Genomic DNA, 57124 nt, shown 5'->3' with positions numbered 1-57124 from the left:
AGCTACAAGATCGGCGAAACCGCCAAGCTGAAAATCACGTCGCGCTACGGCGGCGAACTGATGGTGACGGCCGGAACCGAAAAGCTCGTCGCCGTAGAGAACGCCACTGTCGGCGAGACCGGCGGCGAGATCGACATCCCGGTCACGGCGGACTGGGGTGCCGGCGCCTATGTCACGGCAACGCTCTTCCGCCCGGGCGACGCGCAGGACAGCCACATGCCGATGCGCTCGATCGGCATCAAGTGGCTGAAGGTCGATCCGGAACAGCGCGCGCTTGAGGTAAAGCTCGACACGCCGGAAAAGATGCTGCCGCGCGGACCGCTCGATATCGGCCTGCAGGTGACGGGTGCGGGCGCCAACGAGGATGCCTATGTGACGGTTGCCGCCGTCGATGTCGGAATTCTCAATCTGACGCGCTACGAACCGCCGAATCCGGAAGACTGGTATTTCGGCCAGCGCCAGCTGGGTCTCGAGATCCGCGACCTTTATGGCCGGCTGATCGACGGCTCTCTGGGCGCGACCGGCAAGCTCCGGACCGGCGGCGACGGCGGCGCGATTGCGCTGCAGGCAAGCCCGCCGACGCAGAAGCTCGTCGCCTTCTTCTCCGGCCCGGTCAAGCTCGACGCCGAGGGCAAGGCGAAGGTCACCTTCGATATTCCGCAGTTCAACGGCACGGCGCGCGTCATGGCGGTCGCCTGGTCGAAGACGGGTGTCGGCCACGGCGTCAAGGACGTCATCATCCGCGATCCCGTGGTGGTGACGGCGAGCCTGCCGAAATTCCTCGCACCCGGCGACAAGGCCAATCTGCGCCTCGACATCGCCAATACCGATGCGCCGGCCGGTGACTACAAGCTGCAGCTGACAGGCAATGACGCGGTCGGCATCGATGAAGCCTCCGCCGCGCAGACGATCCGCCTCGAGGCGGGCGCAAAGTCCGAGCTGACGCTTTCGCTGATCGGCAAACAGCCGGGCGTCGGCAGCGTCTCGATCAACCTGTCCGACGCCTCCGGCCTTTCGCTCGACCAGACCGTCGACGTGCCGGTGCGCCCCTCCTCACTGCCGATCACCCAACGCAGGGTGCTGGCGCTGAAGCCGGGCGCCAAGCTGACGGTGGACAAGAACCTGTTGGCCGACAGTGTGCTGCCCGGCGCCTCGATCAGCGTCAACGTCACGCGTTCGGCGGCCTTCGACATCCCGGCACTGCTGATGACGCTCGACCGTTACCCCTTCGGCTGCGCCGAGCAGACCACCAGCCGGGCGCTGCCGCTGCTCTATCTCGCGGAAGTCGCGAAGCAGGCCGGCATCGAAAACGACGACGACGTGCACAAGCGTGTGCAGGACGCGATCTATCGCGTGCTCTCCTACCAGGCCTCGGCCGGCAGTTTCGGCCTTTGGGGACCGGATTCGGGTGATGTCTGGCTCGATAGCTACGTCACCGATTTCCTGACGCGGGCCCGCGAAATGAAATATGACGTGCCGGAAAAGGCCTTCGTGCAGGCGCTCGAGAACCTGCAGAACACGCTCTCCTACACCACCGACATCAAGGGTCAGGGCGACCAGATCGCCTATGCCGTCTATGTTCTTGCCCGCAACAAGAAGGCCGCGATCAGCGATCTGCGCTATTACGCCGACACAATGATCAACGACTTCCCTACGCCGCTTGCCAAGGCGCACATCGCCGCCGCGCTGGCGCTCTATGGCGACGCCCAGCGTTCGAAGAACATTTTCATCGACGCGCTACAGATGTCGCAGCAGTCGATGGTGTCGCGCGTGAACCTGTCGCGCACCGACTACGGCACGATCCTGCGCGACGGTGCGGCGATCCTAGCGCTCGCCGCCGAAAGCCGGCCGGTGCCGCCCGTCATTCCGGATCTCGCCAAGGCCGTCGCCAAGGAATGGGGCCGCAGCAAATACAAGAGCACCCAGGAAGAGACCTGGATGCTGCTTGCCGCGCGCGCCATCCAGGGCGGCGATGACGGGCTGAAGGTCGATGTCAATGGCGCCGCCCATAGCGGCGCCTATATGGCACGCATGACCGGCGATGCGCTCGCCGGTCATGCGCTGACGCTGACCAACCAGACGAAGGAGGCGATCTCGGCTGTCGTCACCACCGTTGCCGCCCCCACCGTGCCGCTGCCGGCCGGCGGCGACGGCTTCCTCATCGAGCGCAGCTATTACACGCTCGACGGCGAACAGGCCAATGTCAGCGAGGCGAAGCAGAACGAGCGCTACGTGGTTGTCATCCACGTGCGCGAGACCAATGACTGGCCGTCGCGCATCGTCATCACCGACCTTCTGCCCGCCGGCTTCGAGATCGACAATCCGAACCTCGTCGACAGCGCCCAGATGACGAATTTCGACTGGATTGGGGAAATCTCCGCCGCCCATACGGAATTCCGTTACGACCGTTTTGTCGCCGCCTTCAACCGCGCACCGGGCGACGGTCGTGAATTCAATGTCGCCTATGTAGTGCGCGCCGTCACCCCCGGCACCTACGACCATCCGGCCGCGAGCGTCGAGGACATGTACAGGCCGGATCTCTCGGCCCGGACGGCGACCGGCAAGATGGAGGTCGTAGCAGCGCAATAATGAGGCTGTGGCACAAGTTCGCGATCGGGTCCGCCGCCGGCATCGTTCTCGCCGGCGCGGCTTTCCTCGCGCTCGACGCCGCCGACCGGGCTTTTCCGCCACCGCTCGACCAAGCGGATGTAGTTTCCCCTGAGGTGCTGGATGCCGATGGGAAGCTGCTGCGCGCCTTCGCAACGCCGGAAGGCCGCTGGCGGCTGAAGACTATGGTCGCCGACGTCGATCCGCAATTCCTGCGCATGCTTGTCGCCTACGAGGATCAGCGTTTCTACGATCATGGCGGCATCGATATCTGGGCGCTGGCGCGTGCCAGCCTGCAGTTCGTCCGCAACGGCCGCATCGTCTCTGGCGCCTCGACGCTCTCGATGCAGGTGGCGCGGCTGATCGAGCCGCGCGCGGAACGCTCGTTTTCCGCAAAACTTCGGCAGCTCGCCCGCGCAGTGCAGATCGAGCGGCGACTGTCGAAGGAGGAGATCCTCGACCTCTATCTCACCCATGCGCCCTATGGCGGCAACCTCGAGGGCGTGCGCGCCGCCAGCCTTGCCTATTTCGGCAAGGAGCCGCGCCGCCTGACGGTGGGCGAGGCTGCGCTGCTCGTCGCCCTGCCGCAATTGCCGGAACTTCGTCGGCCGGACCGCAATCTCAAGGCGGCGCAGGAGGCGCGCAAGCGCGTGCTCGACCGTGTCGCAGTGGCCGACGCCGTCGGCGACGGCGAGGCGGAACGGGCCGAAGCTGCCGCCATTCCACCCCGGCGCATGCAGCTGCCTGCCCTTGCCGCCCATCTCGCCGAAGCCGCCCGCCGCCGGCAGCCGGCCGCTCTCAAGCATCAGACGACGTTGCAGAAGCAGGTGCAGCAGGGGCTGGAATCGGTTGCGCGGGCAGCGACGACCAAACTCGGTCCGAAGCTTTCGCTTGCCATGGTGATGGCGGATGCGCAGACCGGCGCGATCGTCGGCGAAGTCGGCTCCGCCGATTATTTCGACGCCAGCCGCTCCGGCTGGATCGACATGACGGGCGTCCACCGATCGCCGGGCTCGACGCTGAAGCCCTTCATCTATGGGCTCGCCTTCGAGCAGGGGCTTGTCTCCCAGGAGACGATCATCGAAGACCGGCCGGCCGATTTCTTCGGCTACCGGCCACGCAATTTCGACATGAGCTATCAGGGCGATGTCACGGTGCGCGAGGCCTTGCAGCTCTCGTTGAATGTGCCGACCGTCAAGTTGCTCGACGCCGTCGGGCCGTCGCGGCTGCTGGTGCGCTTCCGCCGCGCCGAGGTACGCCCGGCCCTGCCGCCGAACGAGGCACCGGGACTGGCGATCGGTCTCGGCGGCGTCGGCATCACGCTGAAGGATCTGGTGCAGCTTTATACGGCGCTCGCCAATCGCGGCCAGCCGGCACGGCTCGGCGACGGCGTCACCGGCACACCGGGCAAACTCGACGGCGAACCGCTGCTGGACCCGGTCGCGGTCTGGAACGTCGCCGATATTCTCTCCGGCGTCATTCCCCCGGCCGGCGCGCCGCAGCGCGGCATCGCCTATAAGACCGGCACGAGCTACGGCTATCGCGACGCCTGGTCGGTCGGTTATGACGGGCGTTACGTGCTCGGCGTCTGGGTCGGACGGCCCGACAATAGCGCCGTGCCGGGCTTGACCGGCTATGGCACCGCAGCACCCATCCTGTTCGAGGCTTTCACCAAATCCGGCATCGCGACGACGCCCCTGCCCCGTGCGCCGGCGGGCGCCGTCCGCATTGTCCAGTCCGAACTGCCGATCAGCCAGCGCCGTTTTGCACTGAACGCCAGTGGCCTGCTCGTCGCCTCCGGCCGCGAGCCCGCGCCGCAGATCGTCTTTCCGCCCGAGGGCGCCCATATCGATCTCGGCGCAAAGGCGGGCGGCCTCTCGCCGCTGATGCTGAAGCTGCAGGGCGGCCGCGCGCCCTTCCGCTGGCTCGCCAACGGCAAGCCCTTGCCCGATCTTTCCCGCCGGCGCACCCAACAATGGCTGCCGGATGGCGGCGGCTATTCGAAACTGACCGTCATCGATTCAGCCGGACGCGCCGCAAGTGTGGGCGTCTTCATCGATTGAAGGAACCAAATTGGCCCGACAACCGTTGGAAAAGGTCTCCCTCCAACGTCAGACGGCCTCATGACACTTCCGACAGCGACCTACCGGATACAATTCCGCAACGGCATGACTTTCGATCATGCCTGCGACCTCGTTCCCTATCTCAAGACGCTCGGCATCAGCCACCTCTATGCATCACCGATCTTCACCGCCGTCAGCGGCTCGACCCATGGTTATGACGTCACTGACGCCAATGAGATCGATCCGGCGCTTGGCGGCCGCGCGGGCTTCGAGCGGCTGACCGAAAGCCTCGCCTCGGCCGGCATGGGTTTGATTCTCGACATCGTTCCGAACCATATGGCCGCTTCACCTGAGAACGCCTGGTGGCGGGATGTACTGGCCTTCGGTCCGCAGAGCGCCTATGCCAGCCATTTCGATGTCGACTGGAGCGAACCGCTGACCCTGCCGCAGCTCGGCCAGGATTTCGAAGAGGCGCTGGCTGCCGGCGAACTGCGCCTCGTCCTCGACGAGACGCATGGCAACTTCGCCTTGGCGTATTTTCAGACGCTGTTGCCCGTCAAACCCAGCAGCTACGGCGCGATCGCAAACCGGCTCGACGATCCGGTCGCAACGCGAATGGCAGAGGCCGCGGCCGTGACATCAGGCGAGAACCTCGCCCGCGCGCTGCGCGACATCCTCTTCGAGGGCGGCGATCGAGCGGTCCTTCGGGAGAAACTGAAGGATGTCTCGTCCGATCGCGATTTCCTGAGAAGCCTGCATGACGAGCAGCATTGGCGGCTAATTCATTGGAAGGAAGCGGCGCGGCATCTGAGTTACCGCCGCTTTTTCGAGGTGACCGGACTGGTCGGGACTCGCGCCGAGGATCCCTCGGTGTTCGCCGACATGCATCGGCTGGTGCTTGAGCTCGTGCGCCATGGCAAGGTGCAGGGCCTTCGCATCGACCACGTCGACGGCCTCGCCGAACCAAAGGCCTATCTCGACAGACTGAGGGCAGCGGTCGGGGCCGATCCCTACATCGTCGTCGAAAAGATCCTCGGGGCGGGCGAAGTCCTGCCGGAGAGCTGGCCGGTTGCGGGCACGACCGGATATGAGTTCATCGCCGCCCTCGGCGAGCTCTTCATTGACACCGGCGGCCTGCGGATATTGGACGATGCCTATCGCGGTCTCGCCGGCGAAGCGGGCGATCTCGAAAAGGGCCGGCGGCTTGCCAGGCAACAGATGGTCGAGCGGAATTTCGCCGGTGAGGCCGACAGGCTGGTGGCGATGGCGGCGGGCATATTTCCCGAACTCAACGGGGAAGAGTTAGCCACCGCCTTGCGCGAGCTGCTGATCGCATTCCCTGTCTACCGCACCTATGGTGACGGCGGGCCGCTCAGCTGGCAGGATTCGGCCGTCCTTGCCGCAACCGCATCGCAGGTCATGCCGCAACTCGACGACCGACGAGCGCTCGATCACGTGCTGAAGCTTCTCGAAGGCAAGATTGACGGTGATGCGGCCCATGAATTCCGCATCCGCTTCCAACAGCTGAGCGGGCCTGTCATGGCGAAGGCGATGGAGGATACGCTGTTCTACCGCTATAACAGGCTGCTTGCCGCAAACGAGGTCGGGAGCGAGCCGGGCAAGCTGCCCGAGGGCCCGGAGGGGTTCCATCGTCGTATGGCCGAGCGGGCGCGGCTGCAGCCGCACGGGCTTTCGGCAAGCGCCACGCACGACACCAAGCGCGGCGAGGATGCACGCGCGAGGCTCTATGTCTTGAGCGAGGGCGCCGATGTTTTTGCCCAGGCGGTGGTGCGTTGGCGTGAGATGAACCGGCCCTGGCTGAAGGATCTGCCGGATGGTGCGGCACCGGAGCCGAGTACCGAATGGATGCTTTATCAGGCGCTCGCCGGCGTCTGGCCGGAAGATTTCGACAGAGGACAGATGGAGGAGCTTCGCGCCCGGTTTACCGATTACGCGCTCAAGGCGGTGCGGGAGGCCAAACTGCGCAGCGCCTGGAACGAACAGAACGCCGCTTACGAGGATGCCGTCATGGCCTATGCGGCCGCGCTGATGTCGCCCGACAATGACGCCTTTCTTGAAGATTTCGAAATGGTGCTGCAGCCCTTCATCGCGGCGGGCTACGTGAACAGCCTGTCGCAGACACTGCTCAAGCTGACGGCGCCCGGTATTCCCGATATTTACCAGGGTACCGAGGGGTTCGATTTCAGCCTTGTCGATCCCGACAATCGCCGGCCGGTCGATCATGCCAGGCTGATGGCCTGGCTTGATGAAGCCGGACCGATCGCCAAGCTTCAGGCAGCCGCGCTGAAGCAGCGCATCGTCGCGATCGGCTTGCAGCTGCGCCAGCGGCAGCCCGTTCTCTTTGCCAAAGGTGATTATCTGCCATTGAAGACGACAGGAAGCCGGCGCGACCATGTCCTCGCTTTCGCGCGCGTGCACAACAACGAATTCGCCATCACTGTCGCCCCGCGGTTGATGTTCGGCTGGCTTGATCCCGGCGTGTTATTTGCCGGGCCGGAATTCTGGGAGGACACGACGATCGCGGTGCCCTCCCCTCTCCACGGGTTGAAGGCAGATCTCGTGACCGGAAAAACAATCGAGCCGGGCGGCAGCATTTCGGTGGCCGCACTGCTCGGGAGCCAGCCCCTCGGGCTGATCAGCGCGATCTGAGGATCGGGCGATACCGCCATTGCGCTTGCGAAAAAATCGACGCCGTCAAAATAGCACTTGACCTTCCAGTTGCTGGAAGGTGGATAAACCTCTCCAACTGCTCTTCGGGGCACAGGAGATAGTCATGGATACAAAGCACGAACACGACCACCGTCATCATCACAACCACGCCCACGGTGACGATCAATGCCATTGCGGCCATGATCATCACGATAAGGCCGCCGAAACCGTAGTCCGTGATCCTGTCTGCGGCATGACGGTCGATCCGAGCGCCGGCAAACCCTCGTTCGACCATATGTGCCGGCTTTATCATTTCTGCTCCGAGAGCTGCCGCACGAAGTTTGCCGCGCAGCCGCAGGATTACCTGACAGCGAAGGATCCGGTGTGCGGCATGGCCGTCGATCGCTCGGCGGCAAGATACTTCCTGAAATTCGAGGGCGAGAAATTCTACTTCTGCTCGGCCGCCTGCCAAACCAAATTCGAGGCCGACCCGTCGGCCTATCGCGGCGGCGCCCGTCCGGCGGCAAAACCGGCCCCGAAGGGTACGCTCTATACCTGCCCGATGCATCCGGAAGTCGTCAGCGACCGGCCCGGCGACTGCCCGAAATGCGGCATGGCGTTGGAGCCGATGGGCATTCCTCCAGCCGATGAAGGACCGAATCCAGAACTTGTCGATTTCGTCAGACGGCTTTGGGTCAGTGCCATCCTTGCCCTGCCGCTGCTGGCGCTCGGCATGGGGCCGATGCTCGGCCTGCCGCTTCGGGAAGCGATCGGCGAACCACGGGCGACTTACCTCGAGCTGCTGCTGGCAACCCCGGTCGTGTTGTGGGCCGCCCTGCCGTTCTTCCGACGCGCCTGGGCGTCTGTGGTCAACCGCAGCCCGAACATGTGGACGCTGATCGGTCTCGGCGTCGGCACCGCCTATGTCTACAGCGTCGTCGCCACGATTGCGCCCGGTATTTTCCCGATGAGCTTCCGCGGCCATGGCGCCACCGTGCCCGTTTATTTCGAGGCGGCCGCCGTCATCGTCGCCCTGGTCTTCGTCGGCCAGGTGCTGGAATTGAAGGCTCGCGAGCGTACCGGCTCGGCAATCCGTGCTCTGCTCGATCTTGCACCGAAGACGGCGCGGCGCATTGATGCCGATGGCATCGAGAATGACGTGCCGGTGGAGGAGATCCAGACCGGCGACCGTCTGCGCGTGCGCCCGGGCGAGCGCGTGCCGGTGGATGGTTCTGTCCTGGAGGGCCAGTCGACCGTCGACGAATCGATGATATCGGGCGAACCCCTGCCGGTCGAGAAGACGACGGGCGACGGCCTGACCGGCGGCACGATCAACAAAAACGGCTCCCTCGTCATGTCGGCCGAGAAGGTCGGCGCAGACACGGTGCTGTCGCGCATCGTCGACATGGTCGCCAAGGCGCAGCGTTCGCGGGCGCCGATTCAGGGCGCGGTCGACCGGGTGTCGGCTTTCTTTGTGCCAGCCGTCGTCGCCGTCGCCATCCTTGCCTTCATTGTCTGGGCCGCTATCGGACCGGAGCCGAGTCTGGCAAACGCGCTGCTTGCCGCAGTCGCCGTTCTGATCATCGCCTGCCCCTGCGCACTCGGCCTTGCAACGCCGATGTCGATCATGATCGCGAGCGGGCGCGGCGCGGGGGAAGGTGTGCTGATCAAGGACGCCGAAGCGCTGGAGCGCTTTTCCAAGGTCGACACGCTGATCGTCGACAAGACCGGCACGCTGACCGAAGGCAAGCCTGTGCTTACCGACATCGTCGCCGCCGGCGGCGTCCAGGAAGACCGGCTGCTGTCGCTGGCGGCGAGTCTGGAGCGCGGCTCGGAGCACCCGCTGGCCGAGGCGATCGTTTCCGGCGCCGAAGAGCGTGGCGCCGCCTTCGTGGAGGTGACCGGCTTCGAGGCGAAGACCGGCAAAGGCGTCCAGGGCCTTGCCGGCCGCACGACGGTGGCCCTCGGCAATGCTGCAATGCTTGCCGATCTCGGCGTCGATCCGTCGGCGCTGTCTGAGAAGACCGAAGCCCTGCGCGGCGATGGCAAGACGGTAATGTTCGTGACGCTCGACGGCAAGTTTGCCGGTCTCGTCGCCGTTGCCGACCGGATCAAGCCGACGACAGCGGCCGCCATCAAGGCACTGCACGAAAGCGGGCTGAAGATCATCATGGCGACTGGCGACAACGAGCGCACGGCACGGGCAGTGGCCAAAAGCCTCAGCATCGATGAGGTTCGCGCCGACGTGCTGCCGGAAGGCAAGAAGGCGCTGATCGAGGAATTGCGCGGCAAAGGTGCCGTCATCGCCATGGCCGGCGACGGCGTCAACGACGCCCCGGCACTTGCTACCGCCGATGTCGGCATCGCCATGGGCACCGGCGCCGATGTTGCGATGGAAAGCGCAGGCATTACCTTGGTGAAGGGCGACCTCAACGGGATCGTCAGGGCGCGGCGGCTGGCGGAGGCGACGATGGGCAATATCCGCCAGAATCTCGGTTTCGCCTTCGGCTACAATGCGCTCGGCGTTCCCGTCGCCGCCGGGCTCCTCTATCCGGTTTTCGGCTTGCTGCTCTCGCCGATGATCGCGGCGGCGGCAATGAGCCTCTCGTCAGTATCGGTGATCGCTAATGCGCTGAGACTGCGCTTTGCAAAATTATAGGAGATGGCAATGAATATCGGCGAAGCATCCGAGCGGTCCGGCCTGCCTTCCAAAACCATCCGCTACTACGAGGACATCGGCCTGATCCGCCCCGGAAGGGGCGGAAACGGCTATCGCGACTATGCTGCGGCCGATGTTCACAAGCTGCGCTTCCTGCAGCGTTCGCGCGGCCTCGGCTTTTCCGTAGAGGAATGCCGGCAATTGCTGGCGCTTTATGAGGACAAGGCTCGGGCGAGCGCCGACGTCAGGGACATTGCTGAGATGAAACTCGGTGAGATCGACCGCAAGATCCGCGAACTGACGGAACTTCGCCGCACCCTCGAGCATCTGGTGCATGCCTGCCATGGTAACGACCGACCGGATTGTCCTATCCTCGAAGAGCTTTCGGACGGTCGCTGACCATTTTAGAAAGCCGGAAAGGCTAGCTGAACGTTCTGAACGGCGCCGGGTCGGCGGGTTCGTCCTCGTCGCAGTCAACAAGCACGCCCTCATCGAGGCGATGCTTTATCGCAAGCGCATAGATCACGTCGAGAATATTGCGGTCCTTGAGATGAGGATCAGTCAGGGCGAGAAGCGAAGCCCTGACGATCTTCTTGCTGGTGGCCTTCGGGCATCGCGTCTTGACGAAATCATAGAGTGCCTCACCCGTCAGCCCTTCCATGGCGCCGTCCACGAGAGCTTCGTAGACCCGCTTCCTTTCCTTCATCCTTTATTTTCCCCTCCAAATCAGCGGCGCGATGATGTGTCATGTGTTTGTCATAAACAATCGCCGATTTAAGGCGCATATGCGCTTGCTGATGGTCTCCTGTTCTTGGATGTCGGGCCAGCATGATTTTTTTTAGCCACCTGGAATAAAATCGGCCGCGCTTGCGTATACTCAGTCATGGACCGCAAAGAACGCCCCTTCGATGTCATCGGACAGCTTGCAGCGCTGCGGCGCTATGCTCGCGCGCTGGTGCGCAACTCGGATGAGGCGGAGGATCTGGTGCATGATGCTCTGGTGCGCGCCTTCGAGAAGAGAAAGAGCTTCCGGAGCGGTGGCAATCTGCGCACCTGGCTGCTTTCCATCCTGCACAATGCCCATATCGATCGTCTTCGCCAGAACCGGTCGCTGACCCGTCGCCATGACGAAGCGGCTGTCGAAGCCGAGCAGTCGCTGCCGGCCGGCCAGGAACATGCCGTGCGCTTGCAGCAGGTGCGCGACGCCTTCTTCGATCTGCCGGAGGAACAGCGCGAAGCGCTGCATCTCGTTGCCATCGAGGACCTTTCCTATCAGGAGGCCGCCAATGCGCTCGGCATTCCGATCGGCACGCTGATGTCGCGCATCTCCCGCGCCCGTGCACAGCTGCGCGAATTCGAGGAAAAAACGCCGCGCGTATCGCATCTCAGGTTAATCGGAGGGAGCGGCAATGAAAGCAGTTGATCCGATCATCGATGCCGATCTCGACGCCTATGTCGATGGCGAGCTCGATGTCGCCCGCCGTATCCAGGTCGAGTCCTATCTTTCGGAGAATCCGGCTATTGCCGCCAAGGTCATGGCCGATCTCAGCATGAAGGGCGAGTTGCGCCTGGCGCTTGCCGGCGAAAGCGCCTTCGGCCGCCCCGAGACACGCGATGCCGCCCGCCGGCTGGAGCGTGGCCTTTCCTATGGCCGCATCCTCCATTCCATGCAGCGTATCGCCGCCGTTGGCATTCTGGTCACCGCCGGCTGGGTAGCGCATAATTCCTTCGGCGCCTTTTCGGCGACCGAGGTGGCGGCGTCGGTTCCGGCCCCCGCTTATGTCGAGGATGCCGTCCGCGCCTATCAGACCGCGGCGCTGCGCGCGTCGATGCCTTCACCGTCGCCGACGGGCTATAGCGCCGAGGACATACGCGCCGCCACCGCGATCGTCATGCCCGAATTGCCGAAAGATTGGCAGATCGCCGACGTGCAGATCTTCCCGTCGGAATTCGGCCCCAGCGTCGAGATGACGATCACGGTGGTCGATGGAAAGCGGCTGTCGCTTTTCGCCGTCCGTCCAGGCGCCTTTGAGGTGAAGCCGGTGAGCCATCTCACCTTGGAAAAAGCAGAAGCCGCCTATTGGCAAATCGGCGAGGTCGCCTATGCGCTGATCGCCGACGATAGAGGTCTCAATCTCGACCAGGCGGCCGAACGGCTCGCCCGCTCGCTCTATTAATTCAAACCGAGGAGATCAGCATGAACCCGATCAATCCCCGCTACGGAGCCGTCGCCGGCTCCCAGGCCGTCTTCGACGAAGGGCTGCGCCAGCATATGCTGCGCGTCTACAACTATATGGCTCTCGGCCTCGTCATAACAGGCCTTGTCGCCTTTGTCGTCGGCTCGACGCCGGCCCTCTACGTCCCGATCTTCGGCTCGCCGCTGAAGTGGGTCGTGATGCTCGCGCCGCTCGCCTTCGTCTTCTTCTTCTCGTTCAAAATCCAGACGATGTCTGCCAGCACCGCCCAAATCACCTTCTGGGCCTTCTGCGCCGTGATGGGTCTGTCGCTCGCTTCGGTCTTCCTGGTCTTTACCGGGATGAGCATCGCGCGGACCTTCTTCATCACTGCCACGATGTTCGGCGCCACCAGCCTTTACGGCTATGTGACGAAGCGTGACCTCTCGCGCATGGGCTCGTTCCTGATGATGGGCCTGTTCGGCGTCATCATCGCCAGCATCGTCAACATCTTCCTGGGTTCGAGCGCGCTGCAGTTCGCGATCTCGGTGATCGGCATCGTCGTCTTCGTCGGCCTCACCGCCTACGACACGCAGAACATCAAGGAACAATATTCGGAAAACTACGATCAGGAATCGAACCAGAAGCTCGCCGTCTTCGGTGCGCTCTCGCTCTACCTGAACTTCGTCAACATCTTCCAGCTTCTGCTCAACTTCACCGGCGAGCGGGAATAGGATCGCGCTTCTGGGGGCAATGGAAGCGCAAGAGCGCCCGGTCTGAGGTCTGTGACAGGACGGCAGACCGGGTGCTCACTCTAAAGGAAACGGCCGGGTCGACGCCCGGCCGTTTCCATTTCTACTTCAGATGATGCCCCAGGCACGGTAGCGGCCGCGGCCGGTGATTTCGCGAATGCCGATCTCGTTGACGAGGTTCAGCGCGCCGCGCGGCGTGATGCGCAGATGACGGGCGATCATCGCCGCCGAAACCATCGGCCGCGACAGGATGAAATCGGCAAGTTCCGGCAGGCTACTGTTCGAGCGACGGCCGCGAAAGCGCAGCTCCATCTGCGTGCGAGCCAGCGACAACCGGTCGATTTCCTTGAGGCCGGCCGCGGCAGCCAGCTGCATCGCCTCGAGAAAAGCTTGCAGCCGTGTCGCCCGGTCGCGGGCCCGACGCCGCTCGTGGCGCACCAGCTTCAGCCCACCGTAAACGGAAAAGAGATGCGAAGCGACCTTGCCGCGGGCGCGCAGGTAGCTTTCGGCCAGGAGACCGCCGAGCCAATGCTGACGCCGCAACGGCTCGATCCTGTCCCAGGCTTCGAAAAGGATGACGGCGCCGAGAACCGGCGGCAGGCTGTCGGCCAATGGCAGCACGCCCCGCCACTCCGCAAGCCGCTGTTCCTCATCCCATTCGTCGTCGCCGAGCAGGCCGAGAGGATCATCGTTGCGCTTGCCCGGAGATATTGCGGCCGTCTCGCTCGACGGCGCTTTGCCCGTATGGATGTCGATGAGCTTCTGCGAGCGGGCGAGGATCGCATCGATCTCGGCCATCTCGGCGGCGAGCAGCCCATCTTCATCCCCGCCCTCGTCGTCGGCCCCCACCGCAACTGCCGGGCTCTTAGCGTCCTGGGTGATGCCCTCCCCTTCCCCCGTTGTCGCGGTCAGGGCTGCCAGTCCCGAGGCGCCGAGTGCCCAGGATGGTTCACCGGTCCAGATGCGTCGACGCGTCCGCAGCACCGAATGGGCGATCGTCAGTTCGTGGCTGGGCGCGCGGCTATCCATATGCGCATCGTGCAGAACGAGGTCCTCGACATGGACGAGTTCGCCGGCGACCCACAATGCGCCCGCGGCATCGAAGAAATGGCTGCGCTCGGCAAACCCCTCCCCCACCGGCGAACGCAACACGCGCTCGTCCAGTCGCGCCACCGCATCCTCCGCCGCAGCAAGCAACGGAAGCAGGGTCTGAAGCATCGTACCGTCGATCTCATAGCGCATTGTTAAGCTTTGCGGTTTTTCACAAATGGAAGCAAAACAGTCGTTTCCTTCCGCCATCTATGACATGGTTAACGGTTTGTTTCAACGAAAGCTGCGGAAAAGAAGGGACAAGGTGGCTGGAATTGCCCGTCCACACTTCCATTACCCGCCGCGACTGGCGCGAAGCTTTTGCTCGCCGCTATCCCGTTTTTCTCGCCGTCGGACCATTGGCCCGCATCAACGCCATCAGCATCGGACCAAGCGAGAACTCGCCGCGCTCCGCCCGCCGTGTCAGATCCCGCAGATAGCCGCCGGCCGAATTGATATGGCCGCCGCGTTCCAGAATGCAGGCGATTACGGTGGCAGCATTTTCCGGCCCCATGACATCGCAGGCCTGCTGATAGGCGCTGGGGCTGACGCCGAGCGTCGAACGGACGACAACGGCGGCGGCCATCAAATCCCGCCAGCTGCCGATTCGACCGCCCGGGCCGTAGGCAACAATCTCGGGGCAGGCCTGCAGCACCATGGCAAGGGGGAACGATTTCGGCGGCTCCCGCCACGGCCTCGGTTCTTCCTCCGGCTTTGCGCCCTGCTTCGTTTCGAAGCTCGGTTCAAGTTCAGATATGGGGTGTGGGTTTGAATTATGTATGTGCCAACCGTTTTGGCTGTCATTGGCGTCTGTTTTTTCTGTTTTCGTCTTCGATTCCAGTGTCTTGACGATCAGTTCGCGGAAAGCTTCGAGATCGGTCAGCAAGCTTTGAATCTCCGCGGCCGACGGACGGCGTGGCAGGCTTGCCGAAAGGCGATTGAAGTGCTGCTGCATCTCAATCCATTCGCCGGCGATTTCCTCTTCCAGGGCGATCTCGATAAGCTTGGCGATATCGCGCCGGCAAAGGCTCAACCGCTCGCGCAGGCGCTTCCATTCGAGCTTGTCGGCGAGCACCTGCGCCGCCTGTGCCTCGATCTCGCGAGCGCGCACGAGGAGTGGCGCCAGGCTGAAGCCGAAGGCCTCCCCTAGCCCGCCCTCACCGTTGCGGCGGGCGAAACGTTTTCCGTTCGGACTGTCCCGCCGGATGATCAGGCCGGCCTGGACCAGCATAGCCAGGTTTCGCCGCAGCGTGGTGCCGGCCATGCCATGCGTGCGCAGCGACAGCTGTTCGTTCGAAGGAAAGACGACGAAACCGTTGGCCTCGGCAATCTCGTTCCTCGGGTAGAAGGTCAACAACGCGTTGAGAACGGCGAGCGCACGATCGGATACGCCGACCTTCTCCTTTGCCTCGCAGAGAGCGCGAAAGATCTTCCATTTGTCGACCGATGCGTCCGGATCGACCTTGCTGGCGTTTTCTTGGCTTGCCAGCATGCCAAGCGTCATCGATCGGCGCCCAAAGGGCGTCGATACATATTGAGGCTCCATGTCCCTCACCTTTTTTCAAGGCAAAAGAAACCTACCATCCAAAAGGATGCCGAAGACGCTTGACAGTGATTCGAGGAAGTGCGATTCTCAGATTGTCCAGATATGAGAAAGGCTTCCGCGACGGCAACGTTCGGAGGCTTTTTTCTTTTGCGGCCTACTCTCCTGCTTGCAACTTGCCGGCCCGATAGGCTTCGTAAAGCTCATCGAGACGGCGTGAAATATAAGCGCCGAAATCCGGCGCATCGCCTGTTTTCAACGCGATCGTGAAGGAATTGCCGGCGCTTCTGATTCGGCCGGCAATCTTGCCGCCGCTTTTCGGCTTCCAGTCGTATTCCGTGGGCTCCGGCTTCGCCACTTTCTTGGCGAGTTCGGCGACCAGAAGCTCGAAACGGCGGTCGCTCTCCTCCGACCTGAAACCCTCCGAGGCGATGAGCTTGGCAAGCCGCGCCGCCGTCGTCCCATTCCAATCCTGGGCAAGCGCCATCCACTTGCGCCGTCCGATGCCGGGTGCGGCCCCCACCGACCTGACGATGTCGGCCGGAATGGCCTTGGCGACCGACAACAGCTTCGACAGCTCCGTCTTGTCAGTGGACAGCGCCTTCATGATGACGGGGCGTTCAAACCCCTTGAATTCGAGATTGAGAGCGAAGACGGCGCGTTCGATATAGGAAAGGTTCCGGCGCGCCGAATTCTCGATGCCCTGCGCGATGACGACATCGGTGTCGTCGAGCTGACGAACGATCGCCTGCACCTTGCGCCCGAGCAGCTTGACGGCCTGCAGGCGGCGATGGCCATAGGCGATCTGGTAACGCTCGGCGTCTTCAGGATGGCGACGAACGAGAACCGGCACTTCCTGGCCGTTTTCGGCAATCGACTGCACCAGCTCGTCCTCGAGATTGAGCGGCTGGTCGGCAAGGCGGTCGCGGACGAAGGAAGAATCGATCAGATCGGGGTCGAGTTCGACGATGCGTTCGCCGGAGAGCAAGGCCTCCTGCATCGCCCTGCTCTCTTCCTCCATACGGCCGAGGGTCAGCGCCATTGTGCGAACCGGCCCGGCCGATCCGCGCGAGGAAGTCTCCTCGTAGTTGGCCGCGGCCAACTCCTGCGCCGTATCGTCGAAAAGGCCTTTCAGGCGATCGCGTCTGCTCATGTGCGGCCCCAGGCTTTATGAATGCCGGCAAGAACTTCGCCGTTGGCAGCGTTGACCGATTCCAACGCTCGATCATAGGTCGAGCGGCGCACCTGCCCTTTCTCGATTTCAAAAAGCGTCTGCTTTGTCAGACCGGCATCGGCGATTGCGGTCGATTTGAGAATTGTTGCCGTCAGCACGTCGTCGCCGAAGAGGCTGCGCAGCAGCGCCACGATCTGCGACTGCGGCGCATCGAACGGTTCGTGACGGGTGACGACATATTTGATGAAGTCGTGCTGCAGGTCGCCGCCGGCCTTGCGCACGACGGAGAGCAGATCCGAGGTCATCAGCAGGAACTGCGACATGGAAGCCACATCGACCATCTGCGGATGGATGGTGATGAGCAGCGACGTGGCGGCGCAAACGGCGCCGAGGGTGAGGTAGCCGAGTTGCGGCGGGCAGTCGATCACCACCACATCGTAATCGGCCTCAACCTCGGCAATCGCGACGCCAACGCGACGGAAAAACAGCTCGGCCGGCTTCTGACGATCGTTGAGCGCCCTCGGCGTCTCATGTTCGAACTCCATCAGTTCGAGATTGCCGGGCACCAGATCAAGTCCGTCGAAATAGGTTTTGCGGACGATCTCCTTCAGCGGCTTGCGGCTCGCATCATAACGAATGGCGCCATAGAGCGTATCGCCATCGGCAAGATCGAATTCCGGCTGAACGCCCAACATGGAGGAAAGCGATGCCTGCGGGTCGAGGTCGATCGCCAAGACCCGGTAGCCCTCCAGCGCCAGATATTGCGCCAGATAAAGCGTCGTCGTTGTCTTGGCCGAACCGCCTTTGAAATTGGTCACGGCGACCGTCTGCAGCTTTTCACCGGGACGGCGCCACGGAAGGTAGCTCAGAGCATCCTTCGGCTTGAGGTTCGCCATATAATGACGCAACTCATTGATCTGGCCGAGCGTATAGGAGCGCCGGCCATTCGAGGAGAGTTCCGGCTGTGGCCCCTTGCCGTCCAGCGAAAGCTGACGAAGATAACCGTCGGAAACGCCGATCATCTGAGCAGCCTCGCCTGACGAGAAAGTACGCAGCGTCTTCTGCGCGAGCGGCGGAAACAGCTTGTCGCGGAGGAGCTTCAATTGCCGCGAAAGCTGGTTCGCATGCCGCTCTATCCGCACATCCGTCGTCGATACGCTAATGTTGTCCAAAACACCCAATCCTTTTCGATGCGCTTTTCTGTCAACATAGCGTCAAAAAGCGTATCGAAAGTGACACGATTCGGGATTTACGGCAACAATAGCGGTCGGAGGGCCGTCCCCAGTCCGGTTGGCCGCGGCCAACTCCCTGCCCTACCCTTGCGGCGGGTCGTGTTTTTAGGCAAGACCGCCGGAACTCGACGGGAGAATATCCGCTTGAAGCATATCAATATCATCGGAATCGGCACGGGCAATCCGGAGCACGTCACCATACAGGCGATCAACGCCATGAATGCCGCCGAAGTGATTTTCCTGCCGCTCAAGGGCGCCGGCAAGGAAGAGCTCGCCGAGGTGAGGCGGGAGATCTGCGAGCGCTATGTCACCCGGCCAGATATCCGGATCTCGGAATTCGAGGTGCCGCAAAGGCAGACCGCAGACAGGAGCTACACACAAAGCGTCGATGCCTGGCACGGCGAGATTGCCACTATCTATGGAGAGTTGATCTCGGGCCTGCCGGACGGCGGCACCGGCGCCTTTCTCGTCTGGGGTGATCCCAGTCTTTACGACAGCACCATCCGCATCATCGAACGCGTGCGTCAAGCAAACAGCATTGATTTCGACTACAGCGTCGTTCCGGGCATCACCAGTATTCAGGCCTTGGCGGCCAGCCACAAAATCCCGCTCAATCTCGTCGGCAAGCCGGTCGAGATCACAACCGGGCGCCGGCTGGCGCGAGATGGGCTTCAAGGCGACAGCACCGTCGTCATGCTCGACGGCGAACAGGTTTTTGCAAAGATCGACGATCCTGATGCTGAGATCTTTTGGGGCGCCTATCTCGGAACCAAGGATGAAATCGTCAGATCGGGGCGGCTCTCAGACATCGCCGCCGACATTTTGGTGCTCCGAGCCGAGGCCAGACAGCGGCACGGCTGGATCATGGACATATATCTGCTGCGCAAGGGACACGACTTCGAGGAATAGCCGTCGCTAGCATGTTTTGCCGCGCCGGCCGCGATCATGTAAGAAATGATCAGAGGATTGAGAATGGGCACCGAGGCCGGCAAGGCGATCGACAGGACAGGCGAAACGGATCTGCAAGGTCGACCGTCGGCGACGATACGTCCGCGCGGCGCCTGCCCGGCCCTTGCCACGCCCATGCCGACCGGCGACGGCTTGCTCGTGCGGCTGCGTCCGGCCGGCGGCGCGATGACGCTATCGCAGTTCTCAGCCCTCGCCCGCTCCGCCGCCGACCATGGAAACGGCATTCTGGAAATTACCGCGCGCGGCAATCTGCAGATCCGCGGACTGCGGGCTGAAACCGTAGGACCGCTCGCGGCCAATATTGATGCCGCGGGGATCGAAGTGCCGGACGGGCCGGCGATCGAGATATCGCCGCTGCACGGCATCGATCCCGACGAAACAAGCGATCCGGCAGCGCTGGAAAAGACACTGCGCAGCAAGCTCAGGGAGTTGCTCGCCTCGCCGCGGCTCGCGCCCAAACTCTCGCTCATCATCGACGGCGGCGGAGCATTCGGTTTGTCGGCACTTTCCGCCGATATCCGCATCGTCGCGCAACCCGACGCCCAGTGGCTCGTTGCGATCAACGGCGACGGCGAGACGGCGACGCCAGTCGCAAGCGGCTCGGCAGACGCGGTGATTTCAGCCGTTGGCGAAATTCTCATTTTGCTGGGGGTCGGGCAGAGCAGGCGAGCGCGGGATCTCGATCCGACACTTCTGCGGGCGCGCTTTCCCGCTATGGATGCCATCCAAGTTCGTCCGTCACATCAGGCAACGACGCCGCTTTCCGGCCTGCACCGAATGAAGGACGGTAAACACGTCCTCGGCGTCCGGCCGGAATTCGGGCAGATGCGGGCCTGCAATCTGACCGCCCTTATTGACGACGCAAAAGCTCACGGCGCAACGGCCATCAGACTTGCGCCCGGTCGAGGCTTCTTCTTCACCGGCTTTCCCGATGCCGCGTCGGCTGTGCAGATTGCGGCGGGCAAACATGGCTTCACCACCCAGCCGGGAGAAAGCAGCGAATATATCGCAGCCTGCGCGGGCGCCGGCGCCTGCGGCTCCGCCTTCTACGAGACGAGAATCTTGGCGCGCCGCCTCATTGCCGCGGCACCTGTTCTCTTCGACGGGTCGCTGACCATCCACCTTTCCGCCTGCTCGAAGGGCTGCGCCCATGCCCGGCCGGCGCTGACGCTGACCGGATCGGCGGATGGTTTCGGCCTCGTCCTCAACGGGCTTGCTTCAGACCTGCCGGATGAACGGATCGCTGGCGGTCGGATCGATTTCGCTATAGAGAGGCTCGCCCGGTCCATCGAAGACAACAGAGGTGCTGGCGAATCGGCTGCCGCCTGCCTTACACGGCTTGGCGCAACCGGTGTTTCGAAAGCGCTGCGACAGGAATAGGAATGCCAGACTACGATTATATCCGCAGCGGCGACGCGATCTACGAGCGTTCCTTTGCCATCATCCGCGCCGAGGCCGATCTTTCGCGCTTCACCGAAGACCAGGCCGAAATCGCCGTGCGCATGATTCATGCCTGCGGTCTCGTGGAAGCGGCGGAGCATTTTGTCTTTTCCGCCGATTTCGTCAGCACCGCGCGCGACGCGCTGAAGGCGGCAGCGCCAATCTTCTGCGATGCGGAAATGGTATCCAACGGCGTCACACGGGCGCGGCTGCCGGCGCTCAACGAGGTGGTCTGCACGTTGCGCGATCCCGCCACGCCGGAGCGCGCGCGTGAGATCGGCAATACACGCTCGGCTGCCGCCATGCATCTCTGGCTCGATCGGCTCGGCGGCAGCATTGTCGCGATCGGCAACGCGCCGACTGCGCTCTTCCATCTTCTCGAACTCCTGCGCGACGGCGCCCCGAAGCCCGCCGCGATCCTCGGCATGCCCGTCGGCTTTGTCGGCGCAGCCGAATCGAAGGATGCGCTGGCGGAAAATTCCTATGGCGTTCCCTTTGCCATCGTGCGCGGCCGGCTCGGCGGCAGCGCCATGACGGCTGCCGCCATCAACGCGCTGGCGAGGCCTGGCCTATGACGACATCAGGCCGCCTCATCGGCGTCGGTACGGGTCCTGGTGATCCCGAGCTTCTGACCCTCAAAGCCGTGCGCGCCATCGAAGGCGCGGATGTCATCGCTTATTTCGCCAAGCAGGGCAGGGGCGGCAACGGCAAAGCGATCGTCGAACCGCTGCTGAAACCGGATGTCACGCTGCTGGCGCTCTACTATCCCGTGACCACCGAAATCGACAAGAACGATGAACGCTACCAGAGCCTGATCACCGAGTTTTACGATCGGTCCGCGAGTGAGGTCGCCGGGCATCTCGACGCCGGGCGGACCGTCGCCGTTCTCAGCGAGGGCGATCCCCTATTCTACGGCTCTTACATGCATCTGCATGTCAGGCTTTCCACGCGCTACCCGACGGAGGTCATCCCCGGCATCAGCGCCATGTCGGGCTGCTGGTCGCTGGCCGGCATGCCCATCGTCCAGGGGGACGATGTGCTGTCCGTACTGCCCGGTACGATGGCCGAGACCGAATTGACCCGCCGCCTCGCCGATACGCAGGCCGCCGTCATCATGAAGGTCGGCCGCAATCTGCCGAAGATCCGCCGGGCGCTCGCGGCAGCCGGCCGGCTTGCCGAGGCCGTCTATGTCGAGCGCGGCACGATGACGAATGCGGCAATGGAAAAACTTGCCGACAGGAGCGAAGGCGAGGCGCCCTATTTCTCGCTCGTGCTCGTGCCGGGCTGGGATGGCCGCCGATGAAGGGCAGGCTTTTCGTGATCGGCACCGGTCCGGGCAATCCCGAGCAGATGACGCCGGAAGCGTTGGCGGCCGTCGAGACGGCAACGGATTTCTTCGGCTATGGGCCTTATCTCGACAGGCTGCAGCTCCGCCCCGATCAGCTGCGCCATGCCTCGGATAATCGCGAGGAACTCGACAGGGCAGGGGCCGCGCTTTCCATGGCAGCCGATGGCGCGAAGGTCTGCGTCGTCTCCGGCGGCGACCCCGGCGTCTTCGCCATGGCCGCTGCCGTCTGCGAGGCGATCGAGAATGGGCCGGCTGCCTGGCGCATCGTCGATCTCACCGTGCTCCCCGGCGTTACGGCAATGCTGGCGGTGGCGGCAAGAGCCGGGGCGCCGCTTGGCCACGATTTCTGCGCCATATCGCTCTCGGACAACTTAAAGCCTTGGGATATCATAGAAAATCGCCTCGTACTGGCGGCGAAGGCAGGCTTCGTCATCGCGCTCTATAACCCGATCAGCCGGGCGCGCCCTTGGCAGCTCGGCGAAGCTTTCAAGCTGTTGCGCCACCATCTGCCGGCAAAAACGCCAGTCATATTCGGTCGCGCAGCCGGGAGAGAGAACGAGCGCATCGCGGTGCAACCATTGTCGGAAGCGGATGCATCGATCGCCGATATGGCGACCTGCATCATCATCGGCTCGGCCGAAACGCGGATCGTCGCGCGCCCCGGCAAGCTTGATCTCGTCTATACCCCGCGTTTCATGGCGGAGGGGAAGAGGTGATTGATCGCAGCCAGCGCCGCCTCGACAGTTTCGACCACCGTGAATGCAGGGGTCGGCGCCCGCCCAATCATCATCACTTCGATGCCGAGCAGACGGGCGGCCTCGATTTTCGCGTAGGTGGCGGCCCCCCCACTGTTCTTGGCGATGATGACGTCGATATGATGTTGCTTCAGCAAAGTACATTCGCCCTTCAGCGTGAACGGGCCGCGATCAAGCACATAGTCGACATCGACTACCGCAAGCGGCGGATCGACGGGGTCGACGCTTCGGATGAGATAGCGATGTTGCGGCGCCGCTTCCGCATGATGGGCGCCCTGCCGGCCGGTCGCCAGGAAGACATGGCGAGGCGAGGGGCCGAGCGCTGCAATGGCGGCCGGGATGTTTTGCACGTCCTGCCAGCGATCGCCCGGTTGGCGGTGCCATTCGGGACGCCGCAAAGCGATCGCAGCAATGGAGGCGGTCTCAGCCGCGATGGCGGCGTTGGCCGAAATTCTCTCGGCGAAAGGGTGCGTGGCGTCGATCAGCAGCCCGTAGCCGCCGGCTTTCAGAAAACCGGCCAGTGCCGCTGCGCCACCGAAACCGCCAATGCGCACCGGAACCGGCTGCACGGCCGGTTTTTCGGTACGTCCGGCAAGCGACAGCAGAACATCGCAATCACAGCGCGCCGCGAGCGCTTCGGCGAGCAGGCGCGCCTCGCCGGTGCCGCCGAGGATCAGGATGCGAAGTCTTCCCATGTCTGATGTCTTTCCCACTTGCACCCAGCGCTGGCTGACTATTATCGGCATAGGCGAAGATGGTCCAGCAGGACTGGGCGAGGAGGCGAGGAGGCTGATTGCCGCCGCACCCGCCGTCTTCGGCGGAGCGCGGCATCATGAGCTTGCCGCATCGCTGATTTCAGGCGAAACGCTCGCCTGGCAGAGCCCCTTCGAGCGCTCGGTCGATGCCGTGCTTGAAAGGCGCGGCACGCCTGTCGTCGTGCTCGCCTCCGGAGATCCGTTTCTCTATGGTGTCGGCGCAACCCTCTCCCGCCGTATAGCGGCGGAGGAGATGCGTGTCATTCCGGCGCCTTCGGCCTTCAGTATTGCCGCATCCCGGCTCGGCTGGCCGCAGCAGGACGTGACGACGATCTCTCTGCATGGACGGCCGCTCGACCTGGTTCGACCGCATTTGCATCCCGGGCGGCGCCTCATCGCGCTGACATCAGACGAGAAGGGGCCCGGCGAACTGGCAGCCCTGCTGGTCGCCACCGGTTTCGGTCAGTCCAGGCTTACCGTGCTCGAAACGTTGGGCAGCGCACGAGAACGACGGAGATGCGTCTTAGCGGCGGATTTCAATCTCGTGGACATCGATCCCTTGAACGTCTGTGCGCTCGAGATTTCGGCAGGGGAGGGGGCTCGCATCCTGCCTTTTGCCGCAGGACTCGAGGATGATCTGTTCGAGCACGACGGCCAGATCACCAAACGCGAAATCCGCGCGATGACGCTTTCGGCACTTGCTCCACGTCACGGCGAACTGCTCTGGGATATAGGCGCCGGCTCGGGATCGATCGGCATCGAATGGATGCTGGCTGATCCGTCGCTGAAGGCAATCGCCATCGAGCAATCGTCTGAGCGGGCCGCGCGTGTCGCCCGCAACGCATCCGCCTTCGGCGTGCCGCATCTCGCTGTCGTTGAAGGTTCAGCCCCCGATGCGCTGCAGGGCTTGCCGGAACCGGATGCGATCTTCGTCGGCGGCGGCGGCAGCGATCCGGGCGCGATGGACGCCGCGATGGCCGCGCTGAAGCCGGGAGGGCGGCTCGTTGCCAATGCCGTGACGCTGGAGATGGAAGCCGTGTTGCTCTCTGAACACGCCAAACGCGGCGGCTCGCTGACGCGGATCGAAATATCGCGCGCGGGACCTGTCGGCAGCATGAGCGGCTGGCGGCCAGTCATGCCGGTGACGCAATGGCGCTGGATGAAAGGATAAAGGAATGACCGTGCATTTCATCGGCGCGGGGCCAGGTGCTGCGGATCTGATCACGGTGCGTGGCCGCGATTTGATCGGCCGCTGCCCGGTCTGCCTCTATGCCGGCTCGATCGTTTCGCCGGAACTGCTGCAATATTGCCCGCCTGGCGCGCGCATTATCGATACTGCGCCGATGTCGCTCGATGAGATTGAGGCGGAATATCTTCGCGCCGCTGCCGCCGGCCAGGATGTCGCCCGGCTGCACTCCGGCGACCTTTCCGTCTGGAGCGCGGTTGCCGAGCAGGTGCGCCGGCTTCAAAAACACGGCATCACCTATACGATGACACCCGGCGTTCCGGCCTTTGCCGCCGCGGCCGCAGCACTAGGGCGCGAACTGACGATCCCTGCCGTCGCCCAAAGCCTGGTGCTGACCCGCGTTTCCGGCCGCGCTTCGCCGATGCCGAACGAAGAGACGCTCACAAGATTCGGCGCGACGGGGGCTACGCTGGCGATCCACCTTGCGATCCATGCGCTGAAGCAGGTGGTCGACGAATTGACGCCGCTCTACGGCGCGAACTGCCCGGTCGTCATCGTCGTCAAGGCTTCCTGGGCGGACGAGCGCATTCTGCGCGGCACGTTATCCGACATCGAGGCAAAGGTTACGGCCGAACCGATCGAACGCACGGCGATCATCTTCGTCGGCCCGTCGCTCGCGGCGGAGGATTTTCGCGAAAGCTCGCTCTATGATCCGGCCTATCAGCGCCGGTTCAGGGGCCGGGAATAGCGTATCACGATCGGCCGCACGCCGGCGGCCGATCGTGAAGAGAAGCTGCCTCGGATTTCAGACCCGAGCCGTCAGATAATCCATGCTGGCGCGCAGCGCAGCGGCCGGATCCTTGACCGCATGAACTTCCGCAGCAAAAGGTTCGAAGGAGAACGGCCCGCTATAGCCCGCCTGCAGCAGTGCCTTGATCTGCCCGGCATTGTCGAGCCGGTCCTCGCCGTCCACGAGCACGCGATGGGAGTCGCGCATTTCGGCAACGGAAACCAAGGGATCGCTGACGCCGGAAATGTGCACGAGACCGGCCAGTTCCGGGAAGGTCGCGGCTTCGCCGGCAAGGTGATGGTGGAAGGTGTCGTGGACGAGCTTGAAGGTCGATTGCGCGTCGAGCTCCTTGATCGCCTCGGCGGCTTCGGTCTTCGAACGCAGCGAGCAGATTTCAAAACCGAGCGGCTCGACGAGGCCGATAATGCCGGCTTTATCAAGCATCGGCTTCAGCGCGGACAGAGCCTCGCGCAGATTGGCCTGGCGTTCGCCATCGGCGCAGCCGGTGCCGTCGTTCTTCGGAACGAGGACCAGCGCCTTGGCGCCCGATGCGCTGGCATAGTCGATCAATTCCTGCGCTTCCCTGGCGCGGGTTTCATTCCATTCGTTGAAGCGCTGCAGGGCGTTGATCGAAATGATCGTCACTCCGTGGCGGGCGGCGGCTTCTCTGATCGCTTCGGGTTTGGTGCCGTCGAGAATGGCGTTGCCGGAAAGGTCGTTGCGGATCTCGACGGAATCGATGCCGAGCGACTTTGCCAGCGCGAAGAAATCATCGATGGCAAGCGACGGCGCGGCCATGTGGTTGAGCGCAAAGCGGATCGAAGTCATGACGGTTATCCTCCTCGGCTCCGCGACATAAGCGGAGCAGTACTCGTGAATGGGCGAGCGAATCTCTATCCGAATTCGCCGGGCAATCCATCCGTCATCGCCGGGGCCCGGCCCTCATTGCTGAAAGAATTTCAGCCGAAATGATAGAATTCCATCATTCCTCAGATATTCTCGGAAAGATAGATGTCGAAGGGCAGGAAGGACTGCCCGGGGATGGCGGCTTCGCTGTTTTCCACCGCATCCTTCATCAGCACCATCAGCTCTTGACAGAGCGCGGGTAGGGGAGTGCCGAGTGCCATAGCGACGATGTCATCTGCAAGACCGGCCTTGCTGTCGGGCGTCAGTTCGTTGACCACGAGCACGACCTTGCCACCAAGGTTTTCCTCCCGGAATGCCGAAATCGCCCCTTCCATGCCGCCGCCGCAAACATAAAGCCCGATAAGATCGGGATGTTTCTGCAGCAATGTCAGCGTCGCCTCGTGCGTGATCTCGGGCGTATCCAGGTTGATCAACGTGTCGATAACATCAAATTCCGGCGCATTCTCGCGAAAATAGGAGCGGAAGCCGATTTCCCGCAGTTCATGTCCATGAAAACGATGGCTGCCGACGAAACAGGCGACCTTGCCGGGTTTATGCGCTGTCCGCGCGATCACCCAGGCGGCGGTGCGGCCAACCTTTCGGTTGTTGACGCCGATGTAACCGGTGCGCACGCCCGACGCGAAATCGGAGAGGAGCGAGAAGACCGGGACGCCTTTTTCCTTCAGCTCCTCGATAGCGGCCGTCACCGCGGGGTAATCAGGCGCTACCAGGGCAACGGCCTGATTGCGCGCACCGAGAGCTTTGAGTTTCTCGACGATCGCAGCCGGCGTGGCGGCTGACGGAAAGTCGATTTGCACCTGGATCCGGGCGTTTGTGACCGTCCGCGCCGCCGCTTCGATCTCGCGGGCGAATGCCTGGTAGAACTGCTGCGTTGGCTTCTGCAGCAGGAAGGCAAGCCGGTACTGCGGCAGATCCTCGAAAACGCGCTGCCTGATCAGCCCCACGGCGTGATAGCCGATCAACTGCGCCGCATCGTAGACCCGTCGCGCCGTCTCCTCGCGCACGCGATGGCGAGCATTGAGAACCCGGTCGACAGTGGCGACGCTGACGCCGGAGGCGCGGGCAAGATCGGATATGGTGGGGCGGCGCATGAAGTGTTCCTGATGGTTTCGATCATGAATGCGAGCCACGCGTGATGGCTTTTGATAGATTACATCAAGCCTGCATTGAGCCTCTGTCAAAGTCAACCTATTCTCCCGGCGACGGCATAGGGAGGCGGACGATGGCGACCCAGACGAAGAAACGAGATTACGACCTGCTCGGTGAAAGCGGCCGCACTGCGGTGGAGATGGGGCTGGCGGCAGCGGAATGGTATCATACCGAAGTTCCGCGCAAGGACATGAAGGCGCTGATGCAGCGCTCGGACGCGCCGGCGATCCGTGACACCATCATCTGGCTCGGCAGCATGGTCACCTTTGCCGGGCTCGGCATCTACTTCTGGGGCTCCTGGGTTGCGCTGCCCTTTTTTCTTGCCTATGGCGTGCTCTACGGCTCGGCCTCCGACAGCCGCTGGCACGAATGCGGCCACGGCACCGCCTTCAAGACGCGCTGGATGAATGACGGCGTCTACCAGATCGCCTGCTTCATGATCATGCGCAATCCGGTGACCTGGCGCTGGAGCCATACGCGCCATCATACCGACACTGTCATCGTCGGCCGCGATCCCGAGATCGCCGTTATGCGGCCGCCGGATCTCTTCCGGCTGATCCTCAACTTCTTCGGCATCCTCGATGTCTGGCATGCCGTCGTCGACATGCTGCGCAACGCCTTCGGCGTCATTAGCACCACGGAAAAGACGTTCATTCCCGAGATGGAACAGCCGAAGGCAATCCGCATCGCCCGCATCTGGCTCGCGATTTACGTCGTAACGATCGCAGCCGCCATCGCCATGGGTACGATCCTGCCGCTGATGCTGATCGGCCTGCCGCGCCTCTATGGCGCCTGGCACCATGTGCTGACAGGGCTCTTGCAGCATGGCGGCCTTGCCGACAACGTCATCGATCATCGGCTGAACAGCCGCACGGTCTATATGAACCCGGTCAGCCGCTTCATCTATTGGAACATGAACTACCACGTCGAACATCACATGTTCCCGATGGTGCCCTATCACGCGCTGCCCAGGCTGCATGCGATGATCAAGCACGACCTGCCGGCGCCGAACCCGTCGATCTGGTCGGGCTACCGCGAGATGGTCCCGGCTTTCCTGCGCCAGCTGCGCAACGAGGATTATTTCCTGAAGCGCGAACTGCCGGCCACCGCGCGGCCGTATCGCGAGGAATTCCACAACGAACTCGCCCCGGCGGCGCAATAATCACGATCGAGGGAGGATAAGATGAGCGGAAACTGGATCGAAGTTTGCGGCAAGGACGAGATCGACGAAGAGGATGTCATCCGCTTCGATCATGGCGGGCGCACCTTTGCGGTCTACCGCAGCCCGGACGACGAGTTCTTCGCCACCGACGGGCTCTGCACGCATGAGCATATCCATCTCGCCGACGGGCTTGTCATGGATGAAATCATCGAATGTCCAAAACATAATGGCCGCTTCAACTACAAGACGGGCGAAGCCAAGGGTGCGCCGGTCTGCGTCAATCTCAAGACCTATCCGGTGAAGGTCGAAGACGGCTGCGTCTTCATTTCGGTCTGACGGAGGCTGATGTGGCTCATTTCGTTATCCTCGGTGCGGGCGAATGCGGTGCCCGCGCTGCGTTCGCTCTGCGGGAAAAAGGCTTTGCCGGCGAGATAACGCTTGTCGGCGACGAACCCCTTCACCCCTATGAGCGGCCGCCGCTTTCGAAGGCCGGCTTCGCCGATGCAGGCGATCCGAAATTCATCGCCACGTTGGAGAAATACGCCGAATGCGGCATCCGGCTGCTGACCGGCCTGGAGGCGAGGGACCTCGACACCGCATCCAGAGCCGTGAGGCTATCGGATGGTACGGCGCTCTCCTATGATAAGCTTCTCCTGGCTACGGGCGCGAGCGCCCGGTTCTTTCCCGGCGCACCGGAGAATAGCCGCTGTATCCGCTCGCTGAGAACGCATCACGATGCGGCGGCGTTGCGCGATGGCATGAAGCCGGGGCGGCATATCGCCATTATCGGCGGCGGGTTTATCGGACTGGAACTTGCGGCAACGGCACGGTTGCTCGGCGCCGACGTCACCGTCATCGAGGGGCTGGAGCGCGTGCTGAAGCGCGGCGTGCCGGAGGAAATCGCTTATCTGCTCACAGAGCGCCATCGCACAGAGGGCGTCGATGTCCGCTGCGGCGTCTCGATCGAGGCGCTGACCGAGGAAGGCGGAAAGGCCGTGATCAAACTGTCGAGCGGGGAGGTCATAGAAGCCGACCTCGCCCTCGTCGGCATCGGCGCACGACCGAATGTCGACATTGCCGACAGGGCAGGGCTTGCCATCGAAAACGGCATTGCTGTCGACACCTATCTCCGGACATCGGCACCTGACGTTTTTGCGGCGGGCGACTGCTGCTCCTTTCCCCTGCCGATCTACGGCGGCCGGCGGGTGCGGCTCGAATCCTGGCGCAATGCACAGGAACAAGGCACATTGGCCGCAGCCAACATGCTCGGCCTCGACGAAGCCGTTTCGTCAGTGCCGTGGTTCTGGTCGGATCAATACGAAGTGACGCTGCAGATTGCCGGCCTCGCCGAAGGCGCGGTCCTGCATCTGCGCCGCGACCTCGGCCCAGACGCCTTCATTCTCTTCCACCTCGACACCGATGGCCGGTTGATCGCCGCGAGCGGCATCGGACCGGGCAATGCCGTGGCGCGTGACATCAGACTCGCTGAAATGTTGATCGCGGCTGGTGCCCATCCGGACCCTGCTGCGCTGGCGGCCAGCAACGTCAAGCTGAAATCACTTCTGGCCGCTTGAGCCCTCCGATATTTCAAAGGAATTGATGATGAAAAAACATAAGCGTGCAACCGTCGCCGACTTGCTTGCGGAAAAAGGCAGGCGCCAGCTCACCATGCTGCGCGTCACCACGCTGGAGGAGGCCGAAGCGGCGGAGAAGGCCGGGATCGACATGGTCTCGGTGCCGCCCTCGCTGCTCGGCCCGGTGTTTCGCGAGATCGCCCCCACGCTCTTTGCCATTCCAGGCCTCGAATATGGCGATCATGTCTCGGCGGAAGATTATCTGCGCGCCGCCTTCGCGGCGCTGAAGGCGGGCGGCGATGCCGTCTATTGCGCCGCGAGCCTGCAGACGATCCGTCGCTTGCGCGACGAGGGCGTTCCCGTCTGCGGCCATCTCGGGTTGATCCCATCGAAGGCAACCTGGACCGGCGGCTTCCGCGCCGTCGGCAAGACGGCGGCGAGTGCGGCGGAGATCTGGCGGCAGACCAAGGCTTTGGAAGAGGCCGGCGCCTTCGCCGCCGAAATCGAGGTCGTACCGGCTGACGTCGCCGCCGCCATCAGCAGCAGCACCTCGATGCTGATGATCTCGATGGGGGCCGGCAGCGGCTGTGACGCCCAATATCTGTTCGCCGACGACGTGCTCGGCGCCAATCGCGATCACACTCCGCGCCACGCCAAGGTCTACCGCAATTTCGCCGACGAACAAGACCGGCTGCAACGTGAACGCATCGCCGCCTTCACCGAATTCGCCGGGGATGTCAGAACCGGCGCCTATCCGGAAAAACGCCATTGCGTCGGTATCGACGAGGCGGAACTGAAGGTTTTCTTGGAGAGGCTGGCTGGCGAGACGGGGAAGCGCTGACGCTTGCTCGGCGGCTCCCCTTCCTCCCCGCTGGGGAGAAGGGGAAAGTCCATTGGCTTCCGTCTTCGCCTATGGCAGGAATGATCCGTTCGATTCATTCGGAACGGAGTATTCGGTCCCCTGTGACGATCGGCTTTGCGCATGCGGAATTAATTGCGGTACTCGTCGCGGTGACGGGGGATGAGCCGCGCGTCATGACCATCCGTTCCGGCAACGCGCTGCCGTCCGGTCCGTTCGAAATGGGCCATCGCACCCTGCAATCGGGCCTGCGCGAATGGGTGCAGGAGCAGACGGAGCACCCGGTCGGCTACCTCGAACAACTCTATACCTTCGCCGACCGCGACCGGAACAACGAGATTCTTGGTGGGCGGACGATCTCGATCAGCTATCTCGGCCTCGTCAACGAGCAGGCGGGTGCCGGCCGGCCGGGATGGCACGGCTGGTACGACTATTTTCCCTGGGAGGACCATCGGCAGGGCCGGCCGGCCGTGCTGGACGAGATCGTCGCACGCCTTAGAAGCTGGGCGGATGCCGATCCGGCCCGGCGCAACCATCGCCATCGCCGCGCCGACTTCACCTTCGGCTTCGATGGCGGCGGCTGGAACGAGGATCTGGCCTTGCAACGCTACGAGCTGCTTTACGAGGCGGGCCTCGTGGCCGAAGCCGGGTGCGCGGGCGAAGCCAATCTGGGGCGGGCGATGTTTGCCGATCACCGCCGAATTCTGGCGACCGGGATTGCCCGGCTGCGCGCCAAAATCAAATACCGCCCCGTCGTCTTCGAGCTTATGCCGGAGAGTTTTACGCTTCTGCGACTGCAGCGTACGATCGAGGCCCTGGCGGGGCTGACGCTGCACAAGCAGAATTTCCGCCGCTTGATCGAACAGCAGGAACTGGTCGAGGAAACCGGCGACACCGAAAGTGAAACTGGCGGACGGCCGGCCAAGCTCTTCCGCTTCCGCCACACGGTGCTCGAAGAACGGGCACTCGCAGGAACGAAATTACCGCTCTCCCGCAATTGACATATGCTCACAACGAGAATATCTCTTGGAGCATAATATGCTCAGATAGAGCATAATTAGGAGCCGGTCATGAATCACCCAGTTTCCGCATCCTCGCTTTACAATCGCGTCAGCCGCGTCATTCCCAAAGCGGAATGGATGTCGTTCGAGGACGACGTGGACGCGATCCTCGAGCTCAAGCGCCGCCGCAACGCCGTCATTCTCGCCCACAACTATCAGACACCCGAGATCTTTCACGGGGTGGCTGACATCGTCGGCGACAGCCTGGCGCTCGCCCGCAAGGCGATCGAGGTCGATGCCGATGTCATCGTGCTGGCCGGCGTGCATTTCATGGCCGAGACCGCCAAGCTGCTGAACCCTGAAAAAACCGTGCTGATCCCGGATCTCGGCGCCGGCTGCTCGCTGGCGGATTCGATCACGCCGGAGGATATCGCGCTGCTGCGCCAAGCCCATCCCGGGGTCCCCGTCATCACCTATGTCAATACTTCGGCGGCGGTGAAGGCCGCCTCCGACATCTGCTGCACCTCGGGCAATGCCAAACAAGTGGTGGAGTCGCTCGGCGTGCCGAAGGTGCTGATGATCCCCGACGAATATCTGGCGCGCAACGTCGCCCGCGAGACGGAGGTCGAGATCATCGCCTGGCATGGGCATTGCGAAGTGCATGAACTCTTCACCGCTGACGATGTCCGCCAGCTACGCGAGAATCATCCCGGCGTGACGGTTCTCGCCCATCCGGAATGCCCGCCCGACGTGGTGGCGGAAGCCGATTTCGCCGGCTCCACCGCCGTGATGTCCGATTATGTCGGCAAGCAGAAGCCGGCGCGAGTCGTGCTCCTCACCGAATGCTCGATGAGCGACAACGTCGCAGTGAACCACCCCGACGTCGAGTTCATCCGCCCCTGCAATCTCTGCCCGCATATGAAGCGGACCACGCTCGCCAATATCCGCGCCGCACTCGAGGGAAACCGCCATGAAGTGACGGTCGATCCGGCAATCGCCGCGGCCGCGCGGCGCGCCGTCGAGAGGATGCTGGCGATATGACCGAGATCCTCAACCAGTTGGCCGGGCGCACAGTCATCGTCGGCAGCGGCCTCGCCGGGCTGATGACGGCGCTGACGCTGGCACCGGAACCTTCCGTGATCATCACCCGCGCCGGCCTCGGCGTCGAGACCTCGAGCGCCTGGGCACAGGGCGGCATTGCCGCCAGCATCGGCGCCGACGACAGCGCGGCGCTGCATCTGGCCGATACGCTTGCCGCCGGCGACGGGCTCTGCGACCGGAGCGTCGCTGCCGACATCATTGCGGAGGCGCCGGCGGCAATCGCAGCGCTGGAACACGCCGGGGTCCGTTTCGACCGCAATGACGCCGGAAGGCTTTCGCTGGGATTGGAGGCGGCCCATAACCGTCGCCGCATCGTCCATGCCGAAGGCGACGGCTCGGGTACAGCGATCATCGCCGCGCTGGTGCGGGCTGTGGCGCGGACGCCTGCGATCACAGTGCTCGAAGGTTTCGAGGCGCGGCGGATTCTGATGGACGGCGGGCGCGTCGCCGGACTGCTCTGCGCGACCGTAAGCGGCGGGGCGGCCGTCCTGCCGACAGCAAGGGTGGTGCTCGCCACCGGCGGCATCGGCGGGCTTTATGATGCGACCACCAATCCAATGGGCAATTTCGGTCAGGGGATTGCGCTCGCGGCAAGGGCGGGCGCCGATCTTGCCGATATGGAATTCGTGCAGTTCCATCCGACCGCGCTCGATTCCCGCCGCAGGCCCTTGGCTCTTGTCAGCGAGGCGGTGCGCGGCGAGGGGGCCCTGCTCGTCAATGAACGCGGCGAACGGTTCATGGCACGTATATCGGGGGCCGAGCTGGCGCCGCGCGACGTGGTGGCTCGTGCCATCGGCGCCGAAATCGCCCGCGGCGGCCGCGTCTTCCTCGATGCCCGCCACGCCCTCGGCAGCCGCTTTGCCACGCGCTTCCCCGTCATCACGGCCCTTTGCGGCGAGGCCGGCATAGATCCGGCCAAGGACCTCATCCCGGTGCGTCCGGCCGTTCACTACCACATGGGCGGCGTAGCGACGGATGCGAATGGCCGCAGCTCGGTTCCCGGCCTCTGGGTCGCCGGCGAGGCCGCGTCGACCGGCCTGCACGGCGCGAACCGGCTTGCCAGCAATTCGCTGCTGGAGGCGGCTGTCATGGGCATGCGGACGGCGCGCGACATATCGGCCATGCCGACGGGCGGCAAAGGCGCCATCTCCACGGAAAAACTGCCGGCACCGTCTGATACATCGCTCGTCCGACCGATCGTCTCGCGCCATCTCGGCGTGCTGCGCAATGCCGACGCCCTTCAGGGAGCAATCGCCGCATTGCTGCCACTCGCCGAGAGTGACGGCCCTGCCGCCGATCCGGCCATTGTCGCATTGCTTATCGCCATCTTCGCCAGCCTGCGGATGGAATCGCGTGGCGCCCACGCCCGCACCGATTTCCCGCTGAAGCTCGGCGATGCCAGCCGGCGCCGGATGCATCTTTCCCAAGCGCTGGAGATCGCCCGCGCCACACCGCCCTATTCGCTGGCCAGGAGCGCCTGACATGAGCCTCGTTCCCCTTCCGCGTCTGATTATCGAACCGCTGGTGCGGGCAGCCCTGCTCGAAGATCTCGGCCTTGCCGGCGATATTACCTCGGCATCGGTCATCCCCGCAGATCACCGCTCCAGAGTGGTGATGGCCGCCCGTCAGCCCGGCGTGATCGCCGGCCTCGATGCGGCCGAGCTCGCCTTCACGCTCGTCGACCCGGGAATCGTCATGCGCCGCCACCTCCAGGATGGTGATGCGGTACAGCCCGGTGACGTCGTCGCCACTATCGAAGGTCCGTCGCGCGGGCTCTTGACCGGCGAGCGCACGGCCCTGAATTTCCTCGGTCACCTCTCGGGCATCGCCACCGTCACGGCTGAGATTGCCGCCGCCATCAGCGGCACCAGGGCCTCCGTCGCCTGCACGCGCAAGACGACGCCGGGGCTCCGGGCGCTGGAGAAATATGCGGTGCGGGCCGGCGGCGGCATGAACCACCGTTTCGCACTTTATGACGCGGTGCTGATCAAGGACAATCACGTGGCCATATCAGGCGGCGTTGCCGAGGCGGTCCGCCGGGCGCGGGCCGGCGTCGGCCATCTGGTGAAGATCGAGGTCGAGGTGGACAGGCTCGATCAGCTGCAGGAAGCGATGGCGGTCGGAGCCGATGCCGTTCTGCTCGACAATATGACGCCCGATCGGCTGCGCGAGGCGGTCGCCATTGTCGCCGGGCGGGCAACCACCGAGGCATCCGGCCGGGTGACACCGGCAACGGCCGCCGCAATCGCCGCTTCCGGCGTCGACCTCATTTCCGTCGGCTGGCTGACGCACAGCGCGCCGGTGCTGGATATCGGCCTCGATTTCGTCGAGGCCGCGGCGGCCGCGGAGACCGGCCGCAAACAGGTTGCCTAGTTGCGGTAATCGCTCAGACCTCCTGCTGGCATTGCCGGCATGGAGGGTCGCGTCCACTAAATAATCGCATGGAAAGCGCGTCGCCTGAAAAGTGTCGATACGCATTTCCTGTCGGTTTGCGCGAGAAAATGCAAATATTCGACGAAAAACCCTATGCGCGGGCCGCTTATGGCTCTAACATGTGCTTTATTAGCTAGCGCGCATACGCGCTTGGCTTTCCTGGGGTGAGAAGCGGGATGCAACGGACATCCGGACAGATGTCGACGAACAGGCTCTGCCTGCTCGGAAGACCGCGACTGCTGGCAGCGGGGAAGGAACTCCCCTTGCCGGAGAAGTCGTATTTTCTCTTCGCCATGCTCGCCGCCGAAGCCGGTCTCCAACTCGACCGCGAAACTGTCCGACGGCAGCTCTGGCAATCGGAGTTGCCGGAAAAGCGCGCGGGCAGCCTGCGCCAGCTGCTGGCGCGCATCGAGCAGAGCATTCCCGCCGACCTCCCGCCGCTGCTGACGGCGACCCGCACCCATATCGGGCTTGCCGATGGTTGGGAGGTCGACGTTCATGTACTGAAACAGAAAGGGTCGCTTGCTGCCGAAGACGGCGACATCCTGAATGGAGAATTGCTCGAAGGCGCCAAGTCGCCGACGCAGGGCGCCGAGGACTGGCTGACCTTCGAGCGCCAGCGCATCGATGAATTGCGCGCCGCCCATCTGACGAGGCTGGTCGAAACCGCAGAAGACAGATCGGACGAAGAGCAGGTCGCCCTTGCCCGTCGCTTGCTGGAGCTCGACCCCGCCAGCGAGACGGCCTATCGGGCCCTGATGCGCACCTATGTCAGGATGAACGATCCGGCTGCGGCCCGGCAATCCTATCTGAAGTGCAAGAGCCAGCTGAAGGACGACTTCGATACCGAGCCGGAGGAAAGCACCACCGCTCTTGCCCGCGAGCTCGGCCTGATCCCGGCAGTTCAGGCAGCGGCGGCCGAGCGCCCGCCCGCAGGGCCCGGCGGCTTCGTCGATCCGCTTGGCCAGCCGCGGATCATTATCCTGCCGCCGGAAAGCATTTTCACCGACCCGCTGATGGAGCGCGTCGGCAGGGCCCTTCTCGAGGACGTCACCATCGGTCTCAGCCAGCAACGCGGCTTCAAGGTGATCGCAGCCCATACCAGCCTCGAAATCCTCAGCCGCTCGGTCGATCCGTCGCGCGCCGTCCCTGGCCCGCTCGACCTCAGCTTCGACTATGCGGTTTACGTCACGATCCAGGGCCGCGACGAGGATGTCTATGCCACCTGCCGGCTGACGCGGACGACCACGTCGGAGGTGATCTGGGCTCTGGAACTGCCGCTGGTCATGCAAAAGATCAGCGAATCCTTCGCACATCTGACACGGCGGATCGTCTCATCGCTCGCTGACACGATCGAGCGACACGAACTGGCGACGCCGATCGGCGAGGCGCCGCCATCCGCTTACCGTCTCTACCTGGAAGGCAAGCGGCTGATCGCCCAGACCGACTTGCAACATCTGCGCCAGGCGCGCAAATGGTTCAGATCCTCGCTCAATCGCTACGAGAATTTTTCGGCCGCCCATGCCGGCGTGTCGCGCGCGCTCGGCATGGAATGGCTGATCCGCGGCATGCGGGACACCGAGCTGCTCGACGAGGCGAATGGCGCCGCCCGGCTGGCACAGCAGTCCGACCCGAACAGCGGCCGTGCCTACCGCGAACTCGGCTTTGTGGCGCTGTACCGCCGCCGTTTCGACGAAAGCCTGGAATATTTCCAGCAAGCTCAGGATCTCAATCCGAACGATGCCGACATCCTTGCCGATTATGCCGACGCGCTGTGCCATTACGGCGACTTCGACAAGGCGCTGGATCTGAACAAGGCGGCTTTCAAACTCAATCCGCTGCCGCCCGATTACTACTACTGGAATCGTGGCGGCATTCACTTCGACCGCGGCGAATACCAACAGACGATCGAGGCGCTTGAGCCGGTGAAGTCCAAGCAGGCGACGGCCCGACTGCTCGCAGCCGCCCACGCGATGGCGGGCGATATGAAAAAAGCCGGCAGCTATGCGAACGTCGTTCTGGAAAATTTCCCGGATTTCCGCAGCGAGGACATCCGCAATTTCGTACCCGACCGCGATCCCCGCTACACGGAAGCGCTGATTCATGGCCTGCAGCTGGCCGGACTTCCGTGATTAGACGGCCTTTTAACAAAGCCTGTAACGGTTAAATGACGCAGGCAGTGTTCCTCTCCAATGGTTAACGGCAGTCCAGCTGCCTATCCCATTGGAGATGGATCATGCACACTACTGTTGAAACCAATGCCGCAATGCCCTCCCAGCCGCGTTTCTCGGCCGCTGCCAAGGCCGCAATGAAGCAGGACGAACTCAATGTCGCTGCAAACGCTCTCGAAAACCTGACACATGCGCTGAAATTCCGCTAAGGGCGAGATCGGTATGTCCGCTTTCGCCGACCTTGAAACGCTAGCCGTTGATCTCAAACGATCATCGGCCGGCGTCAGCGACTATCACGACCGTGCAGTCACGCCGGCGCAGACACTTGCAGCCATCAGGCCGCATCTGCGCGAATTCGGCATCACGCGCGTCGGCCTGCTGACCGCCCTCGATGTGCTGAACATCCCCGTCGCCTTCGCGACGAGGCCGAACAGCCATACGCTTTCGGTCTTCCAGGGCAAAGGCATCGACAATGATGCCGCCATGGCCTCGGCCGCCATGGAGGCGATCGAGACGCGGATTGCGGAAATTCCGCCTGCCGACCTTACTCAGGCGACGGTGGACAGCATGCGGGCGGAACGCGCCGCCATGATCGATCTCGACAATGTCGCACGTTGCGCGCCCGATGAAATCGGCGGTGCCCCCATTCCCTGGTGCTCCGGGCTTGACATCCTGTCCGGCAGCAGCGTCTTCGTCCCCTGGTGGCTCGTCGGCCTCGATCATCGCGGCGAGCGGCCGCCGGGCTTCGAGCAGTCGAGCGACGGGCTCGCCTCCGGCAATACGCTATCGGAAGCGGTGCTGCACGGACTTTGCGAACTGGTGGAGCGCGACGCCTGGGCTCTGACCCAGCTGAAGTCGCCGCAGCGCCTCAAGGAGAGCCGCATCGACCCCGCCTCCTTCGGCGATGCGGTCATCGACGTCATGACCGACCGGATCACGCGCGCCGGCATGCGGCTGCTGCTGCTCGACATGACCACGGATATCGGCGTTCCGGCTTTTCTGGCCATTATCATGCCGGGTAATCTTTCCGACCGCGTCGACGCGCGCTGGTCGCATGTCTGCGGCGGCTGCGGTTGCCACCCGGATCCTGTGCGCGCCGCCCTGCGCGCGATCACCGAGGCGGCGCAGAGCCGGCTGACTGCGATCGCCGGCAGCCGCGACGATTTCTCACCGCGCATCTATCAGCGGCTCGATCGGAGTACGGCGATGCAGCAGGTGGTCGAACTCTGCGAGGGCGACGGTCGGATGCGCTCCTTTCAGAGCCGCCATCGCCGTTCGGCGACGATCCAGGAGACCATCCGCCGTATTGCCGACCGGCTCGCGGCGACCGGTATCGAGCAGATCGTCGTCGTGCCCTTTACCCATCGGGCTTTGCCGGTCTCCGTCGTCAGGGTGATCGTGCCGGGCCTGGAGGTGGATATATCGGGTCAGTACGTCCAGCTCGGGCTGCGCGCCGTCAACACCATGAGAGGAGCCCAATCATGAAGGTTCTGTTCGTCGGCCCGAGCCTTGGTGGCGGTCTTGGCGCAGCGAGAAACATGTCTCCCAGCATCGATTTCCGGCCGCCTGCCGCCTGCGGCGACATCCTGAAGGCTGTAGAGGACGGCGCCACCGCCATCGGCCTCGTCGACGGCTATTTCGGCGATCTGCCTTCGGTCTGGCACAAGGAAATTCTCTACGCGCTCGAACACGATGTCGCCGTCGCCGGCGGCGCCAGCATGGGCGCATTGCGGGCCGCCGAATGCGCTCCGTTCGGCATGGTCGGCCTCGGCTCGATCTTCGAAGACTACCAGTCCGGGCGGCTGCTCGACGATGAGGCCGTCGCGCTGGTGCATGCGCCGCAGGCGCTTGGCTGGCTGCCGCTTTCCGTGCCCTGGGTCGATTTCGAACCGACGATCGATGCCTTACATACCGGCGGCGATATTTCGACGGGTGAACGCAAGAAGCTGCTGCTCTCCGGCCGCTTCCTGCATTTTTCCGAGCGCACCTATGCAAGGGTGGTCGACGAGTGTCATTTCCGCAAGCCGCGCCGCGACCACCTGCTCGCCGCTCTCCGCAAGAATCGGGTCGAGCGCAAGCGCGACGACGCGCGGCTGGTGCTGGAATGGCTGCGCCGACATCAATTCATGCCTGTCAACCGTGACTGGCGCTTTGCCGCAACCTCGCATTGGGAGCTTTTGCACGCGGAAGTCACACGCAATGTGACTCCTGTAACGCTTGAATAACGGTAACGGCGAAAAGATGCATTGGTGATGGAATCTGAGGCGTGGACGGCCAAAGGGGCGGGAACAATGTTTGAACAACATAGCGAAGGTACAGGCAGTGAATACTCGAGGATCTTCCGGCTGCTGACGGCGGCCAAGGAGGAGGCTGAAAAGCTTCAGCTGCGTAATCTGATGCACCTGACGAACATGGCGCTGCTGCAGGTCGTAATCGATTGGGACGGCATAGATCCCGATAGGGAACTTGACGTCAACCTCGAGAAACTGCTCGGCAGCAAGGCCAAGATCGCAATGAAGGACGCCAGCGAGAATCTGATCCTGATCGATCGCCATTGACCTTCATGCAGTCCGTGTGGATCGCGTGAAGGAGATTCGGCTTATTCGGCCGCTTCACCATCCATCTGTTCGGTGTGGGCGATTGCCTGGACCAGCTTCAGGATCTTCTTGCGAAGAGCTTCGTTCTTGATCGAGAAGAACGCTGCGTTCAGGAGGACGCCCTCGCGCGAAATGACGAATTCCTCGCTGGGAGCGGGGTTGTCGTTAGCCGTCTCAGGGGTGGACAGGTCGTCAAAGAACGTCCTGACGTCGACATTCAGCGCGCCAGCGATTTCGACCAGCATGCTGGCTGAAACGCGGTTGGAGCCTTTTTCGTATTTCTGGATCTGCTGAAACGTCACGCCGACACGATCGCCCAATTCCGTCTGCGAAACTTTGCGCAGCAGACGCTGTATGCGGATCGTCTTTCCGACATGAACATCTACTGCGTGCGGTTCTTCTTTCATTTGTTTTCCCTCCTGAGGACACGGAAATGAGGTTATTCGCCATATCCGTGTCTGACAACTTTTAACTGAGACACACAAAGCTAGCAATTGTTCGGCTGTAAGTCGTCCCAAACCGAAACATTGCATCGCTTCATATTAGCAGCAGCAAAAAACATGCCAAAGTAGCACTTTTGGGGAATACATCATCCAATTTCATAGTGCCAAGCATGAAGCATGAGGGGTACAGCCGGTTCCCGGGCAGGGTACCGGGAACAGCGTAAACAAAAAGTTACAATGACCAGAGGCGCTGGGCATTGGCAAAGAGCAGCTTGGAGCGCTCCGCCTCGCTGCTGCCGGAAATGACGGCATGGGTCGCGGCAACCCATGTGGAAAGGCCGCCGCCGAGCGTACAGACCGGCCAGTCGCTGCCCCAGACGACACGGTCCCAGCCGAAACTTGCGATCACATGTTCGATATAGGGCGTCAGCGTCTGTGCTGTCCATGTCTGCGCATCCGCATAGGCGACGACGCCGGAAATCTTGCAGATCACGTTTGGTCGCAGGGCGATCTCCGATATGCCCGCTTTCCATGGCTGGAAGGCATCGGAGCGGATATCCGGCACGCCGCAATGGTCGAGTACGAACTGGACGTCGGGCGCGAGATCGACGAGAGCGGCGACGCGACCGGCCTGATGCGGCAACGTGCAGAGATCGAAGGTCAGGCCGCTGCCGCCGATGCGCCGGATGTTTTCGCGAAACAGGGCGCCTTCCGAGACGTTATCCGGCACCACATGCAGTACGCGGCGGAAACCTTTGACGAAAGGATCGGCCTTCTGCCGCTCGAGATAGGCGGCAAAACCTTCCTCCTCGGGACGGCAGGAGACGATTGCCCCGGCAATCAGGCTGCCTTGCCTTCTGGCGATATCGGCAATGTGGTTGGTCTCGGCCTGCATGATGGCTGGATCGACATCGACCTCCATATGCAGCGCCGTCGTGATGCCGCAGCGCCGCGCCTCGGCCTCATAGGTCTCATAGAGAAAGTCATGATCGAGAGCCGGCACGCCGGAGAGCCAGGGATAGGAAAGTGCTGACCGATCGATGATGTGCAGATGGGTGTCGATGAGCACGCTTTCCTCCAAAGGCTGGCCTCGACTCAACCTATCCCTGGTGAATGCATCGTTCAAATAGAAATTCTCAGAGGTGTGGATTGGCGACATCGGCGCCGGCGAGCTGTGAAAGCTGGAGGGCCGTCTTCTGCACCAGCGTGATCGTCTGGGTGATGTCGGGAGCGGATGGGGCGTTGACAAGGGCGATGAAGGGGCAGGTGAGGGCGGCGATGCAACGCCGATCAGGCCCGAGAACCGGCGCCGACAGATTGTAGACGCCCGATGTCTGGACGCTTGCCATCATCTCATAGCCGCGCTCGCGAATCTGATCGAGGCGATCGTGGAATTCGGCGCCGAGTTCAATATCTGCGCGATTGCGCACATGTTCCGAGATCATCATCTCCCGTTCCTCGTCGCTGCGGAAGGCGAGTAGCACGTGCCCCGAACCGGTATCGAACAGGCTGATATGGGCGCCGATGCGGATCGAGAAACCCCAATAGTCCGGCGCCTCCTGCTGGGCGATGACAACGGCGGCGCCGCGGTCGAAGACGGCGAGATGATTGGCCTGGCGGGTGCGCTGGGCGAGGTCGCGCATCAGCGGCGTGGCGTAGGAGGCTAGCCGGCGCACCGGCGCATGCAGCTGAGCAAGCCCGAAGAGCTTCAGCGTCAGCGAATAGCGGTCGCCATCAAGCCGGGTGACATAGCCGCGGCGCACCAGCCGGTCGAGCATGCGATAGAATTCATTGGGGCTGCGGTCGAGCCGCTTGGCGATCTCCGCCTGGGTGAGGCCGCTGTCGACGCTGGCGAGCAGTTCCAGGATGTCGAGGCCCTTGTCGAGGGCAGGAGCGCGGTAGCGTTCTGACTCGTCGGTCTCCATTCCGTCCTCCTGTGAATATCATTCTTCATATACGCAGAACCGCAGCCGGAAAAGGAAAACTTCATGCTTGACCCTTGGCCAATCGTCTGTTTGTCTATAAACAGACAAATCATTGTTGAAGACAGCAGCTCGATTGAAACAACGAGAGGGCGCCTTGCCATAAGCTGGCGGTAATGCGCGAAAAGGGAAAAGGCAGACTCTGATGGAGTGGCCTATTCCATCAGAGCGCAGCCTTAGGCAAAATATGAACCGCATGCATCGTCTCGCGTAGACAATTCCAGAAGAGGCCCGTGACATGACAAACAGACTTTCCGGCAAGACCGTACTCATTACCGCCGCGGGCCAGGGCATCGGCCGGGCGACGGCGACAGCCTTTGCCGCGACCGGCGCCAAGGTGCATGCGACCGACATCAACACCGACGCGCTGGCAACGTTAGCCGCCGAAACCGGCGTTTCAACCCACAAGCTGAATGTGCTCGAAGAAAATGCGGTCAAGGCCCTCGTCGCCGAGATCGGCGCCGTCGACGTGCTGTTCAACTGCGCCGGCTTCGTCCATGCGGGCTCTATCCTCGAGATGCCGGACTCCGATCTCGAATTCGCCTTCGACCTCAACGTCAAGGCGATGATCCGCACCATCCGGGCGGTTCTGCCCGGCATGATCGAGCGCAAGGATGGGGCGATCATCAATATGGCCTCTGTCGCCTCCAGCATCAAAGGTGTGCCGAACCGCTTCGCCTACGGCGTTACCAAGGCGGCGGTCATCGGGCTCACCAAATCCGTCGCCGCCGATTATGTCGCTCAAGGCATCCGCTGCAACGCCATCTGCCCCGGCACGGTGGAAAGTCCGTCGCTGCAGGACCGCATGCGCGCCCAGGGCGATTACGATGCGGCCCGCACCGCCTTCATCGCCCGCCAGCCGATGGGCCGGCTCGGCTCGCCGGAAGAGATCGCCGATCTTGCCGTCTATCTCGCCGGCGCCACCTACACGTCCGGCCAGGCGATTGCCATCGACGGCGGCTGGACGATCTGACGTCAGCCAATGACATGACCGGCCGGTCCGGCTATTGCAATTGGCCCCATAAACCGGGAGACACAACATGACCCGCATCACCGACCTTCGCGTCTTCGATCTCCGCTTTCCCACTTCGCAAAGCCTGGATGGATCCGATGCGATGAATCCCGATCCGGACTATTCGGCCGCCTATGTCATTCTCGACACAGATGCGCCCGATCTTGCTGGCCATGGCCTGACCTTCACCATCGGCCGTGGCAACGACATTTGCTGCATGGCGATCGAAGCGATGCGCCACCTCGTTGTCGGCGCCGATCTCGAGGAGGTGCTCGCCCATCCGGGCAAATTTTGGCGGCATCTGACGAGCGATAGCCAGCTGCGCTGGATCGGCCCGGAAAAGGGCGCCATGCACCTGGCGACCGGCGCGGTGGTCAACGCCGTCTGGGATCTGCTCGCCAAACAGGCCGGCAAGCCGGTCTGGCGGCTCGTCACCGAGATGTCGGCGGAGGAGATCGCCGATATCGTCGACTACCGCTACCTCACCGACGTGCTGACGCGCGATGAAGCCATTGCTATCCTGAAGAAGGCGGAAGCCGGCAAAGCGGATCGTATCGCCACCCTCGAAAAGGAAGGTTACGCCTGCTACACGACGTCTGCCGGCTGGCTGGGTTATGAAGACGAGAAATTGCGCCGGCTCTGCCAGGAGGCGATCGATGCCGGTTTCAACCATATCAAGATGAAGGTAGGCCGCGATCTCGAAGACGATATCCGCCGCCTGAGGATCGCCCGTGAAGTGATCGGTCCCGATCGTTACCTGATGATCGACGCCAACCAGGTCTGGGATGTCGGCCAGGCGATCGACTGGGTCAAGGCGCTGGCTTTCGCCAAGCCCTTTTTCATCGAGGAACCCACAAGCCCCGACGATGTTGCCGGCCACCGCAAGATCCGCCAGGCAATCGCCCCGGTGAAGGTCGCGACCGGCGAGATGTGCCAGAACCGCATCATGTTCAAGCAATTCATCGCCGAAGGCGCCATCGACATCGTCCAGATCGATTCCTGCCGCATGGGCGGGCTGAACGAGGTCCTTTCCGTCCTGCTGATCGCCGCCAAGTTCGGCCTGCCGGTCTGGCCGCATGCAGGCGGAGTCGGCCTCTGCGAATATGTGCAGCATCTGTCGATGATCGACTATGTCGCGGTGTCGGGCACCAAGGATGGCCGCGTCATCGAATATGTCGACCATCTGCACGAACATTTCCTCGACCCATGCCGGATCGAGGACGCCGCCTATATGCCGCCCAGCCTGCCGGGCTTCTCCATCGAGATGAAGCCGGCTTCGATCAGCGCCTATACGTTCCGGGGCTGAGGCAGGTCGCCCGGAAGGGTATGGGTCGAATTTGATGCGACGCACTTAGCGCATCGGCCGACGCAGGTTGGAACCGCTACAGCATTCGCCTGAAAAGAGATGCAGCGCTGTAGCACATCTCACGCCTCGTCCTTTGCGGCGCTTGCCGCCATGTGCCTGAGGTCGTCCCATAGGCTTTCGGCGAAGCTGCGCAGGACCGTGAGCTCGAAACTGTCGTTGCCGGTGCGCACGATCTGCACGGAGATGTGACCGACCATCGTCATCACAGAGCTGCCTTCCGCAAAGACGCCGGGGTCGAGATCGACCGCGGTGCCTTTGGAAAGAAGCAGCCTGGAGGAGCGGCCGGACACGCAGATGCGGACACGCCCGTGGCTCTGGTCGGAGACGAAGGCTTTTCCCTCGAGCGCTGCCGTAAGAGCGTCAAGACCCGTGGGGGCAAGCGGCTCATCGCCGGCGACGAACCATTGCCGGAATCCCGCCTTGCGGATCGAACTTTCTGCAAAGCCCGCCTTCGTCAGTTCAGCGGCAAGCGCCGCCGGCTCGATTCCGCCGAGCACATGCAGCAGATGGCCCTCCGGCAGGGCTTCCAACCGGACGCCTGATCCCGTTATGCTGCTATGTGCCGTCCCGGCGAGAACCGGTCTGTGTTGGGGAAGATCACGCATGAAGCTTCTCGTTTTCGGGATCGATGAAGACGGGATGGCAGAGCACGGCCTCGGTGAACTCGTTGCGCAGCCCATTCCAGACCGTCACCTTTTCGCCGATGCGCTCTGGCCCGCGCCGGACGAGGGCCAAGCCGATCGTATGGCCGAGACTCGGCGAGAAAGCGCTTGACGTAACGTAGCCCTGGTCGTTTTCGAGCGTCGCCGCAGCGCCCTCGGCTAGGATGTGCGAGCCGGTGCGGAAGCTGCTTGCCGGATTGAGCGGCTTAACGCCGACGAGGCGCGGCCGCTCGGGATGCTGGAGGCCTTCGCGGGCGAGCATCGCCTTGCCGATAAAATCCGGTTTGGCCGATGAAACCATGCGGGCGAAGCCGAGATCGCTTGGGGTGACCGTGCCGTTGATCTCGGCATGGGTGACATGACCCTTCTCGATACGCATGACGCCGAGCGCTTCGGCGCCGTAGGCTGAGATGCCGTGTTTTTCGCCTGCTGCCATGATGGCGTCGGCAACGCCTTCACCGTAGCCGGCCGGCACCGCCAGCTCGTAGGCAAGTTCGCCCGAGAAGGAGATCCGGAAGAGCCGGGCTTCGAGGCGGCCTGCGAATAGCGACACTTTGCGGGCGCTCATGAAGGGGAAGGCCGCATCGGAAAGATCCTCATCGACGATTTCCGAGAGGATGGCGCGCGACTTCGGCCCGGCAACCGCCATCTGCGCCCATTGATCGGTCGAGGAGGCGAAGCAGACGTCGAGCTCCGGCCAGAGCGTCTGGGCGCAGAATTCGAGATGGGTAAGCACGCCGGCGGCGAGCGCCGTCGTCGTCGTCATGAAAAAATGGTCGTCGCTGAACCGGCTGGTGGTGCCGTCGTCATAGATGAAGCCGTCCTCGCGCAGCATGATGCCGTAACGTGCCTTGCCGACCGCAAGCTTGGCGAAGCCATTGCAATAGACGCGATCGAGGAAGGTCGCCGCATCGCGACCGAAGATTTCGATCTTGCCGAGGGTGGAAACGTCGCAGAGGCCGGCATTTTTCCGGATGTTCAGCACTTCGCGGTCGACGCTTTCGCGCCAAGTCGTTTCGCCGGCGCGCGGGAACCAGGAGGAGCGATACCAGAGGCCGGTTTCGACGAAGACCGCGCCGTTCTTTTTCGCCCAGCCATGCAGCGGCGATTTGCGCGCCGGCTGAAAATCCTTGCCGCGCGATGCCCCGGTCAAAGTGCCGAAAGAAACCGGCGTATAGAAGGGCCGGACGGTCGTCGTTCCCACTACGGCCGGAGAGACGCCGCGCGCCTCGGCAAGGATGCCGATTGCGTTGATGTTGGAAAGCTTGCCCTGGTCGGTCGCCATGCCGCTCGTCGTATAACGCTTGGCGAGTTCGACATGGCCGTAGCCCTCGCGGACGGCAAGACCGAGATCTTTGAGATGCACGTCATTCTGGTAATCGACGAAGGCCTTGCCCTTCGAGCCTTTCACCGACCAGAGCGGCTTCGTGCGCTGAGCCGTGTCGGTGGCTGAGGCAAAGGCCGGTTCCGCTGCGAAACCGATCGCGTTCAGGACAGCGGCCGCCTTAGCCGCTCCATCGCCGAGGCAGGCTGCAGTCTGCGCAAGGCCGGCAGCCGCGCCGGCAACGGCAAGACCATCCAGCGCAGCCGGCGCCAGAAACGCCGCAGCCTCGTTCGACCATTGCGGTTTGCCGCCGCGATGGCAGGCAAGGTTGATGATTGGGCTCCAGCCGCCCGACATGGCAAGCGCATCCGCCTCGATCCGGCGAACACCGTCTTCGGTCTTGACGCTCACGCCGCGCAGGCGCTTGCCGCCGAACGCGTCGATCACCCAGGCGCCCTTCAGCACCTCGGCGCGGCCCTGCCAGCTCCTGCCGCCATCGGCGCGGCTGTCGACGATCGCCGCAACTCCCAGGCCGGCGGCTTCAAGGTCGGCGGCGGTGTCATATCCGGTATCGTTGGTGGTAAAGATCACCGTGCTTTGGCCCGGTGCGACCGCCTGTCGGTTGAGATAGCTGCGCATGGCGCCTGCCATCATCACGCCGGGAATATCGTTGCCGCCGAAGACGAGCGGCCGCTCCTCGGCTCCGGTCGCCAGGATCGCCTGCCGGGCGACGATGCGCCATAGCCGTTCGACCGGACGATCCGGATCGGGCATCGCCACATGTTTCTGCACGCGTTCGACCGCGCCGAAAACATTGTCGTCGTACCAGCCGAACACGGTCATGCGCGGCAGGCGGCGCACATTCGCCAGCCCTTCGAGTTCGGCCAGCAGCTCGCCGAGAACAGCATCCGCCGGCTTGCCGTCGACGGCGCCGCGGGAAAGGAGGCTGCCGCCGAGTTCGGCGCCTTCGTCGGCAAGGATGACGCGGGCGCCGGCGCGGCCGGCCGTCAGCGCCGCGGCAAGACCGGCAGGGCCGGCGCCGATCACCAGCAGATCGCAATGCGCCCAGCATTTCTCATAGGTATCGGGATCGGCGTCGTAGGAGGCCCGGCCGAAGCCGGCCGCCTTGCGGATCACCGGCTCGTAGAGTTTTTCCCAGAGGGCCGCCGGCCACATGAAGGTCTTGTAATAAAAACCGGCGCTGAGGAAAGGCGAGAGCAGGCCGTTGACCGCGCCGACATCGAAACCGAGTGTAGGCCAGCGGTTCTGGCTTTTGGCCGTCAGCCCCTGGTAGAGCTCGATCATCGTCGCGCGGGTATTCGGTTCGGTGCGCCCGCCGCTGCCTGTCGTCACCAGCGCGTTCGGTTCGGCGGCGCCAGCCGTCAGGATGCCGCGCGGGCGGTGATATTTGAAGCTGCGGCCGACGAGTTGGATACCGTTGGCAAGCAGCGCTGAAGCGAGCGTATCGCCGGGATGACCCTCCAGCGCCTTGCCGTCGAAGGTGAAGCGAAGTGTCTTAGCACGGTCGATGCGGCCGCCGGAAGAAAGACGGAAGCTCGTCATGCCGGTTCTCCGCCGAGCTTCGCAAGGGCGGCATCCCTGACGCCGTGGACCGCATGGGTGAGAGTATCGCGTTCGACGATCAGCCAGCGGCGGCATCCGGAGGAATGGTGCCAATATTCGCTGTGGCGGCCCTTCGGATTGTCGCGCAGATAGACATAGTCATACCACGCATCCTGACCGGCGTCGGGCGCCGGCCGGACAAGCTTCGCATCGCCGCGGATCGAGAATTCCTCCTTGGGCCGGATGCCGCAATGGGGACATGAAATCAGGCTTGCCATCGTCTAAATGTCCTCAGTGCAGATTGGGCTGGGCGCCAACGCCCTTTTCATCGATTTGATAGCCGCGCGCGAAGCGGTCGAGCCGGAAGGCGCGCGCTGTCTGGTGCGGCGTGTTGCGGGCGATCAGATGGGCGTAGCAGAAGCCGGAGGCGGGTGTGGCCTTGAAGCCGCCGTAACACCAGCCGGCGTTGAGATAGAGATTGTCGATATGGGTGCGGTCGATGATCGGCGAGCCGTCCATGCTCATGTCCATGACGCCGCCCCAGGAGCGCAGGTAGCGCACGCGAGACAGCGACGGGATCATCGCGATCCCGGCTTCGGCGACGTGCTCCACGGTGGCGAGATTGCCGCGCTGGGCATAGGAATTATAGCCGTCGATATCGCCGCCGAAGACGAGGCCGCCCTTGTCGGACTGGGACACGTAGAAATGCCCGGCGCCGAAGGTGACGACATTGTCGATGAAGGGCTTCAGCCCTTCGGAGACGAAGGCCTGCAGCACATGGCTTTCGATCGGCAGGCGAAGGCCCGCCATATCGGCGACGACGGTGGAATTGCCAGCCGCCGCCAGCGCCAGCTTGCCGCAGCCGATGAAGCCCCTGCTGGTTTCGACGCCGGTCACCTCACCGTTTTCGGTGCGGATGCCGGTCACCTCGCACTGGGTGATGATGTCGACGCCGCGGCTGTCTGCGCCGCGGGCATAACCCCAGGCGACGGCATCGTGACGCACCGTGCCGCCGCGCGGCTGGAAGAGGCCGCCCATCACGGGAAAGCGGGCATTGTCGAAATCGAGGAAGGGCAGCTTCTTGCGCACCGCCTGCCGGTCGAGCAGCTCGGCATCGACGCCGTGCAGCCGCATGGCGTTGCCGCGGCGCGTATAGGCGTCACGCTGCGCATCGGAATGGAAGAGGTTCAGCACGCCGCGCTGGGAAACCATGGCGTTGAAGTTGAAGTCCTGCTCCAATCCTTCCCAGAGCTTCATCGACAGTTCGTAGAAGGGATTGTTGCCTGATAGCAGGTAGTTGGAACGGATGATCGTGGTGTTCCTGCCGATATTGCCGGAGCCGAGATAGCCCTTTTCAAGGACGGCGACATTGGTGACGCCGAATTCCTTGGCAAGATAATAGGCGGTGGCAAGGCCATGACCGCCGCCGCCGACGATGACGACGTCGTAATGCGGCTGCGGCGCGGGGTCGCGCCAGGCGGGCGTCCAGCCCTTGTTGCCGCGAAGGCCGTTCAGAAAAATCGAAAAAGCGGAATAGCGCATGGGTCACCCGGAAAGAACAGCTGCATGATGCCAGAAAGAAGCGGGCAGACTTGCACAATAGGGACTTAAATCGCTAAGAAAGGGACATGTCGGCACTCGATAGCAGAAATGTCCAGACGATCGGCTTCATCCTGATTCCGGGATTTGCGCTGATGTCCTATGCCTCGGCGACGGAGCCGCTGCGGGCGGCAAATCTTCTCGCCGGCCGCGAGATCTATCGTCTACAGATCTTCTCGCCGGATGGCGCATCGGCGCTCTCTTCCTCCGGCATCAGCGTACCCGCCGAACCTCTGCCCGTCAGAGGCTCGGGGCTCGGAACGGCCTTCGTCTGCGCCGGCGGTTCGCCGCGCGACTGGCGATATCCCGGCGTGCTTGCCTGTTTGCGGCAGTTGTCGCGCGAAGGTGTGAGGATCGGCGGCATCTCGGGCGGTCCCTATTTGATGGCGGCCGCCGGGCTGCTCGGCGGCCGCGACTTCACAATCCACTGGGAGCATGCCGCCGCCCTTCTCGAGGCCTTCCCTGACCTCACGCCGCGTCAGGCGCGCTTCATGATCGACGGCAACAGGATCACCTGCGGCGGCGGTATCGCTCCACTTGACATGATGCATGTGCTGATCGCCGAACGCATGGGGCCGGATTTCGCCCGCCGGGTCAGCGACTGGTATCTTCACACGGAGGTCAACGAACCCGCCGCTCCGCAGCGTGCGTCTCTCGCCGAGCGCTATGGTGTCCACCACCCCGGCCTGCTCAGCGTTCTCGAACGGATGGAGGAGACGATCGAGATGCCGCTCGAGCGCGCCGCCATGGCGCGGATCGCCGGCGTCACCACCCGCCATCTCGACCGGCTGTTTGCGACCTATCTCGGCACCAGCTTCCTCGATCAATACCGCAGGATCAGACTTCAGCATGCCCATCGCCTGCTGAAGCAGAGCCCGCTTTCCGTCTCGGAGATCGCGGTTGCCACCGGTTTTTCCAGTCTCAGCCATTTTTCCCGGATGTTCCGTAGCGCCTACGGCGTCACTCCGCGTGAGGCGCGGCGGGAATAGTTTTCTTCACGGTTGAGGAAATTTCACTATGACGATAGGATTGCATCCGAACAAAAGCGCAGACGGCAGGGGAAAATTCATGAAATCTAAGCGAGAAGCGGCGGAGCAGCCGGAACAGCCGCATGGCGGACGCGCTCCTTTTTCTCAGGATCCGCACGCTGTCCGGGAGCCGAAGGAAAACAACCTCGAAATGGCGATCGGCCATGAGGTGCGCGCCTACCGCAAGAAACTCGGCATCACCGTCACCGATCTCGCGGCCGCGACCGGCATCTCGCTCGGCATGCTGTCGAAGATCGAGAACGGCAATATCTCGCCGTCGCTAACGACGCTGCAATCGCTGTCGCGGGCGCTCGGCGTGCCGCTGACCGCCTTTTTCCGCCGCTTCGAGGAGCCGCGCAATGCCGTCTTCGTCAAGGCGGGCGAGGGGGTCGAACTCGAACGGCGCGGCACGCGCGCCGGCCACCAATATAATCTGCTCGGCCATATCGACAACAACAGCAGCGGCGTCATCGTCGAGCCCTATCTGATCACGCTGACGGCCGATTCCGACGTCTTCCCGACCTTCCAGCACGAGGGCATGGAGTTCCTCTACATGCTCGAAGGCGAGGTGGTCTACCGCCACGGCGACCAGCTTTTCCAGATGCAGCCGGGCGACAGCCTTTTCTTCGACGCCGATGCGCCGCATGGGCCGGAGCAGCTGGTCAAATTGCCGAGCAGATATCTCTCGATCATCACCTATCCCCAGCAAAGCTCCAGAAGCTGACTTGCCTTAAAAGAAAATTTTATTCCTAACAGTTGAAGGCGGCAAAAAGACCTGTTACTCCTTTCTCAACATGAAAGGAGGCACAGGCGATGTGCGGCATTGTTGGATTGTTCCTCAAGGACAAGAGCCTTGAGCCTCAGCTGGGAAACCTGCTTTCGGATATGCTGATCACCATGACGGATCGTGGACCGGACTCGGCCGGCATCGCGATCTATGGCGGCCCTGCCGAGGGCAAGGCGAAAGTCACCATTCAGTCCGCCAATCCGGGCGTGGACTTCGAGGGCCTCGCCGGCGATCTCGAGAAAGCCGGCATCAAAGCCCATGTGTGGATCAAGAGCACGCATGCGGTCATCGAGCTTGATGCCTCCAAGCTTGCAGACGTGCGCGAGGCGCTCGAAAGGATCCGCCCGGCCGTGCGCCTGATGGGCTCGGGTGAGAGCGTTGAAATCTACAAGGAAATCGGTCTCCCAAAAGATGTCGTGGCGCGGTTCGGTGTCCGCGCGATGAGCGGAACCCACGGCATCGGCCATACCCGCATGGCGACGGAATCCGCCGTCACCACCCTCGGCGCCCATCCATTTTCGACCGGCGCCGACCAGTGCCTCGTGCACAATGGCTCGCTCTCCAACCACAACAACCTGCGCCGCGAACTGGTGCGTGAAGGCATGACTTTCGAGACGCAGAACGATTCCGAAGTCGCCGCCGCCTATCTGACAGCCGAAATGGCCAAGGGGAAGGATCTCGGCCAGGCTCTGACCGGCGCGCTCGACGACCTCGACGGCTTCTTCACCTTTGTCGTCGGCACCAAATCCGGCTTCGGCGTCGTGCGCGACCCAATCGCCTGCAAGCCCGCTGTCATGGCCGAGACGGAGCAATATGTCGCCTTCGGTTCGGAATACCGCGCGCTGGTCAATCTTCCCGGCATCGAGAATGCCCGTGTCTGGGAGCCGGAGCCGGCAACTGTCTACTTCTGGGATCACGACAAGGCGGCCTGAGGCGCGCTGAAAGCCAAGAGGCGGCGCAGACCGTCTCCCGGACCAATGAGGATTCAATGCCGACATTCGATCTTTCCAACACGCCTCTTCGCGAACTGAACAGCGCGCTGCACGCTCTTTCCAAAGGTGCCAACGACACTGAATTCGAGGTCATCAATCCGCGCGGCAGCCATGCCGTCGCAGTGGGGATCGACAGCCCCGTGACGGTCGCTGTCAGGGGGTCTGTTGGCTATTACTGCGCCGGCATGAATGATGGCGGCAATATTACGGTTCATGGCTCGGCCGGTCCGGGTGTTGCTGAAAATATGATGTCCGGCACCGTCGTCATCGAGGGCGACGCCAGCCAATATGCCGGCGCGACCGGCCGGGGTGGCCTGCTCGTCATCAAGGGCAATGCGGCATCGCGCTGCGGCATTTCGATGAAGGGCATCGACATCGTCGTCCACGGCAGCATCGGCCACATGTCGGCCTTCATGGGCCAGTCCGGCCATCTCGTCGTCCTTGGCGACGCCGGCGATGCGCTCGGGGATTCGCTCTACGAAGCCAAGCTGTTCGTTCGCGGCGAGGTGAAGAGCCTCGGCTCCGACTGCATCGAGAAAGAGATGCGGCCGGAGCATCTGGAGAAGCTTGCCGAACTGCTCGACAAGGGTGGCGTGACGGACGTCAGACCCGAAGAGTTCAAGCGCTACGGCTCTGCTCGCAAGCTCTACAATTTCAACATCGACAACGCCGACGCGTACTGAGGCGAGGGACACTCATGAGCTATCACAACCCCTATACCCCGCCACGCAAGTCCGCGACTTTCGACGACTATACGCTCGCCGAAATCCGCCGCGCGGCAGCCACCGGCATCTATGACATTCGCGGCGCCGGCACCAAGCGCAAGGTTCCGCATTTCGACGATCTGCTGTTCCTCGGCGCCTCGATCTCACGCTATCCGCTCGAAGGCTATCGGGAGAAGTGCGATACGACAGTGGTGCTCGGCTCGCGCTTCGCCAAGAAGCCGATCACCCTCAAGACACCAATCACCATTGCCGGCATGAGCTTCGGCGCGCTTTCCGGCAACGCTAAGGAAGCGCTCGGCCGCGGTGCGACTATTGCAGGCACGTCGACCACGACAGGCGATGGCGGCATGACGGATGAGGAACGTGGCCACTCTCAGACGCTGGTCTACCAATACCTGCCTTCGCGCTACGGCATGAATCCCAGGGATTTGCGCCGCGCCGACGCGATCGAAGTCGTGGTCGGCCAGGGCGCCAAGCCCGGCGGCGGCGGCATGCTGCTCGGCCAGAAGATCTCCGACCGCGTCGCCAACATGCGCAACCTGCCGAAGGGCATCGACCAGCGCTCGGCCTGCCGCCATCCCGACTGGACCGGTCCCGATGATCTGGAAATCAAGATCATGGAGCTGCGCGAGATCACTGACTGGGAAAAGCCGATCTACGTCAAGGTCGGCGGCGCGCGTCCTTATTACGACACCGCCCTTGCCGTGAAGGCTGGCGCCGACGTCGTAGTGCTCGACGGCATGCAGGGCGGCACGGCGGCGACCCAGGATGTCTTCATCGAGAATGTCGGCATGCCGACGCTCGCCTGCATTCGTCCGGCCGTCCAGGCGCTCCAGGATCTCGACATGCATCGCAAGGTGCAACTGATCATCTCGGGCGGCATCCGCTCCGGCGCCGACGTGGCGAAGGCGCTGGCGCTCGGCGCCGACGCGGTCGCGATCGGCACGGCGGCGCTCGTCGCCATCGGCGACAACGACCCACACTGGGAAGAGGAATATCAAAAGCTCGGGACGACGGCCGGCGCCTATGACGACTGGCATGACGGCAAGGATCCGGCGGGCATCACCACACAGGATCCTGAGCTTGCAAAACGCCTCGACCCGGTTGCGGCCGGCCGCCGCCTCGCCAACTACCTCAAGGTCATGACGCTCGAAGCCCAGACCATCGCGCGCGCCTGCGGCAAGAACCACCTGCACAATCTCGAACCGGAAGACCTTGTCGCGTTGACGATCGAGGCATCGGCCATGGCGCAGGTGCCGCTCGCCGGCACCAACTGGATCCCCGGCAAGGGAGGCTTCTGATTTCTACCGGCCGGGCAGATGTCCCGGCCGTCTCATATCCATAACCAAAGTGTCTCGAAGAAATCCAAAGGGGAACGAGAATGACACTGGACCTTGCTGCTTTTGCGAAAGACAAAGGCATCAAATATTTCATGATCAGCTATACCGACCTGTTCGGCGGCCAACGCGCCAAACTGGTCCCGGCTGAAGCCATTGCCGACATGCAGAAGGATGGCGCCGGTTTCGCGGGCTTCGCGACCTGGCTCGATCTGACGCCGGCCCATCCCGATCTGTTTGCGGTTCCCGATGCTTCTTCCGTCATCCAATTGCCCTGGAAGAAAGACGTCGCGTGGGTCGCCGCCGACTGCGTCATGGACGATCGACCTGTCGAACAGGCGCCGCGTGTTGTCCTGAAAAGACTGGTGGCTGAAGCTGCGAAGGAAGGGCTGCGGGTAAAGACCGGCGTGGAGCCCGAATTCTTTCTCATCTCTGCTGACGGTTCGGTGATTTCAGACCAGTTCGATACCGCCGAGAAGCCTTGCTACGACCAGCAGGCCGTGATGCGTCGGTACGATGTCATCGCCGAGATCTGCGACTATATGCTGGAACTCGGCTGGAAGCCCTATCAGAACGACCACGAGGATGCGAACGGCCAGTTCGAGATGAACTGGGAATATGACGATGTCCTGAAGACCGCGGACAAACACTCTTTCTTCAAGTTCATGGTCAAGTCGGTCGCCGAAAAGCACGGCCTTCGCGCCACCTTCATGCCGAAGCCCTTCAAGGGCCTGACCGGAAACGGTTGCCATGCCCATATCTCGGTCTGGGACGTCGATGGCAGGATCAACGCCTTTGCAGACAAGGAAATGGCCTTCGGGCTTTCCGCGCAGGGCAAAAACTTCCTCGGGGGCATCATGAAACATGCTTCCGCGCTTGCCGCGATCACCAATCCGACGGTCAATTCGTACAAGCGCATCAATGCGCCGCGCACGACCTCGGGCGCCACCTGGTCGCCGAACACCGTCACCTGGACAGGCAACAACCGCACCCACATGGTTCGCGTGCCGGGACCGGGACGTTTCGAGTTGCGTCTGCCGGACGGGGCGGTCAACCCATACTTGCTGCAGGCAATCATCATCGCCGCCGGCCTCGACGGCATCCGCAGCCAGGCAGATCCCGGCCAGCACTACGATATCGACATGTATGCCGAGGGGCATCTGGTGAAGGACGCTCCGCGCCTGCCGCTCAACCTGCTCGACGCGTTGCGCGCCTATGATGCCGACGAGGGACTTAAGGCGTCGATCGGGGCTGAGTTTTCCGCCGCCTATCTGAAGCTCAAGCATCGGGAATGGAATGCCTACTGCTCGCATTTCACCCAGTGGGAACGCGATAGCACGCTCGATATCTGAGCAGCCGGACCGATGTCTTCGCCATGCCGGGTTGGACAGCTCGGCATGACCGGACTCTCTGTACCTGAAAGGGCGAAGGAAGAGACAGCATGAAGAGCTTCGTACTCACCGTATCCTGCAAATCGACGCGCGGCATCGTTGCGGCGATTTCGAGCTATCTGGCCGAAAAGGGCTGCAACATCATCGACAGCTCGCAGTTCGACGATCTCGATACCGGCAAGTTCTTCATGCGCGTCTCTTTCATTTCGGAAGAGGGCCTGTCGGGCGCCGCGATCGGCGCCGGTTTTTCCGCCGTCGCCGCGCCTTTCGAGATGGAGTACGAATTCCACGACAGCGAGAGCCGCATGAAGGTGCTGTTGATGGTGTCGCGTTTCGGCCATTGTCTCAACGACCTCCTCTACCGCTGGAAGATCGGCGTCCTGCCGATCGACATCGTCGGCGTCGTCTCCAACCATTTCGACTACCAGAAGGTCGTCGTCAATCATGACATCCCCTTCCACCACATCAAGGTGACGAAGGAGAACAAGCCGCAGGCCGAAGCCCAGCTCGTCGACCTCGTCGAGCAGACCGGCACCGAGCTGATCGTGCTCGCCCGCTACATGCAGGTTCTCTCCGACCAGCTCTGCAAGCAGATGTCCGGCAAGATCATCAACATCCACCATTCCTTCCTGCCGAGCTTCAAGGGCGCCAACCCCTACAAGCAGGCCTACCAGCGCGGCGTCAAGCTGATCGGCGCGACCGCCCATTACGTCACCGCCGATCTCGACGAAGG

The 57124-nt window shown here is 62.9% G+C and carries 52 protein-coding genes (1 of these 52 cut by a window edge); 37 read left to right on the top strand and 15 right to left on the bottom strand.

Going from position 1 to position 57124, the window contains the following annotated elements:
* From GA0061105_RS14495 to cueR, 5 genes are all read left to right on the top strand, one after another.
* Positions 1 to 2589, top strand: partial view of an alpha-2-macroglobulin family protein gene (locus tag GA0061105_RS14495; RefSeq protein WP_092751010.1) — the final stretch only. 2880 nt of this gene lie to the left of the window's left edge; 2589 of the gene's 5469 nt are visible here — the last part of the coding sequence; its start codon lies beyond the left edge, outside the window; the stop codon is at positions 2587 to 2589.
* Positions 2589 to 4670 (top strand): penicillin-binding protein 1C, encoded by a 2082-nt coding sequence (gene pbpC / locus GA0061105_RS14490; RefSeq protein ID WP_092751008.1) that lies wholly within the window; start codon positions 2589 to 2591, stop codon positions 4668 to 4670. The genes GA0061105_RS14495 and pbpC overlap by 1 nt, the downstream gene beginning before the upstream one ends.
* 60 nt (positions 4671 to 4730) lie before the next feature.
* On the top strand, positions 4731 to 7340 hold the full coding sequence (gene treY / locus GA0061105_RS14485; RefSeq protein ID WP_092751007.1) for a malto-oligosyltrehalose synthase: 2610 nt from the start codon (positions 4731 to 4733) through the stop codon (positions 7338 to 7340).
* A 124-nt stretch (positions 7341 to 7464) separates the two neighbouring features.
* A complete protein-coding gene (locus GA0061105_RS14480; protein WP_092751004.1) occupies positions 7465 to 9999 on the top strand; it encodes a heavy metal translocating P-type ATPase in 2535 nt (844 codons plus the stop codon).
* Between the two features lie 9 nt (positions 10000 to 10008).
* On the top strand, positions 10009 to 10398 hold the full coding sequence (cueR, locus tag GA0061105_RS14475) for a Cu(I)-responsive transcriptional regulator (protein ID WP_092751002.1): 390 nt from the start codon (positions 10009 to 10011) through the stop codon (positions 10396 to 10398).
* A 22-nt stretch (positions 10399 to 10420) separates the two neighbouring features.
* On the opposite strand, the gene GA0061105_RS14470 is transcribed toward cueR, so the two are convergent.
* Positions 10421 to 10705: a hypothetical protein gene (locus GA0061105_RS14470; RefSeq protein WP_092751000.1), complete on the bottom strand. Its 285-nt coding sequence runs from the start codon at positions 10703 to 10705 to the stop codon at positions 10421 to 10423.
* 177 nt (positions 10706 to 10882) lie between these two features.
* Here GA0061105_RS14470 and GA0061105_RS14465 point away from each other — a divergent pair, with 177 nt between their 5' ends.
* The 3 genes from GA0061105_RS14465 to GA0061105_RS14455 are packed head-to-tail and all read left to right on the top strand — an operon-like array spanning position 10883 to position 12907.
* On the top strand, positions 10883 to 11422 hold the full coding sequence (locus GA0061105_RS14465) for a sigma-70 family RNA polymerase sigma factor (protein WP_064695630.1): 540 nt from the start codon (positions 10883 to 10885) through the stop codon (positions 11420 to 11422).
* The gene (locus GA0061105_RS14460) at positions 11409 to 12176 is read left to right on the top strand and encodes an anti-sigma factor family protein (protein ID WP_092750998.1); all 768 of its coding nucleotides are present in this window, start codon (positions 11409 to 11411) and stop codon (positions 12174 to 12176) included. The genes GA0061105_RS14465 and GA0061105_RS14460 overlap by 14 nt, the downstream gene beginning before the upstream one ends.
* A 20-nt stretch (positions 12177 to 12196) precedes the next feature.
* Positions 12197 to 12907, top strand: a complete 711-nt coding sequence (locus GA0061105_RS14455; protein ID WP_064695632.1) for a Bax inhibitor-1/YccA family protein — start codon at positions 12197 to 12199, stop codon at positions 12905 to 12907.
* Positions 12908 to 13033: 126 nt separating this feature from the next.
* Here GA0061105_RS14455 and GA0061105_RS14450 read toward each other — a convergent pair whose 3' ends face one another.
* From GA0061105_RS14450 to repA, 4 genes are all read right to left on the bottom strand, one after another.
* Positions 13034 to 14167, bottom strand: coding sequence for an RHE_PE00001 family protein (locus GA0061105_RS14450; RefSeq protein WP_092750996.1), 1134 nt, complete (start codon positions 14165 to 14167; stop codon positions 13034 to 13036).
* 178 nt (positions 14168 to 14345) lie between these two features.
* Positions 14346 to 15560, bottom strand: a complete 1215-nt coding sequence (gene repC, locus GA0061105_RS14445) for a plasmid replication protein RepC (protein ID WP_092750994.1) — start codon at positions 15558 to 15560, stop codon at positions 14346 to 14348.
* 154 nt (positions 15561 to 15714) lie between these two features.
* Positions 15715 to 16710, bottom strand: a complete 996-nt coding sequence (gene repB / locus GA0061105_RS14440; protein ID WP_092750992.1) for a plasmid partitioning protein RepB — start codon at positions 16708 to 16710, stop codon at positions 15715 to 15717.
* A complete protein-coding gene (gene repA, locus GA0061105_RS14435; protein ID WP_064695636.1) occupies positions 16707 to 17903 on the bottom strand; it encodes a plasmid partitioning protein RepA in 1197 nt (398 codons plus the stop codon). The genes repB and repA overlap by 4 nt, the downstream gene beginning before the upstream one ends.
* A 204-nt stretch (positions 17904 to 18107) precedes the next feature.
* On the opposite strand from repA, the gene cobF reads away from it, so the two are divergent.
* The 5 genes from cobF to GA0061105_RS14410 all read left to right on the top strand — a co-directional run bounded on the left by cobF (position 18108) and on the right by GA0061105_RS14410 (position 22436).
* Entirely contained in the window at positions 18108 to 18872 is a 765-nt protein-coding gene (gene cobF / locus GA0061105_RS14430; protein ID WP_092750990.1) for a precorrin-6A synthase (deacetylating), read from the top strand.
* A gap of 63 nt (positions 18873 to 18935) precedes the next feature.
* The gene (gene cobG / locus GA0061105_RS14425) at positions 18936 to 20312 is read left to right on the top strand and encodes a precorrin-3B synthase (protein ID WP_092750988.1); all 1377 of its coding nucleotides are present in this window, start codon (positions 18936 to 18938) and stop codon (positions 20310 to 20312) included.
* 2 nt (positions 20313 to 20314) lie between these two features.
* Positions 20315 to 20947, top strand: a complete 633-nt coding sequence (locus GA0061105_RS14420) for a precorrin-8X methylmutase (protein ID WP_092750986.1) — start codon at positions 20315 to 20317, stop codon at positions 20945 to 20947.
* Positions 20944 to 21675, top strand: a complete 732-nt coding sequence (locus GA0061105_RS14415) for a precorrin-2 C(20)-methyltransferase (RefSeq protein WP_064695640.1) — start codon at positions 20944 to 20946, stop codon at positions 21673 to 21675. The genes GA0061105_RS14420 and GA0061105_RS14415 overlap by 4 nt, the downstream gene beginning before the upstream one ends.
* Positions 21672 to 22436 carry a precorrin-3B C(17)-methyltransferase gene (locus tag GA0061105_RS14410; RefSeq protein WP_064695641.1) on the top strand — a complete coding sequence of 255 codons (765 nt, stop codon included), beginning with the start codon at positions 21672 to 21674 and terminating at the stop codon, positions 22434 to 22436. The genes GA0061105_RS14415 and GA0061105_RS14410 overlap by 4 nt, the downstream gene beginning before the upstream one ends.
* Here the strand turns inward: GA0061105_RS14410 and GA0061105_RS14405 are convergent.
* Entirely contained in the window at positions 22400 to 23170 is a 771-nt protein-coding gene (locus GA0061105_RS14405; RefSeq protein ID WP_064695642.1) for a cobalt-precorrin-6A reductase, read from the bottom strand. The genes GA0061105_RS14410 and GA0061105_RS14405 overlap by 37 nt on opposite strands.
* Here GA0061105_RS14405 and GA0061105_RS14400 point away from each other — a divergent pair.
* Positions 23169 to 24401: a bifunctional cobalt-precorrin-7 (C(5))-methyltransferase/cobalt-precorrin-6B (C(15))-methyltransferase gene (locus GA0061105_RS14400; RefSeq protein ID WP_064695643.1), complete on the top strand. Its 1233-nt coding sequence runs from the start codon at positions 23169 to 23171 to the stop codon at positions 24399 to 24401. The genes GA0061105_RS14405 and GA0061105_RS14400 overlap by 2 nt on opposite strands.
* Positions 24402 to 24405: 4 nt before the next feature.
* Positions 24406 to 25164, top strand: coding sequence for a precorrin-4 C(11)-methyltransferase (gene cobM, locus GA0061105_RS14395; RefSeq protein WP_064695644.1), 759 nt, complete (start codon positions 24406 to 24408; stop codon positions 25162 to 25164).
* A gap of 57 nt (positions 25165 to 25221) precedes the next feature.
* Here cobM and GA0061105_RS14390 read toward each other — a convergent pair whose 3' ends face one another.
* Both GA0061105_RS14390 and GA0061105_RS14385 read right to left on the bottom strand, forming a co-directional pair.
* Entirely contained in the window at positions 25222 to 26034 is an 813-nt protein-coding gene (locus GA0061105_RS14390) for a TIM barrel protein (RefSeq protein WP_092750984.1), read from the bottom strand.
* A 161-nt stretch (positions 26035 to 26195) separates the two neighbouring features.
* Positions 26196 to 27224, bottom strand: a complete 1029-nt coding sequence (locus tag GA0061105_RS14385) for a LacI family DNA-binding transcriptional regulator (RefSeq protein WP_064695646.1) — start codon at positions 27222 to 27224, stop codon at positions 26196 to 26198.
* A gap of 131 nt (positions 27225 to 27355) precedes the next feature.
* On the opposite strand from GA0061105_RS14385, the gene GA0061105_RS14380 reads away from it, so the two are divergent.
* The 13 genes from GA0061105_RS14380 to GA0061105_RS14325 all read left to right on the top strand — a co-directional run bounded on the left by GA0061105_RS14380 (position 27356) and on the right by GA0061105_RS14325 (position 40141).
* Complete coding sequence (locus GA0061105_RS14380; protein ID WP_092750982.1) at positions 27356 to 28444, top strand: fatty acid desaturase family protein; 1089 nt, start codon at positions 27356 to 27358, stop codon at positions 28442 to 28444.
* A gap of 21 nt (positions 28445 to 28465) precedes the next feature.
* The gene (locus GA0061105_RS14375) at positions 28466 to 28780 is read left to right on the top strand and encodes a MocE family 2Fe-2S type ferredoxin (RefSeq protein ID WP_092750980.1); all 315 of its coding nucleotides are present in this window, start codon (positions 28466 to 28468) and stop codon (positions 28778 to 28780) included.
* A gap of 11 nt (positions 28781 to 28791) precedes the next feature.
* Entirely contained in the window at positions 28792 to 30018 is a 1227-nt protein-coding gene (locus GA0061105_RS14370; RefSeq protein WP_092750978.1) for an NAD(P)/FAD-dependent oxidoreductase, read from the top strand.
* A gap of 25 nt (positions 30019 to 30043) precedes the next feature.
* Positions 30044 to 30859: a 3-methyl-2-oxobutanoate hydroxymethyltransferase gene (locus tag GA0061105_RS14365; RefSeq protein WP_208601653.1), complete on the top strand. Its 816-nt coding sequence runs from the start codon at positions 30044 to 30046 to the stop codon at positions 30857 to 30859.
* A 71-nt stretch (positions 30860 to 30930) separates the two neighbouring features.
* Complete coding sequence (locus GA0061105_RS14360) at positions 30931 to 31878, top strand: NUDIX hydrolase (RefSeq protein ID WP_208601652.1); 948 nt, start codon at positions 30931 to 30933, stop codon at positions 31876 to 31878.
* Between the two features lie 69 nt (positions 31879 to 31947).
* Positions 31948 to 32919 (top strand): quinolinate synthase NadA, encoded by a 972-nt coding sequence (gene nadA, locus GA0061105_RS14355; RefSeq protein ID WP_092750976.1) that lies wholly within the window; start codon positions 31948 to 31950, stop codon positions 32917 to 32919.
* Positions 32916 to 34460 (top strand): L-aspartate oxidase, encoded by a 1545-nt coding sequence (locus GA0061105_RS14350; protein ID WP_092750974.1) that lies wholly within the window; start codon positions 32916 to 32918, stop codon positions 34458 to 34460. Before nadA ends, GA0061105_RS14350 begins: the two co-directional genes overlap by 4 nt.
* 1 nt (position 34461) lies before the next feature.
* A complete protein-coding gene (gene nadC / locus GA0061105_RS14345) occupies positions 34462 to 35352 on the top strand; it encodes a carboxylating nicotinate-nucleotide diphosphorylase (protein ID WP_092750972.1) in 891 nt (296 codons plus the stop codon).
* Between the two features lie 236 nt (positions 35353 to 35588).
* Positions 35589 to 37544 carry an AfsR/SARP family transcriptional regulator gene (locus tag GA0061105_RS14340; protein ID WP_092750970.1) on the top strand — a complete coding sequence of 652 codons (1956 nt, stop codon included), beginning with the start codon at positions 35589 to 35591 and terminating at the stop codon, positions 37542 to 37544.
* A gap of 104 nt (positions 37545 to 37648) precedes the next feature.
* The gene (locus GA0061105_RS32845) at positions 37649 to 37792 is read left to right on the top strand and encodes a hypothetical protein (RefSeq protein WP_167358556.1); all 144 of its coding nucleotides are present in this window, start codon (positions 37649 to 37651) and stop codon (positions 37790 to 37792) included.
* A 13-nt stretch (positions 37793 to 37805) separates the two neighbouring features.
* Complete coding sequence (locus tag GA0061105_RS14335) at positions 37806 to 39068, top strand: YcaO-like family protein (RefSeq protein ID WP_092750968.1); 1263 nt, start codon at positions 37806 to 37808, stop codon at positions 39066 to 39068.
* Complete coding sequence (locus tag GA0061105_RS14330; RefSeq protein WP_092750966.1) at positions 39065 to 39808, top strand: TfuA-like protein; 744 nt, start codon at positions 39065 to 39067, stop codon at positions 39806 to 39808. The genes GA0061105_RS14335 and GA0061105_RS14330 overlap by 4 nt, the downstream gene beginning before the upstream one ends.
* 66 nt (positions 39809 to 39874) lie before the next feature.
* Positions 39875 to 40141 carry a hypothetical protein gene (locus GA0061105_RS14325; RefSeq protein ID WP_064695657.1) on the top strand — a complete coding sequence of 89 codons (267 nt, stop codon included), beginning with the start codon at positions 39875 to 39877 and terminating at the stop codon, positions 40139 to 40141.
* A 41-nt stretch (positions 40142 to 40182) separates the two neighbouring features.
* Here the strand turns inward: GA0061105_RS14325 and GA0061105_RS14320 are convergent, their stop codons facing one another.
* The 3 genes from GA0061105_RS14320 to GA0061105_RS14310 form a co-directional block, all read right to left on the bottom strand.
* A complete protein-coding gene (locus GA0061105_RS14320; RefSeq protein WP_064695658.1) occupies positions 40183 to 40587 on the bottom strand; it encodes a helix-turn-helix domain-containing protein in 405 nt (134 codons plus the stop codon).
* Positions 40588 to 40855: 268 nt separating this feature from the next.
* Positions 40856 to 41692, bottom strand: coding sequence for an amidohydrolase family protein (locus GA0061105_RS14315; protein ID WP_064695659.1), 837 nt, complete (start codon positions 41690 to 41692; stop codon positions 40856 to 40858).
* Positions 41693 to 41759: 67 nt separating this feature from the next.
* Positions 41760 to 42548: an IclR family transcriptional regulator gene (locus tag GA0061105_RS14310; RefSeq protein ID WP_064695660.1), complete on the bottom strand. Its 789-nt coding sequence runs from the start codon at positions 42546 to 42548 to the stop codon at positions 41760 to 41762.
* Between the two features lie 295 nt (positions 42549 to 42843).
* Here GA0061105_RS14310 and GA0061105_RS14305 point away from each other — a divergent pair, with 295 nt between their 5' ends.
* A complete protein-coding gene (locus GA0061105_RS14305; protein ID WP_064695661.1) occupies positions 42844 to 43578 on the top strand; it encodes an SDR family oxidoreductase in 735 nt (244 codons plus the stop codon).
* 67 nt (positions 43579 to 43645) lie between these two features.
* On the top strand, positions 43646 to 44923 hold the full coding sequence (locus GA0061105_RS14300; RefSeq protein ID WP_092750964.1) for an L-fuconate dehydratase: 1278 nt from the start codon (positions 43646 to 43648) through the stop codon (positions 44921 to 44923).
* A 119-nt stretch (positions 44924 to 45042) separates the two neighbouring features.
* Here GA0061105_RS14300 and GA0061105_RS14295 read toward each other — a convergent pair whose 3' ends face one another.
* From GA0061105_RS14295 to GA0061105_RS14280, 4 genes are read right to left on the bottom strand one after another with little or no spacing between them, the layout of a single operon-like run.
* Positions 45043 to 45588, bottom strand: a complete 546-nt coding sequence (locus GA0061105_RS14295) for a sarcosine oxidase subunit gamma (protein WP_092750962.1) — start codon at positions 45586 to 45588, stop codon at positions 45043 to 45045.
* Positions 45581 to 48532 (bottom strand): sarcosine oxidase subunit alpha family protein, encoded by a 2952-nt coding sequence (locus tag GA0061105_RS14290; RefSeq protein WP_092750960.1) that lies wholly within the window; start codon positions 48530 to 48532, stop codon positions 45581 to 45583. Before GA0061105_RS14290 ends, GA0061105_RS14295 begins: the two co-directional genes overlap by 8 nt.
* Complete coding sequence (locus GA0061105_RS14285) at positions 48529 to 48810, bottom strand: sarcosine oxidase subunit delta (RefSeq protein WP_092750958.1); 282 nt, start codon at positions 48808 to 48810, stop codon at positions 48529 to 48531. Before GA0061105_RS14285 ends, GA0061105_RS14290 begins: the two co-directional genes overlap by 4 nt.
* 13 nt (positions 48811 to 48823) lie before the next feature.
* Complete coding sequence (locus GA0061105_RS14280) at positions 48824 to 50074, bottom strand: sarcosine oxidase subunit beta family protein (protein WP_092750956.1); 1251 nt, start codon at positions 50072 to 50074, stop codon at positions 48824 to 48826.
* A gap of 86 nt (positions 50075 to 50160) precedes the next feature.
* On the opposite strand from GA0061105_RS14280, the gene GA0061105_RS14275 reads away from it, so the two are divergent.
* The 7 genes from GA0061105_RS14275 to GA0061105_RS14245 form a co-directional block, all read left to right on the top strand.
* Positions 50161 to 51120, top strand: a complete 960-nt coding sequence (locus tag GA0061105_RS14275; RefSeq protein ID WP_092750954.1) for a GlxA family transcriptional regulator — start codon at positions 50161 to 50163, stop codon at positions 51118 to 51120.
* Between the two features lie 79 nt (positions 51121 to 51199).
* Positions 51200 to 51883, top strand: a complete 684-nt coding sequence (locus GA0061105_RS14270) for a helix-turn-helix domain-containing protein (protein ID WP_092750952.1) — start codon at positions 51200 to 51202, stop codon at positions 51881 to 51883.
* An 89-nt stretch (positions 51884 to 51972) separates the two neighbouring features.
* Entirely contained in the window at positions 51973 to 52878 is a 906-nt protein-coding gene (locus tag GA0061105_RS14265; protein WP_092750950.1) for a class II glutamine amidotransferase, read from the top strand.
* A gap of 56 nt (positions 52879 to 52934) precedes the next feature.
* On the top strand, positions 52935 to 53621 hold the full coding sequence (locus tag GA0061105_RS14260; protein ID WP_092750948.1) for a GltB/FmdC/FwdC-like GXGXG domain-containing protein: 687 nt from the start codon (positions 52935 to 52937) through the stop codon (positions 53619 to 53621).
* Positions 53622 to 53635: 14 nt separating this feature from the next.
* Entirely contained in the window at positions 53636 to 54964 is a 1329-nt protein-coding gene (locus GA0061105_RS14255) for an FMN-binding glutamate synthase family protein (RefSeq protein ID WP_092750946.1), read from the top strand.
* Positions 54965 to 55044: 80 nt separating this feature from the next.
* Positions 55045 to 56352 carry a type III glutamate--ammonia ligase gene (gene glnT / locus GA0061105_RS14250; RefSeq protein WP_092750944.1) on the top strand — a complete coding sequence of 436 codons (1308 nt, stop codon included), beginning with the start codon at positions 55045 to 55047 and terminating at the stop codon, positions 56350 to 56352.
* A gap of 89 nt (positions 56353 to 56441) precedes the next feature.
* On the top strand, positions 56442 to 57124 hold a 683-nt coding region (locus GA0061105_RS14245), incomplete at its 3' end, for a formyltetrahydrofolate deformylase (protein WP_092750942.1).

This window comes from Rhizobium aethiopicum, from assembly GCF_900094625.1.
In the GTDB taxonomy this organism is placed as follows: Bacteria; Pseudomonadota; Alphaproteobacteria; order Rhizobiales; family Rhizobiaceae; genus Rhizobium; species Rhizobium aethiopicum.
The sequence above is the reverse complement of the archived record's forward strand: the minus strand, read 5'-3'. Positions and strand labels throughout refer to the sequence as shown.

Coding starts and splice junctions, on each gene's coding strand:
- pbpC (WP_092751008.1), top strand. CDS start 2,589: ATGAGGCTGTGGCACAAGTTCGCGATCGGGTCCGCCGCCGGCATCGTT.
- treY (WP_092751007.1), top strand. CDS start 4,731: ATGACACTTCCGACAGCGACCTACCGGATACAATTCCGCAACGGCATG.
- GA0061105_RS14480 (WP_092751004.1), top strand. CDS start 7,465: ATGGATACAAAGCACGAACACGACCACCGTCATCATCACAACCACGCC.
- cueR (WP_092751002.1), top strand. CDS start 10,009: ATGAATATCGGCGAAGCATCCGAGCGGTCCGGCCTGCCTTCCAAAACC.
- GA0061105_RS14470 (WP_092751000.1), bottom strand. CDS start 10,705: ATGAAGGAAAGGAAGCGGGTCTACGAAGCTCTCGTGGACGGCGCCATG.
- GA0061105_RS14465 (WP_064695630.1), top strand. CDS start 10,883: ATGGACCGCAAAGAACGCCCCTTCGATGTCATCGGACAGCTTGCAGCG.
- GA0061105_RS14460 (WP_092750998.1), top strand. CDS start 11,409: ATGAAAGCAGTTGATCCGATCATCGATGCCGATCTCGACGCCTATGTC.
- GA0061105_RS14455 (WP_064695632.1), top strand. CDS start 12,197: ATGAACCCGATCAATCCCCGCTACGGAGCCGTCGCCGGCTCCCAGGCC.
- GA0061105_RS14450 (WP_092750996.1), bottom strand. CDS start 14,167: ATGCGCTATGAGATCGACGGTACGATGCTTCAGACCCTGCTTCCGTTG.
- repC (WP_092750994.1), bottom strand. CDS start 15,560: ATGGAGCCTCAATATGTATCGACGCCCTTTGGGCGCCGATCGATGACG.
- repB (WP_092750992.1), bottom strand. CDS start 16,710: ATGAGCAGACGCGATCGCCTGAAAGGCCTTTTCGACGATACGGCGCAG.
- cobG (WP_092750988.1), top strand. CDS start 18,936: ATGGGCACCGAGGCCGGCAAGGCGATCGACAGGACAGGCGAAACGGAT.
- GA0061105_RS14420 (WP_092750986.1), top strand. CDS start 20,315: ATGCCAGACTACGATTATATCCGCAGCGGCGACGCGATCTACGAGCGT.
- GA0061105_RS14415 (WP_064695640.1), top strand. CDS start 20,944: ATGACGACATCAGGCCGCCTCATCGGCGTCGGTACGGGTCCTGGTGAT.
- GA0061105_RS14410 (WP_064695641.1), top strand. CDS start 21,672: ATGAAGGGCAGGCTTTTCGTGATCGGCACCGGTCCGGGCAATCCCGAG.
- GA0061105_RS14400 (WP_064695643.1), top strand. CDS start 23,169: ATGTCTGATGTCTTTCCCACTTGCACCCAGCGCTGGCTGACTATTATC.
- GA0061105_RS14405 (WP_064695642.1), bottom strand. CDS start 23,170: ATGGGAAGACTTCGCATCCTGATCCTCGGCGGCACCGGCGAGGCGCGC.
- cobM (WP_064695644.1), top strand. CDS start 24,406: ATGACCGTGCATTTCATCGGCGCGGGGCCAGGTGCTGCGGATCTGATC.
- GA0061105_RS14390 (WP_092750984.1), bottom strand. CDS start 26,034: ATGACTTCGATCCGCTTTGCGCTCAACCACATGGCCGCGCCGTCGCTT.
- GA0061105_RS14385 (WP_064695646.1), bottom strand. CDS start 27,224: ATGCGCCGCCCCACCATATCCGATCTTGCCCGCGCCTCCGGCGTCAGC.
- GA0061105_RS14380 (WP_092750982.1), top strand. CDS start 27,356: ATGGCGACCCAGACGAAGAAACGAGATTACGACCTGCTCGGTGAAAGC.
- GA0061105_RS14375 (WP_092750980.1), top strand. CDS start 28,466: ATGAGCGGAAACTGGATCGAAGTTTGCGGCAAGGACGAGATCGACGAA.
- GA0061105_RS14365 (WP_208601653.1), top strand. CDS start 30,044: ATGATGAAAAAACATAAGCGTGCAACCGTCGCCGACTTGCTTGCGGAA.
- GA0061105_RS14360 (WP_208601652.1), top strand. CDS start 30,931: ATGGCAGGAATGATCCGTTCGATTCATTCGGAACGGAGTATTCGGTCC.
- nadA (WP_092750976.1), top strand. CDS start 31,948: ATGAATCACCCAGTTTCCGCATCCTCGCTTTACAATCGCGTCAGCCGC.
- GA0061105_RS14350 (WP_092750974.1), top strand. CDS start 32,916: ATGACCGAGATCCTCAACCAGTTGGCCGGGCGCACAGTCATCGTCGGC.
- nadC (WP_092750972.1), top strand. CDS start 34,462: ATGAGCCTCGTTCCCCTTCCGCGTCTGATTATCGAACCGCTGGTGCGG.
- GA0061105_RS14340 (WP_092750970.1), top strand. CDS start 35,589: ATGCAACGGACATCCGGACAGATGTCGACGAACAGGCTCTGCCTGCTC.
- GA0061105_RS32845 (WP_167358556.1), top strand. CDS start 37,649: ATGCACACTACTGTTGAAACCAATGCCGCAATGCCCTCCCAGCCGCGT.
- GA0061105_RS14335 (WP_092750968.1), top strand. CDS start 37,806: ATGTCCGCTTTCGCCGACCTTGAAACGCTAGCCGTTGATCTCAAACGA.
- GA0061105_RS14330 (WP_092750966.1), top strand. CDS start 39,065: ATGAAGGTTCTGTTCGTCGGCCCGAGCCTTGGTGGCGGTCTTGGCGCA.
- GA0061105_RS14325 (WP_064695657.1), top strand. CDS start 39,875: ATGTTTGAACAACATAGCGAAGGTACAGGCAGTGAATACTCGAGGATC.
- GA0061105_RS14320 (WP_064695658.1), bottom strand. CDS start 40,587: ATGAAAGAAGAACCGCACGCAGTAGATGTTCATGTCGGAAAGACGATC.
- GA0061105_RS14310 (WP_064695660.1), bottom strand. CDS start 42,548: ATGGAGACCGACGAGTCAGAACGCTACCGCGCTCCTGCCCTCGACAAG.
- GA0061105_RS14305 (WP_064695661.1), top strand. CDS start 42,844: ATGACAAACAGACTTTCCGGCAAGACCGTACTCATTACCGCCGCGGGC.
- GA0061105_RS14300 (WP_092750964.1), top strand. CDS start 43,646: ATGACCCGCATCACCGACCTTCGCGTCTTCGATCTCCGCTTTCCCACT.
- GA0061105_RS14295 (WP_092750962.1), bottom strand. CDS start 45,588: ATGCGTGATCTTCCCCAACACAGACCGGTTCTCGCCGGGACGGCACAT.
- GA0061105_RS14290 (WP_092750960.1), bottom strand. CDS start 48,532: ATGACGAGCTTCCGTCTTTCTTCCGGCGGCCGCATCGACCGTGCTAAG.
- GA0061105_RS14285 (WP_092750958.1), bottom strand. CDS start 48,810: ATGGCAAGCCTGATTTCATGTCCCCATTGCGGCATCCGGCCCAAGGAG.
- GA0061105_RS14280 (WP_092750956.1), bottom strand. CDS start 50,074: ATGCGCTATTCCGCTTTTTCGATTTTTCTGAACGGCCTTCGCGGCAAC.
- GA0061105_RS14275 (WP_092750954.1), top strand. CDS start 50,161: ATGTCGGCACTCGATAGCAGAAATGTCCAGACGATCGGCTTCATCCTG.
- GA0061105_RS14270 (WP_092750952.1), top strand. CDS start 51,200: ATGAAATCTAAGCGAGAAGCGGCGGAGCAGCCGGAACAGCCGCATGGC.
- GA0061105_RS14265 (WP_092750950.1), top strand. CDS start 51,973: ATGTGCGGCATTGTTGGATTGTTCCTCAAGGACAAGAGCCTTGAGCCT.
- GA0061105_RS14260 (WP_092750948.1), top strand. CDS start 52,935: ATGCCGACATTCGATCTTTCCAACACGCCTCTTCGCGAACTGAACAGC.
- GA0061105_RS14255 (WP_092750946.1), top strand. CDS start 53,636: ATGAGCTATCACAACCCCTATACCCCGCCACGCAAGTCCGCGACTTTC.
- glnT (WP_092750944.1), top strand. CDS start 55,045: ATGACACTGGACCTTGCTGCTTTTGCGAAAGACAAAGGCATCAAATAT.